The sequence below is a fragment of the Hydrogenophaga sp. genome (assembly GCF_050250835.1).
Taxonomy (GTDB): Bacteria; Pseudomonadota; Gammaproteobacteria; order Burkholderiales; family Burkholderiaceae_C; genus Hydrogenophaga.
Genome location: NZ_JBFWNX010000001.1, coordinates 1 through 56,415, shown reverse-complemented (window position 1 = coordinate 56,415; position 56,415 = coordinate 1). Strand labels below are relative to the sequence as shown.

Here is a 56,415-nt window from a genome sequence, read left to right as displayed (position 1 = left end):
CTGATCCTGCTCGACGAACCTTTCGAAGGGCTCGCCCCGGCCGTGGTCAACGAGGTGATGGCCGCCGTGCAGAAGCTGCGCGGTCGCGTGGCCATGGTGCTGGTGGAGCACCACGCCGAGCAGGTGCTTTCCATCGTCGACCGCGCGGTGGTGCTGGTCAACGGCAAGGTCGCCTTCGAGGGCGATGCCACGGCGCTGGCCGACGACCAGGCTCTGCAGGCACGCCTGCTGGGTCTGGTGGAGCCCGTGCAGGCCGATGCCGTCTGATTATTTTTTCGCAGGCCCCTCATTCATTCACCGAAGGAGACAACCATGACACATGAATCGCATTTTTCCGCAGGTCGCCGCCGGCTCCTGCAAACCGCTGGTGCCGGCGCGGCCATTCTGGGCGCACCGGCCCTGGTGTTTTCGCAGGGCAATGCGCCGATCAAACTCGGCAGCCTGCTGCCGCGCCAGGGCCCGTTTGCGCTGCAGGGCGAAGCCGCCTCGCTGGGCATCAAGATTGCGCTGGACCAGGCGAACAACCAGGTGCTGGGTCGTCCCATCCAGTGGGTGGCCTACGACGAGCCCAATCCCCTGGGTGCTCAGCAGAACATGCAGAAACTCATCCAGGAGGACAAGGTGGCGGCGGTGATCGGCGGCAGCAACAGCGCCACCGGCCTGGCCATTGCCTCGACGGCGGCCAGCGGCAAGATGCCTACCATCATCAGTGCCGCGCTGGCGCGCGAGATCACCGGCAAGAACTGCAACCGCTATGTGTTTCGCAACAATGCGCCGCCGCCGGTTTATGCCAAGCTGGTGGCGCGCCAGCTGCTGCCCATTGGCAAGCGCTGGTACTTCCTGGTGGGTGCCTACGCCTATGGCCAGGAGGCCTACCAGATGCTGAAAAAAGAACTGGAGGCCGCTGGTGGCACGGACCTGGGCGTCGATTCGGCGGCCGTGGGCACGACGGATTTCAGCTCCATCATCCTGAAGATCCGACAGGCGCGACCCGACGCCGTGGCGCTGGGCATCGCGGGCACCGACCTCACCGCCTTTCTCAAGCAGTACAACGAGTTCGGCCTGCGTGGCCGCATTCCGCTGGCCAGCCTCACGGTGGCCGATGAAGACATCTGGTCGCAGAACGGCCTGTCCGGCATCATGGGCAAGTACTGGCATTTCAACAACCCGGCCAACGGCCCCGCCGAACGCGCCTTCAACGAGGCCGTGCGCAAGGCCAAGGGCACGCCGGCTTCGGCCAGCATGGCCCAGGGCTGGGTGTGCATGAACATGATCCTGGCGGCGATCACGAAGGAAAAATCCACCGATGCGGCCGCCATCGTGCGCGGTCTTGAAACGGTGCGGCCGGCCAACGTGCCTGGCTACTTCCGCGACTGGGATCACCAGTTCATCACGCGCCTGCCGGTGGCCAAGGTGCGCGACAACGTGACCGACCGGTACGACGCGCTGGAGATCCTCAACACCGACATGAAGATGGCCGACTTCGAGGCGCTGTACGGAACGAAGGAAGAAATCGGCTGTTCCATGGGCGGTCTCTGAAGACATGTTGAAACTGGAGGGGCAGGTGGCCATCGTCACCGGTGCGGCGCGCGGCCTGGGCCGCGCGTACGCGCTGCGCCTGGCCACGCTCGGCGCCGACGTGGTGGTGGCCGACATCGACCTGGCCTCGTCGCGCGAGTTCGGCGAGGAGCTCACCGCTGCGACCGTGCCTGACGAGGTGCGCGCGCTCGGACGGCGCAGCCTCGGTGTGCAGGGCGACCTCACCCGACGCGAAGCCGCACGCGCACTGGTGCAGCAGACCCTGGCCGAGTTTGGCCGCATCGACATCCTGGTCAACAACGCGGGTGGTGCCTTTTCTCCGGTGGAGCGCAGTGCGGCGTCGAAGTTCACCGACGAGGACATGGCGCAAATGTTCGGCGTGAACTACCACAGCGCGGCGCTCTGCTGCCAGGAGGTGGCGCCGACGATGCGTGAGCAGCGCAGCGGCGTCATCGTGAACGTGGCCACCATGGTGGCGCTCGACGCCTCAAAGTCCGGCGCCAACCTCACCCCTTATTCGGTTGCCAAGGCGGCGGTGCTGCATTTCACGCGCCACCTGGCCGCCGAGCTTGGGCCCGATGGCATCCGCGTGAACTGCCTCTCGCCCGGCGGCATGCTGACGCAGCGCATCCGAAAACAGTCGGAGGGCCGCAACATGCACACCGAAAAGGAAATGCGGCGTATTCCGCTGCGCCGCTTTGGTGATGTGGAAGACTGCGCCAACGTGCTGGAGTTTCTGGTGACGCCGCTCTCGGGCTATGTCACGGGGCAGTGCATCTCGGTCTGCGGCGGTGCCGTGCTGACCCCTTTCTGAGCGCGGGCCTCACCAGCCCGAAAAATTCAGCTTGAGTCCCGGCCGGTCCCAGGCTGTGGCAACCAGCTCACCCCGGTGCGCCAGCGTGATGTACGCGGTCTTCAGATCGGGGCCGCCGAAGCAGATGTTGGTGGTGTGGCCATCGGGCATGGGCACGTGGCGCACGTCCTGGCCATCGGGCGAGACCAGGGTGATGCCACCCCGGATCAGCGTGGCGCAGCACACGGTGCCGTCGGCGCACACCGCCATCGAGTCCAGCATCTGCAGGCCGGGCAGGCCCACCACCAGGCGGCCGCCATTGGGCGAAGGGCGCGGTTGGCGAGCCACTTCGCCAGGCCCCGTGATGTCGAACGCCCACAGACGGCCGGTCTCGGTCTCGGCCACGTACAAGGTTTTCTCGTCGGGCGAAAGGCCCACGCCATTGGGTTTGGAGATCGGGAAGATCACCTCGCGGATCAGGTTGCCGTCAGTGCGTGCGTAGTACACACCGCCGCGATCCATGTCGCGTGCCCTGGTCTTGCCCAGGTCGGTGAACCAGAAGCCGCCCTCGCGGTCGAACACCAGGTCGTTGGGGCCGCACAGCTTGTGCGGGCCGATGTGGGTGTAGAGCACCTCGACCGCGCCGGTGTCCAGATCGACGCGCTCGATGCGACCTCCCTGGTAGTCGGCGCTGGGCCCCACCACGTGGCGCTTGCCGTTTTCGATGTGCCAGGCGAAGCCGCCGTTGTTGCACACGTAGACCTTGCCGTCCGGCCCGAGCGCGGCGCCGTTGGGGCCGTCGCCCAGCTCGGCCACGGTCTGCTTGCGGCCATTGGCTTGAATGCGTGTGAGCCGCCCGCTGGCCACCTCGACCACGAGAAAGCTGCCGTCCGGCAGAGCGACCGGTCCCTCTGGAAAGTCGAGCCCGCTGGCGATGGTGCGCATGCCGTTGGCGTTCATCGTTGCCCATCCTTCACCGAGACGGCTTCTTTGGTCAGCCCGCCCAGGCGCGAATGGACGCGTCCGCCGGTGCCCATGACCAAGGCGAACAGAATCTCCTTCGGGCGCGGTGCGTCCTGGATGCCAATCTCCATGCTGTTGAAATGGCTGCGCACATACGAAGCATGGATGTAGTGAACCGGCACCATCACGCGGTACCCGGCACTGGCCACGGCCTTGACCGCGGGCACCATCGCCCTGGGTTCGCCCAGCACCGTTCGCATGGCCCAGCCGCCGGCCTCGTGCCAGACCGCGCCGTGTTCCATTTCGCCGTCGATGCCCACGATGGCGGCCTTGCTGTAGACCTCGATCTGGTCGCGCCCGCCCAGCGTGTCCACCAGTTCCTGGGCCAGCAGCGTGCCCAGCGAGCGAAGTTCCTGCATGAAGGGCATGAGGTCTGGCTCGTAGCGGCCCGCATAGGGGTTGTGAATGACGGCGCAGCTGGCCGCCATGCGCAGGGGCTTGTCGGTGGGCGGGCCGCCTTCGTGGAAAGTGGTCTCCACCGTCAGCGAGCGTTTGCGGATCTGGATCAGTGACATGGTGTGCAGTCCTGTGGGTGGAGATCAGGTGTCGATGCCGCTGTGGCGTTCGAGCAGGCGAAGGATGGCGGTGTTGTCCACGCCCACTTCGAGTTCGTTCACCGCCTGCTTCCACAGATCTGCGCAGAGGTTCATCTGGGGCGCCTTCACACCGGTGGCCTGCTGCAGGCCGCGCGCGGTGGCCAGGTCCTTGGCCTGCAGGCCGAGTGCGAAGCCGCCATTGAACTCGCGCGAAATCATGAACTGGCGCAGTTTGGTCTCAGTGGCCACGTTGCGTCCGCTGGAGGCGTTGAGCACGTCGGCAAAGACGTTCAGGTCCAGTCCCATGCGGCGCGCCACGAGCAGGGCTTCGCTGGTGGCGAGCAGGCCGGCCGCATACACGTAATTGTTGAGCGCCTTCATGGCGTGGGCCGAACCCACCTCGCCCGTGCGGATGAGTTGGCTGCCCATGGCCTGGAGCACGGCGCGCACGCGATCAAAGGCTGCATCGGGGCCGCCCACCATGATGGAGAGCGTGCCGGACCGCGCCTTGGCCACCGAACCGGAGACCGGCGCGTCGAGCAGGGTGATGCCGTCCTTGGCCATGCGCTGAGCGAGTTCACGCGTTCGCACGGGATCGGACGAGCCCATGTCCACCACCACGGTGGACGCCTTCAACACCGTGCACAGACCCGGGTTCTGCGGATCGCCCAGCACCACGGCGTCGGTAACGGCGCTGTTGGGGAGCATGGTGATCACCACGTCGCACACCGCGAGGTCGCGCAGGGAAGACACGGCATGCAGCGCATGGCCCCATGCCGGATGGGCGTGCAGCAGTTCGATGCGCGCGGCAGACTGGTCGTACACGCGCACGTCCATGCCCGCGGAAGCGGCGAGGTGTTCCGCCATGGGCAGGCCCATCATGCCCAGTCCCACGAAACCCGCCACGGTGTTGGTTGCCATGCCGTGCTCCTGGTGTTTCAACGCTCGAGCACGATGCCGCTGCGTTCACGATCCCACACCGACGCCAGCGAGGCTTCCATGGCCTGCTTGAGGCGGAACTTCTCCACCTTCTGGTTCACCGTGACGGGCAGCTCCGGCAGCAATTGCACATACCGAGGCACCATGAAGTACGACATGTTGCGGGCACAGTGCTGCACCAGATCGGCTTCGCTCAGGGTCTGGCCTTCGCGCAGCACCACGCTGGCACCCACCTCCTCATCGCCCTCCGGTGTCTTGACCGGAAACACCGCCACGTTGGCCACGGCGTCAAACCGGGCCATCACCTGTTCGACCTCGTAGGCCGAGATGTTCTCGCCGCGTCGGCGGATGCAGTCCTTCTTTCGGTCGACAAACCAGAAGTAGCCGTCGGCATCGCAGCGCGCGCGGTCGCCGGTGTGGAACCACTGGTTGCGGTGTGCGGCCAGCGTGGCCTCGGGCATCTTGTAGTAGCCGGTGGTCGCCCGCCACGGCTCGTGCGAGCGGATCACGAGTTCGCCGACCACGTCCGTCGGACATTCGAAGTCGTCGTCGTCCACCACACGAAGCTCGAAATCGCGCCGTGCCTTCCCGATGGAGCCCAGCTTGCTGACCGGCGCGCCAGGCACGAAGGCGCTCACGGTGCCGAAATCGGACAGACCGTAGTTGCTCATCGCCTTGAGGCCGAAGCGTTTCTCGAACTCCGGGATGAAGCCCGGCATGGGCGACATGCTGACCAGGCGCAAGCGGTTGTCCGTGTCGTCAGGCCGGGGCGGCTGGCTCCAGAGGAAGTTGGACATGGCGCCGAGGAAGTTGGTGATGGTCGCCTCCGAGCGGCGGATCTCATCCATGAAGCGAGAGGCCGAAAAACGCTGCGAGATCGCCACCGAACCCCCGCAGACCAGCGCGGCGCAGAAGGCGGCGAGCAGGGCGTTGTTGTGGAACAGCGGCAGGCAGATGTAGAACACGTCGGACTCGCGGTATCCCTGCGCCTCGGCGGCACTGGTGCCGTAGGTGAGCGCGGCAGCGTGCGGCAACATGCTGGCCTTGGACGGCCCGGTGGTGCCACTGGTGAAGGCCAGCATCAGCAGGTCGGAGCACTTGACGTCGGCCTGCGGTTCCTCCGTGGAAGCGGCGGCGAGCAGGGTCGCCAGGTCGTGCGCCGGTTTGGACTGGGAGAGGCTTTCTGCGGAAGCGGGCTGGCCGTCGGCACCGAGCACCACCACGCCGCGCACCAGTTCCAGCTGCGGCAACACCTCGGCCAGGCGGGGTGCCAGCGCTTCGTCGACGATCACCAGCGACGCATCTCCGTGACTCATGTAGTAACGCAGAAGATCGCCGCGCGCGGCGGTGTTCACCGGCACCGAGACCGCCCCCAGCTTGCCCAGGCCGAGGAAAAGCGCCAGGTGCTCGGCCGAGTTGCCCAGCATCAGGCCCACGTGCTGGCCCTTTTCCACGCCCAGGCCACGCAGCACCTGCGCCGCCCGGTTGGCAAAGTCGTCGAGTTCGGCGTACGTCCACTGCCGGCCGGTCCAGAGTTCGGTGAGGAAGGTCTTGTCACCAAAGCGTTTGCGCTGCTTGCGCAGCACCTGGCCGATGGTGAGTTCGCGGAGGGAGAAGGTTTCGCGCTGGTAGGTGTCGGTCATGGAAAGGGCTCAGGGCATGTAGGTGCCACCGTTGATGTCGAAAATGGCGCCGGTGATGAAGGAAGAGCCGTCGCCCGCCAGGTAGCTGACCGCCGAGGCGATTTCTTCGGGGTCTCCGTAGCGGCCCAGCGGCACGCTGCGGGCGAAGGCGGCGCGCACCTCGGGCGATGAACCGGCGGTCATGGCGCTCTCAATGGGGCCGGGCGCGACACAGTTGGCGGTGATGCCGTCGACCGCTCCTTCCAGTGCCGCGATGCGGGTGAAACCGATCAGTCCCGCCTTGGTGGCTGCGTAGTGGGCGCTCGCCACCGGTGAGGCGGTGCGGCCGCCGCGAGAAGAGATGTTGATGATTCGGCCCCAGCGGTGCCGGCGCATCAGCGGCATCACGCGCTGGCAGAACACGAACGCCGATGTCAGGTTGACGGCCATCACCTCCTGCCACTGCGCCATGGGGATTTGTTCAATGAGGAACTTGCCGCCTTCGCGCTTGGGGTGGATGCCGGCGTTGTTGACCAGCACGTCGCAACGGCCGTAACGCGCGTCGACCGCCTCGACGGCGGCGTGGATGGCAGTTTCGTCGGCCACGTCGCAGACGATGGCATGGGTCTGTCCTGCGACATCGGCGGCGATGGAGGTGATGCTGGCAGACCGATCGAGCATGACGGTGACGAAGCCGTCCTTGGCCAACTGCGTGGCAATGGCCAGGCCGATGCCGCTGGCTGCGCCCGTGACCAGGGCCACGCGAGGCGATGCGGTGCTCATGGCTGCCGTGGCGCGGGTTGCGCCAGCTCGGGGGGCAGCCGGTAGCTGCGCACCGCGCTGCCGGCGAAGAGGTCTGCTTTCTCCGATTCGGAGAAGCCGGAGGCCAGTCGCTTGAACGTGTTCCACAACACGCGGTAGCTGCAGCACGACTTGTCGACCGGGAAGTTGCTTTCGAACATCGCCCGTGAGGTGCCGAACGCCTCGATGCAGGTGTGTACGTATGGACCCCAGGCCTCGGCGAGTTCCTCCGAGGTGGGTGGCAGGTCGCGTTCATGGAAGTCGAAGCCGCCCAGGCGCATGCCGATCCCACCGAGCTTGACCGTGACGTTGGGCCGTTCGGCCAGTGCCAGGATCGACGCCTTCCACTGTTTGAAGACTTCGTCCTGCCGGCCTGCGTAAGGGCCTAGTCCGGCGCGCCCGCCCAGGTGATTCAGCACCACCGGCGTGTGCGGGTTGGCGTCGATCAGCTCGATGAGCTGCGGCAACTGTGGGTGGTACACCCAGGCGTCGAACGACAGACCCAGGCGCCCCAGCACCGAATGGCCCTCGCGAAAAGCCGGGTTCAACAGCAGGTCGTGCGGAGGCGGACGCAGCAGCGTGCTCACCTCGGGGCTGGCGTCCCAGGCGGCCATGTGGCGGATGCCCCGAAACCGGTCGGGTGCCCGCTCCATGCAGGCACGCAGCACGTCTTCGGCGAAGGCACCCAGGGTGAGATCAACCTTGCCGACGATGCCGGCGGCCACCCGCACCGGGCCATAAACGCCGCTGGCGCTCATGGCGGCAATGCCATTGACGAACTCGACTTCGCCCACGCAGGCGAAGCGGGGGTCTCCATCGGCGCGGTACATGGAGCTGCACTCGGCGAACACCGTGCCGCGCACGTGGTGGCCGGTGTTCAGGTCGGCCAGGATCTCGGGCAGCAGGTAGCGGTGGTGCGGCCGATCCCACAGGTGGTGGTGCGGATCGACGATGGGGCGCTCAGGATCGAGCACCGGCTCGTCGCGCAACGCCAGCCAGGCGTCGTCGATGAAATGATGGGGTGGCGCTCCGCGCCGTTTGGCATTGTTCATCCTGGTGTTCCATGGCGCCGGAGCGCAGCTGGCAATTCGAGACCAACGAGACCAGAGCCGCGCAGCGGCGCAGGGGGGGGTCTCACTCTTTCAGCACATATACGTGCCGCCGTTGACGTCGATGACCGTGCCGGTCAGGTAGCCGGAGTCTTCCGACGCCAGGAACTGCACCACGTGGCCGATCTCGTCGGGTGTGCCGATGCGGCCCACGGGAATGCGTCCCACCAGCATGGCACGCTGCTCTGCGCTGCCCTGATCTGTCATGGGGGAGACGATGCGGCCCGGTGCAATGCAATTGGCCGTGATGCCGTCCGGCGCGACCTCGGCGGCGATCACCCGCGTCATGCCGATCATGCCGGCCTTGGCGGCGGCGTAGTGAATGCCAGCGGTGTCCACCAGCGTGCGCCCTGCCCGCGAGGACATGTTGACGATGCGGCCCCAGCGGTGGCGCTTCATGAGCGGCGCCACCTCTCGGCACAGCACGAAGGCCGAGGTGAGGTTCACACCGATGACCTCGTTCCACTGCGCGGTGGTCATCTTCATGAAGCTGTTGCGCTCGCCGTTCACCTTGGGATGGATGCCGGCATTGTTCACCAGCACGTCCAGGCGGCCGTGCTGAGCGTCGATTTCGGCCACCATGCGCAAGATGGCCGCCTCGTCAGAGATGTCGAGCACCACCGACTGAGCCTTGAAACCCTCCGCGCGCAAGGCCGCGGCGGCCTGGTTGACCTGGTGGTCCCGGTCGATGGCGATCACCTGGTATCCCGCGCGCGCCAGGCGCTGCGCAATGCCCAGGCCAATGCCGCCCGCCGCGCCGGTGACTGCCGCCACGCGTTCCTTGATGTCTGTCACGTTGCTTTCTCCTCGAAGTGTGTCAAGTCAAACCGTTCCCACTGGCATCGGCGGCGAACCCACCAGGCCTGGCAGCCGCAATGGGGGTGCCGTCAGCAGGAAGCGGCTGCGGTTGTGCGCGCGCAGCCAGGGGCCGAGTTCGCTGAAGTTCCAGATCTCGCCGAAAAAGATGCCGAGCTTGAACAGGCAATGCGCATGCAGCGGCATGAAAGAATGCTTCGGTCCGCCGCCGGCGGCGGCCGCGCTGGCCACTGCTTCCACGCCCAGGTTGTCGGCGCAGATGGCCACCAGCCCGCTGTCGGTGATCCAGTTCAGCAGAGCGGTGTCTTTGCCGTCAAGCACCGCGCAGGACTTCTTGAGGCGATCGAAATCGGGCTGCTTCTTCATGGCCAGCACCAGGTCGGCCCAGCCGGTGTAGAGGCAGAGAAAGTCGCCGGCCTCCACGCCGGTCTTCTGCCGTTCAAGCGCGCGCATGAGGCCGTCGTATCCCACCACGGCCGGTGATTCGCCGTGAACGGCGTTCAGATCCACCATCACGCCGCGCCCTTGCGCGCCGGTCTCGGCCAGCGTTTCCATGCCGAGTTTCTTCGCGAAGGGACCGCCCGGCTGGTCGGGGCCGAGCACATGCTCGCCAGCGCGCCAGCCGTTGTAATAGACCGGCTCGGCCACGCCGTCGCCGTCGGCGTCGAACTCCTGACCCCAGTGCGCCAGCGAATCCCACTGCGTGGAGTACTGCGTCCAGATCGTCACCGCGTCGTCGGACGTGATGTCGAACAGCGAATGGTTCTGGCAGGAGAAGCAGAAGTTGTAGCTGTACTCGCCGGTGGCTCGGCGCGTGGCTTCGATGCGCGGCGCGCGCCGGCTCGGCACCAGCTCGGCGCCACCGGGGTAGTCCAGCGGCATGCTGAGCGAGAAGGCCAGGCCCTCGGTGACTTCGCGCACCGCGGCGAGTCGCCGGGCCGGGGTGATCAGGTTCATGCGCCCGATCTGATCGTCCTCCCCGAAGTCGCCCCAATTGGAGCCTTCGGGCCTGTTTTTCCATCGCATAGTCGGTGTCTCCAAGCTGACTTTTGAAGTCGGCAGCCAGTATAGTTCGTATGCTAGTATTGGTCCATCCATTTGAATTTCAAATATTTTGATGTCTGATGTCAGACACGAAAGAAGGGCACAGAGGACGCTTCGATGACCGATCGATCACTCAGGGGACGCGTTGCCATCGTCGGCATCGGAGAGACCACCTACTACAAGCACAGCCAGTCGCCTGACGCCGAGTTCAAGCTCGCGCTGAAAGCGGTGCTGGCGGCCTCGAAGGACGCTGGCATCGACCCGCGTGACATCGACGGCTTTGCCTCCTATTCCAACGACCGCTCCGATCCTTCGCGCATGTCGGCGGCGCTCGGCGCAAAGCAACTGCGATCGACGACCATGCAATGGGGCGGTGGTGGTGGCGGCAACTGCGGCGCAGTGGCCAACGGCGCTGCGGCGATCGCTGCCGGCCTGGCCGATTGCGTGGTGGCCTACCGCTCGCTGGCACAGGGCCAGTTCGGACGGTTCGGCAAGGCGCCCACGGCCACGACGATATCGAGCGACATGGCTTACCAGGCGCCGTATGGCGTGCTTGCGCCGGGGCAGAAGTTCGCCATGAAGGCGCGCCGGTTCATGCACGAGCATGGCGTGAAGCAGGAGGCGCTGCGCGCCATAGCGATGGCGTCCTACCACCACGCTCAGTCCAACCCGCGCGCGGTGATGTATGGCAAGCCGCTGGACGAGGCCAAATACGACAACTCGCGCTGGATCGTCGAACCGTTTCACCTGTTCGACTGCTGCATGGAGAACGATGGCGCAGCCGCGGTGATCATGGTGCCTGCCGAGCGCGCGAAGGATTTCCCGAACCGCCCTGTCTACATCCTGGGTGCGGCCACCGGCTCGGACCACCGGGTTGGCGCCAATGCCCACAACCAGCCCAACTACGCCAGTTCGAGTTTTTCCACTGTGGCGCCCAACATGTTCCGTATGGCGGGATTGGGCCCGAAGGACGTGGGCGTGGTACAGAGCTATGAGAATTTCACCGGCGGCGTGCTGATGGCGCTGGCCGAACACGGCTTCTTCAAGCCCGAGGAAGCCAACGAGTTCCTGCAACTGGAGAATCTGCTCTCACCCAGCGGCAAGCTGCCGCTGAACACCAGCGGCGGCAACCTGGCCGAGTGCTACATGCATGGCTTTGAACTGGTGCTGGAGGCGGTGCGCCAGGTTCGTGGCACCTCGACCGCGCAGGCGCCGCGCAACGATGTGGCCCTGGTGATCGGAGGTCCCATGGTCACGCCGGTGAGCAACCTTCTTCTGGGATCGGAGGCCACGCTGTGAGCACCATGACCACCAACGAGTCTTACCTGCCGGCCGGTCTTCCGATCCCGGTGCCCGAGCCCGATGGCCTGTCCGCGCCATTCTGGAATGGCCTGCGCGAGGGTCGCGTGATGGTGCAGCACTGCAAAGCCTGTGGCACCTGGCAGCATGGCCCGGAATGGATCTGCCATGGCTGCCATGCCGTCGATCCCGAGTGGGAGCAAGTGACGCCGCGTGCGCGCATCTACAGCTGGGAACGCGTCTGGCACCCCGTGCATGCCTGTCTGAACAACCACGGCCCCTACCTGGTGGTGGTGGTGGAGCTCGATGGGGCACCCGGTGTGCGCATGCTGGGCAACCTGCTGGGCGACCCCATGGAAGAGGTGCGCATCGGTGCTGAAGTGGAAGGCGTGTTTGAGCACCATCCGCAGGCCGACCCGCCTTTCACACTGCTCCAGTGGCGCTACGCGAAATAGGTTCGTCTGTTCCCCTGCGGCTCATTGGCCTACTGGTGCTGGGCCATGTGGCCTTCGCTGCGGGCCGCTTCACGCTGACCTTGCAGGCGGTGGCGCTGGACGCCTCGCCGCTGGCGATCGGGCTCGTCATGGGTCTGCTCATGGTGGTGCCGATGTTCCTTGCGGTGCAGACCGGCCGCTGGTCCGACCGCATCGGCCACACGCGGCCCGCGATGGCTGGCCTGGGCATGGCAGCCGCTGGCGCCCTGCTGGCCGCGTGGTGGCCTTCGATTCCCACCTTGTGCGTGGCCAGTGTGCTCGTTGGCACCGGCTACATGCTGGCCCATGTGTCGGTGAACAACGCCATTGGTCAGCAGGCCCCGCACGAGGGGCTGACACGTGCTTTTTCGGTGCTGGCCATGGGCTTCTCGCTCTCCGGGGTGGTGGGGCCGTTGGTCTCGGGCGTGGCCATCGACCAGCTGGGACATTCGGCGGCATTTCTGGGCGCGGCGGCCTGCTCGCTCGGCGCCCTCTACATCCTGGCGTCCTCCCCCGATTCGCCCGTGCCGCTGCGACCCGCAGTGCCTGAAGCGTCCCACTCGGTGGGCGATTTGCTGCGCCATCGGCCGCTGCGTGCGGTGTTCGTGGTCAGTGGCCTGCTCTCCATGGGCTGGGACCTGTTTTCGTTCCTGGTGCCTTTGCATGGCGCGCGTTCCGGTCTGAGCGCGACCGCCATCGGCTCGGTGATGGGGGCCTTCGGTGTGGGCACCTTCGTGGTCCGGATCTTCCTGCCTCACCTGGCCGCCGGGCTGGGCCAGTGGCGCACCTTGCGCTGGGCCATGTTCATCACCGCCGTGGGTTACCTGCTGTTCCCGATGGCCACTTCGCTGACGTTGATGCTGCTGGCGGCCTTTGCGCTCGGTATTGCGCTGGGTTGTGGCCAGCCCATGGCCATGGGCCTGCTCCATGTGACCGCGCCCGCCGGCCGGGCCGGCGAGGCCGTGGGCGTGCGCTCCACCATCACCAGCGCCAGCCAGACCTTGCTGCCGCTGGTGTTCGGCGCGCTGGGTTCGGCCATGGGGGTGGGCGTGGTGTTCTGGCTGGGCGCTGTGCTGCTGGCCGGTGGCGGCGCCTACGCTGGCCGCCATCGCTGAGGGTTCAGTGGGCCGACGGCCCGCGGTGGCGCAGTGCGCGGGCAAATGCCCAGCCCGCGATCAGCAGGCCAGCACCTGCTGCCACCAGCATCGGTGGGTAACCGAGGTGGTCGACCGACCAGCCTGCCAGCGTGACGCCCAGCGCCTGGCCGCCGAACAGACAGAAGGCAAACAGCGCCACTGCGGTGCCGCGCGAAGCCGGTGCCATCTGCGTCGCATGGGTCTGCAGCGTGTTGTGAAACAGGTAAGTGCCAAAACCCATGATCAGCGCGATGGGGCCGGCCGCCAGCCACCAGGGTGAGAGCCAGAGCGCGAGGAAGGCAGCGCCCACCAGCACACCGCCCACCAGCACCATGCGCCGTTCACCGAGCCGGGCCACGATGCGCCGGGCGCTCACCGCATAGACCAGGCCGCCCACCGCGTACAGCGCAATCAGGCCCGAGGCCACAGCCAGCGTGAGGCCGTGGCGTTCGTGCAGGTAGGTGGGAAGAAACGCCATGGGACCGAGCAGGAAGATGCCTTCCGCTCCCACTGCCAGCAACACACGGCGTGCCCAGGGCACTTGCAGCACCGACCACAGGCTGCGACCGAAGTGGCTCGACCCCGTGCTGGCGGTTGCTGGCTGCACCGGCATGCGGCGCACCCGCCGCAGCAGCAGACTGGCCACCAGGGTAAAGCCTGCGGCCAGGGTGAAAAAGGCGCCGCGCCAACCGGCGGAAAGATCGGCGAAGAGGCCGCCGGCCAGCTGGCCAGCCATCATGCCGGAGAGCGTTCCGGTGAGAAAGCGCGCCAGCGTGGCCTGGCGGTGGGCGTAGGGCACGTTGTCGCCGATCCAGGCCATGGCCAGCGGGATCACGCCGGCGGCGGCCATGCCCCAGAACATGCGCGCCCACACCAGCGTGTCGAAACCCGGTGCCAGTGCCGAAGCGGCGGCGCCGCCAGCGCAGCCGAACAGGGCGGCGCACATCAGGCGCGCCTTGCCATAGCGGTCGCCGAGCGGGCCGAAGACGAGCTGCATCAGGCCATAGGCCACCGCAAAACTGATGACCACCTGGCCTGCCGCGCCGGGGGTGATGTCGAAGTCGCGCGCCAGGCGGGGGATCAGGCCATCGCACACGCGCAGGGCCGCGCCGCTGAAGAAGGCGGCGCAGGCCAGCAGCACGATGGTGCTGTCGCGCTCGGCATCGAGCGAGGCACTTGAAACCGGCTCGGCGTTCACGCCCAGCGCGCTCGCACCGCCTGCGCGGTCACGGCGGTGGCGGGCGTGGGCCCCTGGATGGCCGAGGGCGTGCGCGAGAAACGGGGCGCCGGGGCGGGGTGGCTCACGCCCTCCACGTCCACGAAGGCCTGGCGCGCCAGGTTGTGCGGATGGCTGGGCACCTCGCTCAGCGGCAGCACAGGGGCGAAGCAGACGTCGGTGCCTTCGAGTTGCGCTACCCATTCGTCGCGCGTCTTGCTGCGGAAGATGCGCTCGAACTCGGCATGCATCTCGGGCCAGCGCGTGCGATCGAGCTGTGAGCCGTGCAGCGAAGCGGGCAGACCCACACGCTCGCACAGATCCTTGAAGAACTGGGGTTCGATCGAGCCGACGCTGATGTACTGGCCGTCGGCGGTTTCGTAGGTGCGGTAGTAGGGTGCACCGCCATCGAGCCCATTGCTGCCGCGCTCTTCCTTGAAGAGACCGCGTCGGGCGTGCGACACGAAGTTGCTCATGAGCGAGATCACGCCATCGCTCATGGCGGCATCCACCACCTGGCCCCGCCCGGAGCGCCGGGCTTCATGCAGCGCCGCCAGGATGCCGACGATGAGGTACAGGCTGCCACCGCCGTAGTCGCCCACCAGGTTCAGCGGTGGCACCGGCGCGCCGCCGGCCGGACCGATGGCGTGCAGCGCACCTGCGATCGAGATGTAGTTGAGATCGTGGCCTGCGGCCTGGGCCAGCGGGCCGTGCTGGCCCCAGCCAGTCATGCGGCCATACACCAGGCGCGGGTTGCGCGCGGCCACCACGTCGGGACCGAAGCCCAGGCGTTCCATCACACCCGGGCGAAAGCCCTCCACCAGCACGTCAGCCTGTTCCAGCAGGGCCATGACGTCTTCGCGCGCGGCAGGGTCTTTCAGGTCGGCCAGCACCACGCTGCGGCCGCGCCCGGTGATGTTGTTGTGGTCGCCCAGCTTGCGGGTCGGTCGGTCGATGGTCACCACGTCGGCGCCCATGTCGGAGAGCAGCATGCAGGCGAACGGCCCGGGGCCGATACCGGCGAACTCGACGACACGAAGGCCGGCCAAAGGCCCGCTGGCGGTGGAAGAAGTGGTCATGGGTGGAGTCCTTTCAAGAGGCAAGTGGTCAGCCATGGCCACGCAGGACCGTGGCGATGGTACCGAGGAAGAGTGTGGCCAGGCCGAGGTAGATCACGGCAAAGCCACGGTTGAGGTTCACGGTGACGGTGGTCACCGAGTAGCCGGAATAGCGGTGTGCCATGAGCGCGATCATGGAGAACGGCGTGGCGTAGCTGGCCACGCCCCAGGCCACCAGGATGGTCGACATGTGGACCGTGACGGGCAGCCCGACCATGGCAGGCGGCAAGGCCGTGCCCACCAGCACCACAGTGAGCACCGGGTGCACGGCGAGAAACGCCAGGCCGATGACGAGGGCGATCAGCGCGAAGCAGGCCAGGAAGGGAGACGTCGCCAGCACGGCGCCGATGGCGGTGGTCCAGGCGTCCGGGATCACGCTGGCGATCACCGTGCCACCGCAGCCGGCCGCCATGAACAGGGCCACCTCGCCAGCGAGCGCCGGCAGCTTGAGGTAGTCCTCGTGCAGGCGCTGGCGGGCCTGCGCCAGGCGTTTCGGGCCCTGGGCCTGCAGAGCATGCAACACGAGCACTGCAAGGGGAATGAGCAGCACGATGCCTGCGACCACCGCCACCTGCAGCGCATGGGCGAGTGCGATCACCGCGGCCAGAAAGAGCGCCATGGCCGCCAGCATGGGCAGCAGCGCGCGGTAGAGTGGCGCGCGCGCCATGGGCACAGGCGGCGACAGGGTGCGGTGGCGCAGTCTCCGCATCTCCAGCAGCGTACCCAGCACGATGGAGGCCGCTGCCATCGCCAGGCACAGCGGCACCACCGTGGCCCACGACAGCCCTGGGTAGAGCGCCAGCAGGATGGTGACGTTGCTGAACATGGGGCTCCACATGGTGGCCGCCGCGAAGCTTCGCATGATGGCGGCCAGCATCGACAGGCGATCTTCCTCTGCCTGGACTTCACCTTTGCTGGCCATGTCCATCAGCATGCTCACACCGGCCAGGCCCATCAGGCCGCCGAAGAGTTGGCAGGCCAGCGAGACCAGCAGGTAGCGGCTGCGCATGCCGGTGGCCAGCAGGTGGCGTGCCACCACGCCGGTCTGCGGCGCGGCGAGTGCGGCACGTGCCATCAGCGTCACGGAGGAAATGATGGAGGCCATCAGGCCACCGATGGCCACGCCCTTGCTCAGGCTTTGACCGGGCGCCGCCGCGAAGGGCAGCAGCAACAGCGTGACGGCGCCCAGGACCAGCGCGACGCGGCGGATGCTGGGCGGCAGGCGAGCACGTTCTCTCACCAGGAACGCGACTGCGGCCACCCCCACCAGCGCCACCGCACCAGGGTGGGGATGGAACAGGTTGAACAACGTGCCGATCATCATCGCCACCAGCAGCAGGGCGCTGGTGGCAGCTGGCTGCACTTCTTTCGCGGGGGGACTGGCGACTGCCACGGGTGAGCTCACTCCAGCAGCAGCAGCGCTGCCTCCTTCGCGCTCTGGCCAACCCGCACACCCTTGTCGCGCGCCGGCTGGTTGCAGGCGCTGATCACGCCGTCGAAGTAGGTGCTCTGTCCATCGCCCATGCGGGCGGTCAGCGCGCTCACTGAAGCGCCGGGGATGCCGTCGGGTTCGACGGCTTCCAGTGCGGACAGGCCCGAATTGTTCTTGCCCACGCCACCATCGGAGCATATGAAGGCCCAGGGGCGGTAGTCGCGGAAATAGCCCACCACGCTGCGGCCGGTGTGGCCAGCCGTGCAAAGCACGTTGCGGTTCTTGTCTTCGGGCAGGGCATAGGCAATGGAATCGGTGCACACGATGCTGCGGCCACTGGCGGCGGTGTGGATCACCCGGCGGCGAGTGGGCTCGAACACCGCAGGCTTCTTCTCGCCGGTCTGCAGGAAGCGAGCGGCGTCGCTGGCCTTCATGCCCGGCTCGATGCCCAGCGCCTGCGCCGCGTCGTTCACGCGGCTGACGATGCCGTTGTCGTAGAGGTCACTGCCGTTGCCCATCTCGGCGGTCATCACGTCCACCGCCGCTGCGGGCACGCCCAGCGCTTCGTAGTACCAGAGACCGGCGATGCCGGCGCCGTCCTTGCCGATGGCGCAGTCGAGCCCGATCACCGCGCAAGGCTTGGCGGACATGACCATGCGCGCGCACAGCACGCCGCTGTACGACGCGTTGACCACGACGTCGTTCGCGGTGGCGGGTTCGGCGGCCACGTAGGACTCCACGTAGGTGGCGGAGTCGAAGACGAGCACGCGTCCCTGTGGGTTGTGGACGATGCGCGGGGAATGGGTGGATGCCATGCAGATTCCTTGTGTACAGAAGGCGGTTCGAGGGTTCTGGAGATGGTCGAAGACCCGGTGAAATGCTGTAATGGTAAGTCCATTTAAGGAAGTTGCCGTGCAGGCCGGAAATCGGCCTGACCTCAAAACCCTTGCTGATATGCTTTCGCCCACTGTCCGCAAGCCTGCGGCAGAGCGAACAGAGAGGAAGAATTCATGGAGCCGACGCAGGATCTCGCTTTCCAGCAAATCAAGACCCGCAGGGTATTCGAGGAGATCTGCGAACAGATCCGCAACCGCCTGAGCTCGGGCGCGCTCAAGCCGGGCGACAAGTTGCCGGCCGAACGCGATCTGGCGCTGGAATTCAAGGTCAGCCGGCCCGCGGTGCGCGAAGCCTTGCGCACGCTGGAAATCTCCGGTGTGGTGTCGCTGCAGAAGGGTGTGAAGGGCGGTACCTTCATCCGCGACGGCAACCCCGCCATGCTCACGCAATCCCTGCAAGACCTGATGTTCCTCGGCCGCGTGACGCTGCGCAGCCTGGCCGAGGCCCGCGTGCTCATCAACGGGATGGTGATGCGCCTGGCCTGCGAGCGGGCCACGGAGGAAGACTTCCAGGCCATCGAGGACAACATCGCCTTCATCGAAAGCAGCGAGGACATCCTGCACCGGGCCAACGCCGGCGTGATGTTCTTCCGCCTCATCGCCAAGGCCACCCGAAATGAGGTGCTGATGATGCTGGTGGACTCGCTCAGCGACATCATCCGGGTGGTGATCGACCGCACCGGCCGCGTGGCGCGCCCCGAGCTGGTCTCCGTGCGCAAGCGCATCCTCAAGGCCATGCGGGCTCGCGATGCGGACACGGCCATCAAGCTCATGAACGAGTACCTCTCGGTGGTCCACCAGGGCATGGACGCCGACCCCATCGAGGTGCTGCGACCCGGGCGCACCGTGGCCGCCGTGGCCAAGGACTCGCTGCCCCTGGGCAAGGCTCGCGCCAAGCCCGCGGCGAAGTCCGACACCAGGCCGGTCAAGCCAGCTACCCGCGCCGCCGCGCGCTGACGGCGGGCGACATCGGTCGCCCCGTTTCCCCTGCTTCCCCCGGCGAGCGGGCTCGGTGTTGCTGCGCCCGCGTGGATTGCTTGACAAGGGGTTTTCGGGCCATATAATGGTCATACCATTCAAATACGAATGCCCGATCAATCACCACGAGGACCATCCACCATGAGCGAAATCGTCGTCAACGAAGCCAACCAGTGGCGCCTGAACACCCCCGGCGCCACCGGATGGGAGAAGTCGCCGCAGCCCGGCGCCCCCAACAAGTACCTGATGATCTCTTCGGACACCCACGCCAACGAGCCGGGCAACCTTTGGGCCGAGCGCATCGACGCCAAGTACAAGGACCGCCTGCCCAAGATGTGGATCGACGAGAAAGGCATCCAGTGGCGCAAGATGGAAGCGTCCGAGCAGCCTGACCGCCTGGTGCTGGCGCGTCTCGAAGGGGAAGACCTGGCGCGTTCCAAGGCCGGCGCGACCGCCACCGAGAAGGGTCCGTCCGTCGACCAGCGCATCAAGGACCTGGACATGGACGGCATCGACGGCGAGATCATTTTTCCGGGCAAGGGCCTGGGCATGTGGTACACGTTCGACCCCGATTTCGCGCACGCTCAGGTTGAGGTCTACAACACCTGGGCGCATGAAACCTTCGGCGCACACTTCGACCGCCTGTCCCCTGCCGCCGCTCTGGCCACGGGCAACATCGAGGCCACCCTGAAGGAAATCGACCGCTGCCTCAAGCTCGGCTTCCGGCATTTCACGCTTCCCTGCAAGCCGCTGTTCGGCCCGCCCAAGACCAACGAGCTCAACTACAACAAGGTCGAGTTCGACCCGATGTGGGCGCGCTTCACGGAGGCCGACGTGCCCGTGACTTTCCACGTGTCCACCGGCAAGGACCCGCGCACCACGCGTGGCCTGGGCGGTGCGGTGGTGAACTACGTGGTTCACTCGCTTTCGCCCACGCTGGAGCCGCTGGTCAACATCTGCGCCTCGGGCGTGGCCGAGCGCCACCCTGAGCTGAAGTTCGGCAGCGTCGAAGCCGGCATCGGCTGGGTGCCATGGATGCTGGACGCGATGGACGAGGCTTACCTGAAGCACCACTTCTGGGTCAAGCCCAAGCTCAAGGCGCTGCCGTCGGACTTCTTCAAGGCCAAGGGTTTCGCCACCTTCGGTGAAGACCGCGCCGGCCTGGCGCTGATGGAAGAGCATGGCCTGCAGGACAACTTCATGTGGGCCAACGACTACCCGCACCACGAAGGCACCTGGCCGCATTCGGCCCAGGCCATCGAACGCCAGATGGGTGGCATCAGCGAAGCCAGCCGCGTCAAGGTGCTGGGCATGAACGCCGCCAAGGTGTTCGGCTTCAAGGAATTGCTGGCCCAATACGAAGCCAAGGCCTGATCACCATGAACGCCATCACGCCCTTCCATCCGCAGCACGAAAAGCTGGGCGATGACGAGTCGCGTTACGTGGACGTGCAGAGCATTCCCTGGAAGCCCACGCCCACGCCCGGCATCGACATGAAGGTGCTGATGCAGGACGAGAGCAGTGGCCTGCTCACTGCGCTGTTTCGCTGGCAACCCGGCACGCAACTGCCGCTGCACGAACACGTGGAGATTGAGCAGACCTACGTGCTCTCGGGGAGCATCGTGGACGACGAAGGCGAGGTGCGTGAAGGCGACTACGTGTGGCGGCCCAAGGGCAACCGCCACCTGGCGCGTTCGCCCAATGGCGCGTTGGTGATCTCCTTTTTTCTGAAACCCAACAAGTTCCTCGAAGGCGAACACGCTGGCAAGGAGCTGAAGTAAGGTAACGGGCGCCTTGCTTCCGTTGCATCCATCTGGCAGGGGCCGCTCGACGTAGCGGCCCTCCTTCTTTTGATCTCACTGGAATGAACATGAATCACACCCGGCGCGCCCTGATGGCCGTTGCCGCCGCCCTGTTGACCAGCGGCACCGTCCTGGCTCAGGCCAGCTTTCCCAGCAAACCGGTCCGAGTGATCGTGCCGTACCCGGCTGGCGGTCTTTCTGACTTCCAGATCCGTGCCATGGCCGAACCGCTGGGCAAACTGCTGGGCCAGCCCATCATCGTGGACAACCGACCGGGCGCTTCCGGCGCCATTGGCACCCAGGCGGCCGCCACCTCCGCACCCGACGGACACACCCTGGTGTTCGTCAACAACGGTTTTGTGATCACCCCGCATCTGAACAAACAGGCGGGCTACGACGCGCTCAAGAACTTCACCGCCGTGTCGCTGGTGACGACATCGCCCATGGTGCTGGTGGTCAACAACGAGATTCCCGCCAACACCGTGCCCGAGTTCATCGAGTACATCAAGTCGCGTCCTGCCGGTATCGAGTACGGCTCGGCGGGCACCGCGTCTTTCGGCCACATGGCCACGGCACTTTTCTCGCAGGCCACGGGCCTGAACATGGTCCACATTCCCTACAAGGGTGAAGCGCCCATGACCATGGCGCTGCGCACGGGAGAGGTCAAGCTGTTGATCACCACGCCGTCGCCTTCGATGATGGGTGCGGTCAAGGAGCGCCAGCTCAAGCTACTGGGCGTGGCTTCGTCCAAGCCGGCGCCGCTGCTGCCAGGTGTGAAGCAGATATCGGACACCGTGCCTGGCTATTCGGCGGAGGTCTGGTTCGGCCTGTTTGCACCGGCCGGCACGCCGCCGGCCCACATCGCCAAACTCAACGACGCGCTGGCCAAAGTGCTGGCCATGCCCGAGATCAAGGAGAAGTACGCCGGCGTCGGCGCCTCGGCCACCCACAGCACGCCTGCGGCTTTCAACGAGATCACGCGGGCCGAGTCGGCGAGGTGGAGCGATCTGATCAGCAAGACTGGATTGAAAGCAGAGTGACGCTCCACTGCGACGTCGTCATTGTCGGGGCCGGCGCGTCCGGCCTGTCGGCTGCCATTGAGGCCGCCGACTGCGGCGTGCGCGTCGTCGTGCTGGAAAAGAACCCCATGCCGGGCGGCAGCAGTCGCCTTTCAGTGGGGTCGATCAACGCGGCGGGCTCCAGCCTGCAAAAGCGGGCTGGCGTCGTGGACACGCCCGACGAGCACTTCGCCGACATGGACCATTTCATGGGTCCGTTCGCCGGCCAGGACAACCTGGCGCTTCGCCGCTTGCTGGTGGACCACGCTGCCGAGTCGCTGGAGTGGCTGATGTCGCTCGGCCTGAGCTTTTACGGCCCCACGGCCGACCCGCCGCACCGCCATCCGCGCATGCACAACGTGCTGCCCAATTCGCGCGCCTATCCCTACTATCTGAACCGGGCGGCGAAGGCCCGCGGTGTGGATGTGCGGCTGGATGCTCCGGTCCTGGAAATCCTGCGATCGAGCGACGGCGTCGTGCGCGGCGTGCTGGCGCGCATCGACGGGCAGCCGGTGGAGATCGAAGCGCGTTCAGGCGTGGTGCTGGCCTCGGGCGACTACAGCAACGACCCTGAACTCAAGCAGCGTTTTCGGCCCGAGCTGGCGAACATCGCGGCGATCAACCCCACCGCCACCGGTGACGGCCACAAGCTCGGCGAAGCGCTGGGCGCGCGCGTGGTCAATGGCGACGTGGTCTATGGTCCTGGCCTCCGTTTCATGGAGCCTGTGCGGCCCAGCCTGGTGCGGCGCCTGCCGCCATCCTGGCTGCTCGGCAAACTCATGCAGTGGGCGCTGAACCGGCTGCCAGCCTCGCTGTTCCGCCCCTTCGTGATGTCGTTCATGACGGCCTCCCTGGGGCCAGAGGCATCCCTGCTGCGCGCAGGTGCGGTGCTGGTCAACCGCGAGGGACAGCGTTTTGTGGACGAACTCGTGCAACCGGGTCTGGCCATTGCGCAGCAGCCCGGTGGCCATGCCTGGCTGTTGTTTGACCAACGCGTGGCCACGATGTTCTCCGGGCCGCCGCACTACGTGTCCACCGCGCCGGGCGTGGCCTTTGCCTACCTGCCGGACTACCGGCGCCACCGCCGGGACCTGTACCACCGTGCCGAATCTCTTGAGGCACTGGCCCTCAGCGCGGGCTTGCCCGTCAGCGCCTTGCAGGCCGCGATCGGCAGCCACAACGCGGCGCTGCCCGCCGACGATAACCGCCGTGTGCAGCAGGGCCCCTTCTATGCGCTGGGACCGCTGGAGAGCCGCATCGTCATCACCGACGGGGGTCTGGCGGTGAACCTGAACCACCAGGTGCTGCGCGAAGACGGCACTGTGATTCCAAGGCTCTATGCCGCAGGCGCCGTGGGCCAGGGCGGCGCCCTGCTCGCCGGCAATGGTCACCACATCGGGTGGGCCGTCACTTCCGGGCGACGCGCCGGGCGTTTTGCGGCGCAGGAGAAAGCCCGGACCTAAGGTCTCAGTTCTTGGTGCGGGAGTTCCAGAGATCGAGGTACTTGATCTCCAGGCGTTCGAGGAACTTGGTCATTTCCTGTTCGGCGGCATCGGCATCGCGGTCGCGCAAGTGCTTGAGCAGGCGCCGCCGCGAGGGCAGGGTGTAGGCGTTTTCGCTCGGACCGATGGCCTTGATGAACTGGCGCATGAGTTCGCTCATGCCCTCCACAGCAATCAGGATGATGGGGTTGCGCGTGGCCTCAGCCAGGATGATGTGAAACTGCCGGTGCAGTTCGGCGCGTTCCTCGAAGTTGCCCGCTTTCTGGGCCTGCGCGGCGGCGGCCACGTTGGCTTCCAGCCGCTGGAGGTCTTCCTCGGTGAGGCGCTCGCAGGCCACCCGAACCACGATCCCGCTGATCCAGGTGCGCGCCTCGGTCAGGTGCTGCGGTGTGATGGCGCCCAGGTGGTAGAGGTCGCGCAGTCCGTTGACGATCACGCCCGAACTGCCGGGCAGGACGAAGGCGCCGCCGGTGGCGCCCTTGCGCAATTCGATCATGCCCGAGAGCTCCAGCGCCCGCAGTGCCTCGCGCAGGGTGTTGCGGCTCACGTTGAACTTGGCGGAAAGCTCCCGCTCGGCGGGCAAGCGGTCTCCGGGCTTGAGCTTGCCGCTGGCCACCAGCTCGCGGATCTGGTTGGCGATCTCCTCGAAGGCGCGTTGCGGCGTGATCGGGGCAAAACCAAGCGCGGAGGCGGGTGCGTTGTTCATGCGTGTATTCGAAGTGAACGATGCTCGCATTTTACCGACCGGCCGGTCGAACTTTGCGCCGCAGGCGCGAAGCGGCTCTGGGCCTACTTCAACGAGAAGGGCACGGCCATGAGCAGCTCGTTGCTGATCTTGGCCACCACAGGTCCGTCCTTCTCGCTTTCCGCCAGGGCCTTGGCCCAGTCGGGGTCGTTGCGAAAGTCCGTCCAGGCCTTGTCGCGCTGGGCGTGCGATTCCCATTCCAGGATGTACTTGATCTGCAGGTTGTCGTCGCCCACGGCCACGGTGAACAGCGGGCCGGCCTTCATGCCATGCTTCTTGAACAGGCCGAGCGTGGCGTTTTCGAAACGCTTGAGGACGATGGGCATCTTGCCGGGCAGACAGGTGTAGGTGCGCAGTTCGTAGAACATCGGTGGTCTCCGTTGGGAAAATGGGGGGGTCAGGCGGGACGCGAGGCAAACAGGGGGCCGTCTTCGTATTGAAGAACCACCAGTTCCATCGGTATGCCAGGCTGGAATTCGACGCCTTCGCGCTCCACCATTCGCGTGGCAATGCGCAGGCCGATGTCGAGGTCCACCACGCACACCGCGTATGGGGATTCATCGGCGAACACCTTGGGAGCGGCGTGGATGCGCGTCCACGAATACAGCGTGCCGCGTGCGCTCAGGTCCTTCCACACCATGTCTTCAGACCAACAGTGCGGGCAGATCTTTTTGGGCGGAAAGGTGAATTTGCCGCAGGCCTGGCAGCAGGTGGACTGCCATTTGCCCTGCGAGAGCCCTTCCCAGAAAGGCTGGGTGAAGGCGGAGACCCGCGGCGGGTAGGCGCGCTTGCGGGCGACGGGGATCAGGTCGAGTGTCATCGTACGGCCTCCAGCACGTGAATCAGAGCGGCGTTGTAGTTGCCGAGTTCGCCGGTGGCCAACCCGAGACGGGCGTTGGCCACCTGCCGTTCACCGGCACGTCCGCGCAACTGGTCGGCAACCTCGACCATGTTGTAGAGCGAGGTGACGTAGGCGGGGTGTCCGCGCGAGGTGAGGCCGCCCGAAGTGGAGATGGGGATGCGCCCACCCAGGCGGGTCTGGCCCTCCAGCGCACCAGGCGCGCCCTGGCCACGCTTGAAGAAGCCCACCGCCTCGCTCACCAGAATCTCGACGATGGTGCAGGGAGCGTAGAACTCGGCGAAGTCGATGTCGGCCGCGCTGATGCCGGCTTCCTTGTACGCCGTGGCCGAGGCCTGCTTGGCGGCGATCAGCTCGGTCATGTCGTTGGGAACCTCGTTGATCTGATGCGAGCCGTCGTGGAAGAAACCGCGACCGCGCACCAGCACATAGGGCTTGCCCAGCGACTTGGCCACTTCTTCCGTGGCCAGCACCAGGCAGGCTGCGCCGTCGCTGCGTCCGGGCACGTCGTACAGGCCCAGTGGCTCGACGATCGGACGCTGTGCCATCACCTCGTCGAGCGTGATCGGCTTGCGGTATTGCGCCAGCGGATTGAGCGAAGCGTGGTGGCGGTTCTTCACCGCCACCGAACCAAACTGCTCGCGCGTGGCGCCATGGTCGTGCATGTAGCGCATGGCGTCCATGGCGTACCAGGAAATCGGGATGAAGCCGGCGGTGGCGTGGAAATCCACGTCGCCGGTCGAGCGCATGCTGCTCATGGCGTGGTCGATGGAGGGCGTTGCCGCTTCCATGTTGATGCCCAGTGCCAGCGCCACATCGGTGCGGCCCAGCATGATCTCGTTGCAGGCCTGGTCGAACGCCAGCGCAGCGGTCATGCCGTTGCCCATCACTTCCATCACGTTGCCGGTGCAGGGCAGGCGCAGGTGGCTCACCAGGAAGGTGTGAAAGTACTTCTGCAGCGTGTAGGGCCGCGTCACGGTGAAGATGAGGCTCTGGATGTCCTTGCGGTCCACGCCGGCGTCCTTCACCGCGTCCACCACCAGTTTGCTCATGATCTCTTGTTCAAGCACCTGCAGCGGCTCGTCCGATCGCGTCTGGTGACGCCCGACCGGGATGGCGCTGGTGCCCACGATGGCAACGCGTCTGGTCATGCTGTATTCCTTCTGTTCAGTGTCGGCGCAGTATAGCGCTAATGGACTGACCATTCATATCAATCGTCCAGAGTGGCCAGGTCGGCGGATGGCATTTCAATGTATTGGTAATACCATTGACGATGCACCTTGGGTGCGCCATAATCAGCCCAGTCCGCCAGATGGCGCCCTTACAGGAGTCCGCATGCCCGTCACCGTCACACCCGCCGTTGCCTCGGACGCCAACCCCGCGTTTGATGTCCGGGCTTTCCGCAACGCATTGGGCAGCTTCCCCACCGGCGTCGCGATCATCACCACCACCGGCACCGATGGTCGGCCGGTCGGCCTCACCTGCAATTCCTTCAGCTCCGTTTCGCTGGAGCCGCCGCTGGTGTCCTGGGGCCTTCGCATCAACAGCAAGAGCCTGGAAGCTTTCCAGCAGGCGGGGGCCTTTGCCATCAACATCCTGGCAGAAGACCAGAAGGATCTTTCAGGCCGTTTTGCCAGTGGTCAGATCGTCGACAAGTTCGAAGGCGTGGCCTGGCACCAGGGTCACCGCAACCTGCCCATCATCGACGACTGCGTGGCCACGTTTGAATGCGACAAATTTGCCGAGCATCTGGCTGGAGACCACGTGCTGTTCCTGGGTCAGGTGGCCAAGTTCGAACATGGTCGCCACGAGGATTCGCTGGTGTTCTACAAGGGCGCCTACATGATGCTCACGCAGTCGCTGCGCGAGCTGGCCGCGCGTGGCCGCATGGAGCCTGGCAACCTCGACCAGGCGCGGCGCCTGGTCAACTGCATGCTGCTGCGCCTGGCCTGTGAAAACGGAGCGGACGAAGACTTCGACGCCATCGAGAGCAACATCCTGCAGATCGAGCAGCTCGTGGCACCCGAGGAACGTGAGCAGCGCGCCGAAGCCAGCCTCGAATTCTTCCGGCTGATCACGCGCGCCGCGCACAACGAGGTGCTGGTGGTGGTGTCGGAGACCTTGACCAACATCATGCGGCAAGTGCTCAAGGCCGATTCCTCGCTGCGCTACCGGCCCGACCTGGTGCCTGTGCGCAAACAGATCCTCTCGCACCTTCGCCGGCGTGACGCCGAATCGGCCGAAGCGGCGATGACGCACTACTTTGACGAAATGCGCCGAGGCGCAGCCGCCGCATCGGCGGCACAACCCCAGACCTGAGGATTTCCATGAGCCATCCATCTACTTCAGCCCGTGCCGCCGAGTGCGACGTGCTGGTCATCGGCGCAGGGGCGGGCGGTCTGTCCACCGCCATCTCCGCCAAACACCACGGGCTGGACGTGGTGGTCATCGAGAAGGCGCCGGTGTTCGGCGGCACCACCGCGTTCTCTGGCGGCGTGCTCTGGATTCCCGGCAGCCCGCAAGCGCGAAAGGCAGGCATTGCCGACAGCCGCGAAGCGGTGATGCGCTACATGCGCGCCGAGACCGGGTCATTCTTCGATCGGCCCGCGGTGGAGGCTTTCGTGGACCGTGGCCCCGAGATGGTCGAATTCTTCGAGCGCGAGACCGAGGTCAAGTTCATCCCGACGCTCTACCCCGACTACCACCCCGATGTGGATGGCGGCGTGGACATCGGCCGCTCCATCCTGGCCGCACCCTTCGACATTCGCGGCCTGGGCAAGGACATGGACCGCCTGCGCCCGCCGCTGGCCACCATCACCTTCATCGGGATGATGTTCAACTCGTCCAACGCCGACCTCAAGCACTTCTTCAATGCCACCAAGTCGTTGAAGTCGGCGATGTATGTGTGCAAGCGGCTGCTCACACACATCAAGGAACTGGTGCTGTACCGGCGCGGTGTGCTGGTGACCAGTGGCAACGCGCTGGCGGCGCGGCTGGCGAAATCGGCGCTGGACCTGAAGATTCCGATTCACACCTCCACACCGGCGCGCGAGCTGCTGGTGGAGGATGGCCGTGTGGTCGGCGCGCGCGTGGCCGGCCCCGATGGCGAACGCATCATCCGCGCGCGCAAGGGCGTGGTGCTGGCAGCGGGCGGCTTTGCGCACGATCTGGAGCGAATTCAGCGCGCCTACCCGCACCTGCGGCGCGGTGGCGAGCATTTTTCGCCCGTGCCCACCGACAACACGGGTGACGGCTCGCGCATGGCTGAGCAGGTGGGCGGCACGGTGCCGATCCGCTTCACCTCGGCCGCGGCCTGGATGCCCACCTCCAAGGTGCCGCGCAAGGACGGCACCTTCGGCGCCTTCCCTCACCTGCTGGACCGCTACAAGCCCGGCATCATCGGTGTGCTGCGCAACGGCCGGCGCTTCACCAACGAATCGAACTCGTACCACGATGTGGGCGCCGCGATGATCGAGGCCTGCAAAAACGATCGCGAGACCGCCATGTGGCTGATCTGCGACCAGGCCACCATCAGCAAGTACGGCCTGGGCTACGCCAAACCCGCGCCCATGCCGCTGGGCGGCTTCGTGCGCAACGGCTACCTCAGCAAGGGTCGCACGCTGGCCGAGCTGGCGCAGAACGCGGGCCTTGATCCTGCGGGGCTTGAGGCCACCGTGAAGAAGTACAACGAAGGTGCTGTGCGCGGCGAAGATCCCGAATTTGGCCGTGGCCGCACCTCGTTCAACCGCTACCTGGCCGATCCCGAGCAAAAGCCCAACCCTTGCGTGGCACCCATCGGCGATGGCCCCTACTACGCGCTCAAGCTGCTGGTGGGCGACCTCGGCAGTTTCGACGGCATCACCACCGACGTGGCCGGCCGTGTGCTGGGTGCGCAAGGCGGGCCCATTCGTGGCCTGTTCGCCGTGGGCAACGACCGCGCCAGCGTGATGGGCGGCAACTATCCCGGCGCTGGCATCACGCTCGGGCCGATCCTGACTTTCGGCTACCTCACCGGTCGTTTCATGGCCGGTCTCGAACCCGGGCTGGAAACGGCCGTCATCCAGGAGGAAGCGCATGCTGTTGCCGTCTAAGGCGCTGGTCGACCACCGCATCTACACCATCAAACTTCGCAAGATGCCGGAGTTCCTGGACGTGTTCGACCGCCTGGCCATGCCGATCTTGCTCAAGACCCTGGGAACGCCGCTGGCTTTTTATTCGAGCGTGGTCGGGCCGCTGAACCAGGTGGTGCATCTCTGGGGTTACGACGACATGACCGACTATGAGCGGCGCTGCCTCGCCCGCGACACCCACCCCGACTTCGGCGCCTATCTCTCGGCCTCCGAGCACCTGATCGTGGCGCAGGAGACGCGGCTGATCCGCCGCATCGACTTGCCCAGCCTCGGCAAACCCTCCTGATTCCCGCCCCCCTGCGCCGGCCTGTTGCAGGCGCAGGCGGCGACGCCCTGCACAACAACACCCTGACTGGAGACCCACCATGCTTTCCCGCGAAGACAACGAACTCCTGGTGCGCGTGGGCGCCGACGCGCCCATGGGCAAGCTCATGCGGCTTTACTGGCTGCCCTTCCTGCCCTCGACCGATCTGGAGGTGAATGGCCAGCCGGTGCGCGTGCGCCTGCTGGGCGAAGACCTGCTGGCGTTTCGCGACAGCGAAGGTCGCATCGGCCTGGTGGACCATGCCTGCCCGCACCGGGGCGCGCCGCTGGTGTTTGGCCGCAATGAAGATTGTGGCCTGCGCTGCGTCTACCACGGCTGGAAATTCGATGTGAACGGCGAAGTGGTGGACATGCCCGCCGAGCCACCAGACAGCCGCCTCAAGGCCAAGACGCGCATCAAGAACTACCCATGCCAGGAGCGCAATGGGGTCGTGTGGGCCTACATGGGGCCGGATCGGGAATCGCCGCCTGCACTGCCATCGCTCGAATGGAACATGGTGCCGCAGGAGAACGTGCATGTGAGCTTTCGCGTGCAGGAATGCAACTGGCTGCAGGCGGTGGAAGGCGAGATCGACTCCGCGCACGCCGCCATCCTGCATGGCCGCATCGACTCGCAAGGCGCCATCAACGACTGGGTGGCCAAGAAGGACCTGCGCCCGGTGTTCGAATGCCAGCGCGGCGACCAGGGCATGAGCATCGCCTCGCGCCGCGTGCTCGACGAAGACACCTGGTACTGGCGCGTCAACCAGTTCCTGCTGCCGTTCTACACGCTGGTGCCGCCGCAGTCCAAGTATCCGGAACTCAGCGGCCACGCCTGGGTGCCGCTGGACGATGAGAACACCCTGTGCATCATGTTCTCGTACCACCCCTCGCAGCCGTTGTACGAAAAGACCCGCAAGCTGTTCGAGGAAGGCCATGCCGGCCGCGAGACCGGCCACGCCAGCGAACACGCGTTTGCACCTCGCCCGGTGAGCGTGCCCTTCGCCAAGTACTGGACCAAATTCAACCTGGAGACCGGTTTCCAGTTCAACTACGACGCACAGACCAAGACCTGGTTCTCTGGCTTGCCGGGTCTGTGGGTGCAGGACGCCGCCTGCCAGTCGGGCGTTGCGCCCATTTATGACCGCAGCCGGGAGCACCTGGGCATCAGCGACACCGGCATCGCCATGACGCGGCGCCAGTTGCTGGAAGCGGTGCGCAATCTGGAGCAACGCCAGCAGCGCCCGCCGCGCTACGACGACCCCGAACTCTTCATGGTGCGCGCGGTGTCGCTGACCCTGCCGGCCAAGGCCTCGTGGCAGGAAGAGGGCGCCGAGCACATGCGCGCGCGCCTGGGTGCCGATTTCGGCTACGCGCCCTGAGCCCTGCCGCATGCCCGACAAACCATTGAAAGTCCGTCTGCGCCAGATCCGGCTGGAGGCGCAGGACATCGTCTCGCTCGAACTGGTCGCCGCCCAGGGCGGGGCGCTGCCCGCCTTCACCGCCGGCGCCCACATCGACTTCTTGCTGCCCGGCGAAAAGATCCGGAGTTACTCGCTGATCAACGACCCCGCCGAGACCCACCGGTATGTGGTGGCCGTGTTGCGCGAACCCGAGGGGAAGGGCGGATCGGTCTGGCTGCATGATCGTCCCCGCGTGGGCGATGTGCTGGAGATACATCCACCCGTCAACGACTTTGCCCTGGCCGCAGATGCCGCCGAGTCCGTGCTGATCGGCGGCGGCATCGGCATCACGCCGCTGATGGCCATGGTGCGCCAGCTGGACCGCGAAGGCCGTTCGTGGCGGTTGCACCTGGCGGCCCGCTCGCCGCAGCACGCGGTGTTTCTCGACGAGCTTCGAGCCCTCGATGCCGGCCGGGGGCGCCTCACGCTGCACTGCGGAGCCGAGGACCAGAGCCGCATGGATCTGGCCCAGGTGGTGGCCAACGCACCTGCGGGCGCCCACTTCTATTGCTGTGGACCAGCGCGCATGATCGACGCCTACCAGTCCGCCTGCACGCAGTTGCCGCCCGAGCGGGTTCACCTGGAGCGCTTTGCCGCGGCGAGCGAAGCCGCTACGGCGGGCGGCTTCGAACTGGTGCTTCAGCGAAGCGGCCAGCGCATCGCGGTGATGCCAGGCAAGACCATCCTAGACGCGTTGCTGGACCAGGGCGTGTCCGTGCAATATGCCTGCAGCGCGGGTGTCTGCGGCACCTGCATGACCGGCGTGATCGAGGGTGAGCCGGACCACCGCGACGAATACCTCACCGAAGAGGAGCGCTCGGCGAACCGGCACATCATGATCTGCTGTTCGGGCTCGAAGTCGCCCACCCTGGTGCTCGATCTCTGAGGCGGTTTCCGGCGCTGGTTCCCGCTGGCTGTTCTTTCAATCTCGATATTCGTTCATTCGGACCCGAACGCAGTCCGTTTCACTGAGCCTGCCTAGACTCGCCGCTGCCATACGCCCCAGGAGGTGGGGACCAGGCACTTGATGGCGAGGCGGGACTGCGTTGAAGTACAGACGGGAGATTGACGGGCTGCGAGCCCTTGCGGTGGTGCCCGTCGTGCTGTTCCATGCGGGCGTCGCCGGATTCTCTGGCGGGTTCGCCGGGGTTGACGTCTTCTTTGTGATCAGTGGCTATCTGATCACCGGGATCATTCTGGACGAGATGGCGCAAGGCAGATTCTCGTTCGCGGGCTTCTACGAGCGTCGGGCCCGACGGCTCCTGCCGGCCTTGTTCGTCGTGGTCGCAGCCACACTGATCCTCTCCTTCCTTGTGCTGCTTCCCGAAGACCTGAAGGCCTTTTCCAAGAGCATCCTGGCCGTGATGCTGTTTGCCTCCAACCACCTGTTCTGGAGCGAGAGCGGCTACTTCCAGCCCGATGCCGAGCTGTTGCCCTTGCTGCACACCTGGAGCCTTGCCGTTGAGGAGCAGTACTACCTGATCTTTCCCGTTGTCGCCTGTTTTCTCTTTCGGCGAGGGAGCAAGACGGCGACCGCTGCATTGATGTGTGTGGCTATCCTCAGCTTTGCATTGGCCGAGTGGGGCTCCAGAGCCCATCCCGACGCAGCCTTCTATTTGCTGCCGTTCAGGGCCTGGGAACTGATGATCGGTGCGCTGGCCGCTGTCTACCTCCGGTCGAAGTCGCCCATGCCGGGGCCGACCGCGGCCGGCACCCTGGCCGCGGCCGGCCTGGCCATGCTTGTGCTGAGCCTTCATGGGTTCGACCGGGCCTTGCCCTGGCCAGGCGTGTACGCATTGGTTCCCGTTCTGGGGACGTTCCTGATCATCGTGTTCGCGCAGCCACACAACCTGGCTGGCCGATGGCTGGGCTCCGCTGGCCTGGTCGGCATTGGTCTGGTGAGCTACAGCGCCTACCTGTGGCATCAGCCGCTCTTCGCTCTCGCAAGGCAGGCCTCTGTCAGCGAACTTTCGATGCCCGCCTACCTGTGGTTGTGTGCGTTGACCTTTCTGCTGGCGGCGTTGACCTGGCGGTTCGTGGAGCAACCATTCAGGAAGCGGAGCACGTTTTCACGCCGTAGCGTGTTCATGGGCGCGCTGACCATCGCGTTGCTGTTTGTCGGCATTGCCGTGTTGCTCTACGGAAACCAGGGCTATCCCGGGCGCATCGACAACCACGCCCGAGTCGCAGGCCTGTTCAAGTGGCAAGGGCTGGCCGAACCCTGTGGCAACCAGCTCGCAGTTTCTGCCGAGGTTCAGGCCCAGTGCCGCCTGCCCGAAGATGCGCGTTCAGGCGATGTGGACACGGCACTGTTCGGCGACAGCCACGCAGATGCTTTTCTGCCTGCGCTGGTGTCACTGTCGGGTGAGCGTGCGTTTCCCCATGCCTACATTGGCATGGGTGGATGCCTTCCCTTGCTGGGGGTGGATGTGAGGTCGGGCATCTGGCCCCAGGACGTCTGCCGCTCGCTTGCGCAGGCGCAATACACCTATGCCAGCCAGGTCCGGCCTTCGAATCTGCTGCTGGTGGCGCGCTGGAGCATGTACACCGAAGGCGAGAGCACGACCCGTTCCGCACGCAGGTACTACCTGGTGGAGAACGATGCCGACCCGCTGTCGCGCGAACACTCGAAGGCGGTGTTTGTACGGGCGCTCGAGCGCACCGTGCGCGCCTACCAGGCGCTGGGCGCGCGGGTCTTTCTGGTGGAGCAGGTGCCTCAGCAGATCGTGGAGCCCAGGAAGGTGTTCCACAAACTCAACCAGGCCGGTCTATGGGGCGACCCAGCGGCCGAAGCCGTCATCCATCGCAACGCACTGCCCACTTCGCAGCACCATGTGCACCAGGCGCGTGTCCGTGATTTGCTCGCCAGATTGCCACACATCGAAGGCTTTCGAGTTCTGAACCCGGACGAACTCTTCTGCTCTAGCGAGCGGTGTGTCATGGGCGACAAGGACGGTCCCTGGTACCTCGATCGAGATCACCTCAACATACGAGGGGCAGAAAGGGCCGGCCCCTGGCTGGGCCGCCAGATCGAGGACGCCGTCAGGCCGGCTGGCCCACCTCATCTCGCACTGCTCAGCCACCGCGGGCGCAACAACCCCGTCGACAAGGCCGTTCCGCAAAGAATCACCACGCCGCAGCCGATCATCAGCGGTGTGATGGTCTCGCCCAGCAGCAGCGCGCCGTAGATCAGCGCAAACACCGGTATGAGGAACGTGACGGTGAGTGCGCGCGCCGGGCCGGCCTGCTCGATCAGGCGGAAGTACAGGACGTAGGCCACACCCGTGCAGAGCACGCCGAGCGCCACGATGGCCGCCCACGCGGTGTGGCCCGGTGCGCTGGCGGGCCACAGCCACAGCGCGGGCAACGCCAGGCCGCACACCGCGCCGAGCTGGCTGCCGGTGGCTGTCACCATGGATGGCAGGCCGCCGAGGTAGCGTTTGGTGAAGCTGGCGGCGATGCCGTAGCACAGCGTGGCCAGCAGGCAAGCCAGCACGCCCCATGCGGGGGCGATGCCGGAGACCGCGTCGGGCTTGAAGCTGGCTTTGCCACTGGTGAGCAGCGCGATGCCGGCAAAGCCGATCACCAGCCCCAGGACGCGCGAGCCGTTGGGACGGTCCTTGAGCCAGAGCCACGCCACCACCGCGCCGAACAGCGGCACGGTGGCATTGAGAATGGCCGAGAGTCCGGTGGTGATGGTGAGCAGCGCGAACGAGAAGCAGGCGAAGGGAATGGCCGAGTTCAGCAGGCCCACCAGGAAGAGCGATTTCCAGTGTTGCAGCAGGATGCGGACCTGTCCCTTCCAGAACAGAATGGGCAGCAGGAAGGCCGCAGCCACGGTGACGCGCGCGAAGGCCGTGGGCAGGGCGCCGAAGTCCACCACGGACAGGCGCATGAACAGGAAGGAGGCGCCCCAGAGGGCGCCCAGCAGGACGAATTCGGCGAGCAGAGCGGGTTTCATGGCGGGAAGTATGCCGATCGGTATGGGCGTGGGCGCGGTGCCATTGATGCTGCTTGCTGCCCGAATTGATGCGCGATCCGGCTCAATGCCGCGTGGCGCCTTCCAGGGCGAGCAGGGCGATCTTGCGTTCCAGCCCACCTGCGTAGCCGGTGAGCGAGCCGTCTGTTCCGATCACGCGGTGGCAGGGCACGACGATGCTCACCGGGTTGCGTCCCACGGCAGCGCCCACGGCGCGAACGGCACCCGGGCTGCCGATGCGTTTGCTCAGAGCGCCGTAGCTGGTGGTGCCTCCGGGAGCGATCTCCAGCAGCGCCTGCCACACGCGTTGCTGAAAAGCGGTGCCGGCGCGCAGGTCCAGCGGCAGGTCGAACGCCTTGCGTCGGCCGGCGAAGTACGCGGCGAGCTGAGTCATGGCCTGCTGAAGCACGGCCACATCGGTTGCGCGTTGCCAGGCCGAGGTGTCCGGTCCGTGCCGCTGGCCCTGGAACCAGATGCCGCTCAGACCCTGTGGCGTCGCGGCCAGCACCATGGGGCCCAGCGGGCCCTGCCATTCGGCAAAGACGGTGGCGGGATCGTGTTTCATGTCGGGGTTCCTTTCAATGCTTCGGGACGCATGGTGCCGGCTGCCCAGGCGCGTATCACGGCGTAGCTGCGCCACGGCTTCCAGGCGCTGGAAGCGGTCTCGGCCAGCCGCGCGGCCTGCCTGTGCTGTTGAACGCCCATGATCTTGTGCAAAGCCACGTCGCCGGACGGGAACGCGTCGGGCCAGCGCAGCGCACGCATGGCGATGTATTGCGCCGTCCAGTCGCCGATGCCAGGCAATTCCTTCAGCGCGGCGATGGTGGCAGGCACATCGGTGCTGCCGTGCAGCGAGAGCCGGTGTTCGGCCACCGCCTGCGCCAGCGCCACGATGGCCGCCTGTCGCTGTTTCACGATGCCCAGTTGCCCCAGCGCATCGCCGCTGGCGTGGGCCAGCACCTCGGGCGCCGGGAACACGCGGGTCAGTGCGGCAAATGGCGTGTCGATGGCCTCGCCGAAACGGTCTACCAGGCGCTGCGATAGCGTGCGCGCAGCCGCCACCGTGATCTGCTGGCCGAGCACGGCGCGCACCGCCAGCTCGAAGCCATCGACAGCACCCGGCACGCGCAGGCCGTCGCCGCAGGGAAAGGCCTCGTGCAACACCGCGTTGATAGCGGCGGGGTCTGCGTCCAGGTCGAGCGCAGCGCGCACGCGGTGGATCACCTGGGGCAGTGCCTCGCGCAGCGAATCGCTGACGCGCAGCACGACCTGGCAACGCGCTTCGTCAAAATCGGCCAGCAGCCAGCCCTTTTGCACCTGTCCGGCGGCGGGCACGCGGCAGGTCTGCCCCAGTTGCAGCGGCGCGCCTGGCTCGGTGCACACGAAGCCGGTGCCGGTGATGAGGCGCTGGCTCAGGAAAGCAAGCAGGGCGGTGGCGTCGTACGGTGGCCGATAGCCCAGGCGGACCGTGCTGCCCTGGTCGGTGTTGGCGCCTCGGCGCACCGGCATCTGGCGACGCAGTTGCGTCGGGTTGAGCCGGTAGTGCTCCAGAAACGCCGCGTTGAACCGGCGCACGCTGGCAAATCCGCTGGCCTGCGCCACCTGGGTCACAGGCAGGTCGGTGTCGGCCAGCAACTGCTTGGCCGTGAGCAGCTTGCGCGTCTGCAGGTACTGCAATGGCGAGACACCCAGACGCTCCTCGAACACGCGGCGAAGGTGCCGATCGCTCACACCCAGGCGAGCGGCCAGCCGCTCGCTCATGGCGCCAGCCTGATCCGGGTCCGCCCAGTTCACCGGGTCGTCGAGCCAGCGCGTGGCCTGCTGCACGAGGATGGCGGAGGCGTCCTCGGTGGACCAGTGCCGCTCCAGCGGGGCCAGCTCGGGCCGGCAACGCAGGCACGGGCGAAAACCGGCGCGCTCGGCCTGTGCGGCATGCTCGAAAAAACGGCAGTTCTCACGGCGGGGTGTGCGCACCCGGCAGACCGGACGGCAGTAGATGCCGGTGGAGGTGACGGCGGTGAAAAAGCGGCCGTCGAAACGCGCGTCGTGCGCGCACAGCGCGCGGTAGCAGGCGTCGTCGTCGATCGGGATGGCGGGTGAATGCATGCTTGCCATGGTAGGGCCTGGACCGGGTATTGACTGGCCGTTTCCGGACATGTCCTGCGGGAAGTCGATACACCCCCTCCTACAATGCCTTTTTCAGTTGAACAGGGATTCTTCATGCGAGTTGTTGCGTCCATCTTCAAGGCCTATGACATCCGTGGCGTCACGCCGACCGACCTGAATGAAGGCGTGGCCGAGGCCCTGGGCCTGGCGTTCGGCACGCAGGCACTGGCGCAGGGCGAGCGCACGGTGGCGGTTGGGCGCGACGGCCGACTGAGCGGTCCGGCGCTGTCGGCCGCGCTGATTCGCGGCCTGGTGGCTGCCGGGGTCGATGTGATCGACATCGGCATGGCCACCACCCCCATGCTGTACTTCGCGGCCAGCACGCTGTGCAGCAGCGGCATCCAGGTCACGGGCAGTCACAACCCGCGCGATTACAACGGCTTCAAGATGGTGCTCGGCGGCCGTGCCATTTTTGGTGAAGACATTCAGGCGCTTCGCCGCACGATGGAGGCCGAAACCCACCAGCGCAGGGACGGCGGGCGCGTGCGGCTGATCAACGTGTCGGCGGCCTACCGGGCGCGCATCGTGGGCGACGTGAAACTGGCACGCCCGATGAAGCTGGTGGTGGACTGCGGCAACGGCGTGGCCGGCGCTTCGGCTCCGGCGATCTTCCGCGCCCTGGGGTGCGAGGTGATCGAGCTGTTCAGCGAGGTGGACGGCAACTTTCCCAACCACCACCCGGACCCGAGCAAGCCCGAGAACCTGCAGGACGTGATCCGCACGCTGCGCGAGACCGACGCCGAACTGGGCCTGGCCTTCGACGGCGACGGCGATCGCCTGGGCATCGTCACCAGGGACGGCGCCACCATCTACCCGGACAGGCAGATGATCCTGTTCTCACAGGACGTGCTCTCGCGCGTGCCGGGTGGCGACATCGTCTTCGACGTGAAATGCTCCCAGCGCCTGGCGCCCGCCATCGAATCGGCGGGCGGGGTGGCGCACATCTACAAGACCGGCCATTCGCTCATCAAGGCGCGCATGAAAGAACTCGACAGCCCGCTGGGTGGTGAAATGAGCGGCCACATCTTCTTCAAGGAACGCTGGTACGGCTTCGACGATGGCACCTACGCGGGTGCGCGCTTGCTGGAAATCCTGAGCCGCAGTGCCAACGCCAGCGACGTGCTCAATGCCCTGCCCACCAGCTTTAGTACGCCAGAACTCAACGTGGCCTGCGCCGAGGGCGAGCCGCACGCGGTGGTGGACAAGCTGGTGGCGCTGGCGAAGTTCGACGCGCCCGCCAAGGTGTCGACCATCGACGGTGTGCGGGTGGACTGGCCCGATGGCTTCGGCCTGGTGCGCGCTTCCAACACCACGCCGGTGCTGGTTCTGCGTTTCGAGGGACACACACCCGAGGCCTTGCACCGCATCGAGGCGGCGATGCTGACCCTTTTGCGTCTGGGCAAACCTGACGCGGTCGTGGGTGCGAGTGCGCACTGATTCAACCGGGCAGGTGCGAAAGAACGTGCGTGATCACCGCCTCCGCCTGCGGGTCCACCAGCGCAGCTGCTTCGGGATCGCGAGGCGTCGACCATGCAGCGACGACCGCTTGCACGATCTCGTCCACGTCGCGCACCAGCAGACTTTGTCCCAGGCCATCGAGCCGCTCGTAGCTCTCTGAAAAATTCCAGACGTCGGGTCCGTGCAGCACCGCGCAGCCCAGCGCCAGTGGTTCGTGGGGATTGTGGCCCCCCACGGGCGCAAACGATCCACCCACCAGCGCAATGGGCGCCAGCCGATACCAGAGGCCCATTTCGCCGATGCTGTCGGCCACGTAGACACCCGCATTCGTCGGCAACTGGGCGCCCAAACTGCGCAGCGGCGCATCGCCCGCCAGCGCCGCCACTTCGGCACCTCGCGAGGGCGCCCGGGGTGCGATCAGCAGCAGGGCTTCCGGCTGCAGGGCGCGCAGTCGCCCGTGGGCTTGCAGCGCCAGCGCCTCCTCCCCGGGGTGGCTCGACGCCAGCAACCACACCGGGCGCACTTGCAGGGCTTCACGCCAGGCCGCCAGCTCATCCACGTCACAACCCAGCGCCGGCACCAGCGACTTGATGGTGCCGCTCACGGTGATGCGATCGCGCGGCGCGCCCAGGCTCACCAGCGCTTGCGCCGTGGCCTCGTTCTGCGCGAACAGGTCGCGAAACCCCGGCAGCAGGGCCTGGTAAAGCCAGCGGCCCCATCGACGCCTGGCCAGCGATTCGAGGGAGAGTCGCGCATTGACCAGCACGCGTGGAATGCCGCGAGCGTCGGTGCCCGCGATCAGCGCGGGCCAAAGGTCCATCTCGCACCACAGCGCGAGCGAGGGCTGCCAGTGGTCCAGGAAGCGGGCCACCGCCTCGGGCGTGTCCACCGGCGCGAACTGGTGCTGGCAGCGCGTGGGCAGCCCGGTGCGTTTGAGCGCATCACCCGAGGTGCGAGCCGTGGTGGTGAGAAGAAAGCTGCAGTCGGGCCGCAGCGGTGCCAGGCGGGCGAACAGGCCGGCCAGCGCCATGGCCTCGCCCACACCCACGGCGTGGCCCCAGACCACCGTGCCTTCGGGTCGGTCGGCGTATTCGGTGCCCAGCTTCTGGCGCACGCTGCGCGGCGTTTCCTTGCCGCGCTGGAGCCGCCGTTCCAGGCCCCTTCGCCACACGGGCGCCATCGCAGCGGCCAACCCCAGGTAGGCCCGCAGCACCCAGGGCAGGCGCGCTTCGCTCACTCCCGACCCTCCAGCCAGGGCACCAGGGTGGTCATGTGGCGCTCCGTGGCGCCACCGTGCTCGGCATAGAACGCCTCGGCGCCCGCGATGGCGGCGGCGTAGTCGGCCGGCGATGTCAGCAGCTTCAGCAGGGCTTCGGCCAGGCTCGGAATGGTCATGTGCTGTTGCAGCACGCCAGCGGCAAGTGCTTCCACGCCGGGGTACTCGATGCCCCAGATGCTGGGGCCCACCATCACCGGTTTTTTCAGTGCCAGCGGCTCGATCACGTTGTGTGCGCCCAGTGGCACGAACGAGGCGCCGACCACCACCACCTGAGAAAGTGCAAGGTAGAAATACATCTCGCCCAGCGAGTCGCCCAGCAACACATCCACCGTGTCCATGTCGAGGGCATCTGTGGAGGGTGCCAACGAGGCGTCGAGCGTGCGACTGCGGCGCGCCACCTTCAGCCCGGCGCCTTCCAGCAAGTTGGCCACCGTGTCGAAGCGCTGCGGGCTTCGCGGCACATAGACCACCAGCAGGCGCGGCAGGTTGGCCGCCGCGAGGCCAGCCTGCACGCGTGCGATGGCGTCGATGAACTGCTCGTCCTCGCCGACGATGGCGCTGGCGAAGCACAGCACTGGCCGGCCGGCCGGCAGCGCGGTGGCCAGGCGCCAGGGCACAAGCAACGACTGCGCGGCGGCGAGCTGCGCGGGCGAGACCGGCAGATCGAAGCGCGTTTCCCCTGCAATCACCACGCGCTCGCAGCCCACGGCGCGAAAGCGTTGCGCATGCGTTTCCGATTTGCACAACACAAGCTCGTAGGCCTGGAAAATGCCGGCGCGAAAGCCGCCCCATCGGCGGTCACGCTCGATGCTCTTTTTCGGGTATTGCGCGTTGGCCATGCACAGCGGCACGCACTGGCGGCGGATGGTGGCAAGCAGCACAGGCCAGGTGTCGATCTCGGTCATCATGGCCGCGCGCGGGCGCACGCGGCGGATGAAGCGCCGCACTGCCCAGCCCAGTTCCAGCGGCACGAAAGCCACCTGTGCACGGCCCTGGGAAATGGCCTCCTCGAACAATTTGTTCGCGGCGCTGCGGCCTGCGGGCGTGAGCGTCGTCACGAGCACCGGAAAGCCTGCAGCGAGCAGTGCGCGCACCAGCGGCGCCGCACCGCGGATTTCGCCCATGGAGGCCGAATGCACCCACAGTGGGCTTTGCAGGCGGCTGGACACGGCGCCGAATCGTTCGCCCCAATGCTGGCGGTACAGCGGCTCGCGCTTGCCGCGCTGCCACAGGAACAGCAGGAAGAACGGCAGCAGCAGGTGCCACAACAGTTCGTACAGCGCGATCATGGCCGACAGGCGCCAGCCGGGCGGAAACGGGCGGGGCGATGGGCGGGAGGAAGAGGGCAGGGCCATCGGTGGATGCGGGGTGCGCTCGCCGGTAGCCCGGCAAAAGGCTTTCAGTATAGTTACGCACCTGCACACGCCTTCGCACCGTGCGGGCGCACCCCGCACCACAGGAAATCCATCATGCCCCTTTCCTCTCCGGCCTGGACCGCGGTCATCCCGCTGCGCGCCGGATCCAAGGGCCTGCCGTCCAAGAACATTCGCCCGCTGGCGGGCAAGCCGCTGTACCGCCACGCGCTCGATCAGGCGCTGGCGGCGGGCGCCTCCCGCGTGGTGATCACCACCGACATGCCAGAGGTGCTCTGGGCCGAGTTGCCGACCGAGGTGACGCTCGTGGAACGACCCGCCGAACTCGCTGGTGACCACATTCCCATGGCGCCGGTGTTGCAGCACGCGCTGCAGGCGGCCGACGTCCATGGCACGGTGGTGCTATTGCAGGCCACGTCGCCGCTGCGCCGCGCGGCCGACATCGAGTCCGCATTGACCGTCTTCTCCGGTGGCTATTTCGAGGTCGTCCTTTCGGTGACCGAAGCCGACCGGGGCGTGCTCAAGTGGGGCACACTGCGGGGCAACCGATTCCAGCCCCTTTCCGATCCGGCGTACTGCTTCGCCAACCGGCAGAGCCTGCCGCCGGTGGTGCGGCCCAACGGGGCGATCTATGTGCTGGACGCCGAAGGGTTCATCGCCCGTGGAAGCTTTGTCTCCGAACGCATCGGCGTGTTGCAGATGCCGCTGGAGCGCAGTCAGGACGTTGACACGCTGGAAGACTTCGAGCGCTGCGAAGCGCTGTTGAAACAGATCAGTCCCTGAAGGAAATCCACCCATGAAGATCGCCCATCGAGAGATCTCGCCCGCTCATCCTCCCCTGGTGGTGGCCGAGATCGGCATCAACCACGGCGGCAGCCTGGACGTGGCCAAGGGCATGGTGCTCGCCGCGCACCGAGCCGGTTGCGAAATGGTCAAGCACCAGACGCACTTCGTCGAAGATGAGATGACCGACGAAGCCAAGGCGATTTTCCCGCCCAACGCCGACAAGTCGATCTGGGACGTGATGGCCGAATGCGCGCTTTCCAGGGACGACGAGATTGCGCTCAAGACCTATGCCGAATCACTCGGCATGATCTACATCTCCACGCCGTTCTCGCGCGCGGCGGCCGATTTCCTCGCCGACATCGGCATCCCGGCCTTCAAGATCGGATCGGGTGAATGCAACCACGTGCCCCTGATCCGGCACATCGCCAGCTTCGGCAAACCCATCATCATGAGCACGGGCATGCAGACCATCGACGGCATGCGGCCATCGGTGCAGGCGCTCGACGACGCTGGCATTGAATACGCGTTGCTCGAATGCACCAACCTCTATCCCTCGCCACCCGAGATCGTGAGCCTGCAAGGCATCACCGAGTTGCGCAACGCGTTTCCGCGCGCCGTCATCGGCTTCTCCGACCACAGCATCGGTCCTGAAATGGCCATCTCGGCGGTGGCGCTGGGCGCGTGCATCCTGGAACGCCACTTCACCGACTCGCGCTACCGCAAGGGTCCCGACATTGCATGCTCCATGGACCCCGCCGAGCTCAAATTTCTGATCGACCGCTCGCGAGAGATCCACACCGCGCTGAACAACCCCAAGGTGCGCACCGCGCCCGAAGAAGACGTGTACCGCTTCGCGCGCGGCTCGATGGTGGCCGACCGCGATCTGGCCGCCGGGCATGTGATCACCGCCACCGACATCTGGGCGCGCCGTCCCGGCTCGGGCGAGATTTCGGTGCAGCACTTCGACCGGCTGGTGGGCGCGAAACTCACGCGCGATGTCAAGCGCAACCAGCAGCTGTTGTGGAGCGACCTGCACGGTGTGAAACCGCTGGCGAACACCTGATGGGCCAGAGGCTGCTTTTCGTCACCGGCACGCGGGCCGATTTTGGCAAGCTCGAGCCCCTGGCGCTCGCTGCGCAGCGGGCGGGCTTTGGCATCAGCTTCTTCATCACCGGCATGCACATGATGCGACGCTACGGCGAGACTCGGCTGGAGGTCAGGCGCTTTCCGAACGCCGAGTTCTTCGAGTTTGTCAATCAGCGCGAAGGCGATGCGCAGGACTTCATTCTCTCCAAGACGATCCTGGGGTTTTCCGATTTCGTGCACGAGCACCGCCCCGACCTGGTGGTGATCCACGGAGACCGCGTGGAAGCGCTCGCCGCGTCCATTGTCTGTGCCATGAAATACATCCCCTCGGCACACATCGAAGGCGGCGAGGTCTCGGGCACCATCGACGAGAGCATCCGCCACTGCAACACCAAGCTGTGTTCGCAGCATTTCGTGAGTTCGGAAGAAGCCCGCCAGCGCGTGCTGGCGCTGGGTGAACCGGCGGACCGCGTGCACAACATCGGTTCCCCCGAGCTCGACACCCACGCGCTGCCTTCGGGCGTGTCGCTGGCCCAGGTGAAAGAGCGCTACGCCATTCCATTCGACGACTTCGGCATTGCGATCTTCCACCCGGTCACGTCAGAGGCCGACACCATCGGCGCGCAGGCGCAGGCCCTGTTTTCGCGGCTGGAAGCGAGTGGGCGCCATTTCGTGGTGATTTCGCCCAACAACGATCCCGGCACCGAAGACATCTTTGCCGTGCTCCATCGCCTGCCGCCGGAGCGCTTCCGGCAGATTCCGTCGATGCGCTTTGCCTACTTTTCCGAACTCATGCGCCACGCCTCGGCCATGGTGGGCAACAGCAGCGCCGGCGTGCGCGAGGCACCTTTCCTGGGCGTGCCGAGCCTGGACGTGGGCACGCGGCAAAACAAGCGCGCCAGCGGGCCATCCATCACCGCGTGCGCGGCGGGCAATGTTTCGGTGATCGACCACTTCCTGCGCGAGACCTGGGGGCAGCGTTTCGCCTCTGACACCACGTTCGGCAATGGACATGCGGCGCAGGGTTTCGTGGAGGTGTTGCGCCGTCCCGGGTTCTGGCATCAGCCACTGCAAAAAGCGTTCTCCCGCGACTGATGTTGATCGACTCGCCCGCACCCACGGTCCTGCACCGCTTTCAATCCTCGATGGACCTGACCGCCCGCTGGGCGGCCGTGGCGCTGCTGCTGGGCGCGCCCACTTCGATCGCGCTGGTCAACATCGCCGTGCTGCTCATCCTGGTGTGCTGGCCGCTCTCCGGCCGCTACACCGAAAAGTGGGCACTGATCCGCCACCACCCCATCACGCTGCCCTGCCTGCTGATGTTCGCCCTGGTGCTCGTGGGCATCGCTTACACCGATGCACCGCGCTCCACCATCGGCACGCACCTCTACGTCTACAGCAAGTTCCCCATGATGCTGATGTTGCTCACGCTGCTGAGCGATCCGCGCTGGCAGCGGCGGGCACTGGTGGCCTTTGCAGTGGGTTCGCTGATCACGCTGGTCTCAACCTACGCCAACATCTGGGTTCAGGTGCCCTGGTCAGATTCCCACGTTCGCGGCTTCGGTGTCAGCCACAACATCTTCAACGACTACATCGCGCAAGGACTGGCGATGTCGTTCTTCACCGCACTGGCGGTGGTGTATGCACTGGAGGCCAAAGGCCGTGCTGCGCGCGTGGCCTGGTCGGTGGTCGCCGTGTTTGCGGTGTTCAGCATCACCCACCTGCTGCAAGGGCGCACGGGCCAGGCTGTGCTGCTGGCCATGTTCTGTGCGCTGGCGCTGGTGTCGGTGCCGGTGGTGTGGCGGTGGCGCGCCCTGGCAGCGGTGCTGTTGCTCATGGCGTTGCTGTTCGCGTCGTCCCCCCTGCTGCGGCAGCGCATCCTCTCCGGGTTTGCCGAATTCGGCCAGTACCTCGATGGGGGGGTGGTCAGCACCTCCATCGGCGCACGGCTGGACATGTGGAAAAACGCCTGGGAGATGTTCGTCTCCAGCCCGGTATGGGGGCACGGCACGGGTGGCTACCGCGTGTACTCGCTTCAGTTCTACAACGATGCAGGCCAGTGTGCGATTTCCTGCGTCCATCCGCACAACCAGTTCCTCTTCTTCGCTGCCGAGCACGGTGCGATCGGCGTACTGGCGTATGCGTGGCTGCTGCAACGCGCGTTCTCGGCGGGCTTGTCCCTGCAAGGGCGATACCGACTGCTGACGGTGTCGTTCATGGCGATTTTGTTGGTGGACAGCTTCATCAACGGCCCTTTCTGGGTCACTACAGAGCGGCACTTCTTTGCTTCGATGCTGCCCCTGCTGCTGGCCGGCTGGCGCCCCCAGGCAGCGCCCACCCCCGAGAGGTGACGGGCATGATTCCACGCTGGAAGATCGAACGAGAACTCCAGACGCTGCGCGAGCAGATCCAGTCGATTCCCGAGCGTCTGATCGGTCCCGCACGCCAGCGCCGGCTCGATGCCCGATTTCCCTCGGGCTACCGGATGCTCCACGGTGCCGCGCCCCTCACGTCCAGGGTGGCCATCTTTCTGGTGTACCAGCCGCGTGGCATGGCCGCCTCGGTGCTGGCCACCTGTCGGCATCTCACGAAACGCGGTTACGCCGTCTTGCTGGTGGCCAATTCGCCGGTGTCCTCGCTGGACCAGCAAGCCATGGGTTCCAGCGTGTGGCGCTTTGTCGAGCGGCCCAACTTCGGCTACGACTTCGGCGGCTACCGCGATGGCATTCGCCTGCTCTGGCACTGGTCGGTGTCGCCGGAGCACCTCATCATCCTCAACGACAGCGTGTGGTTCCCGCTGGACGAGGGCGAGACCATGATCCCATCCATGGAGCAATCCAGCGCGGGATTCGTGGGCGCGTTGCGCCATGTGGATCACCCGCAGCCCGAATCCGAACACGCAGGCATTTTTCTTTCGTACTTCTTCCACATCAAGCGAGCGGTGCTGAGTTCGACCGTGTTCCTGGATTACTGGAACCACTACGTGGCCACCAGCAACAAGTACCTCACGGTGCGCCGGGGCGAACGCGGCTTTTCGCGCACCTTGTTCGCAGCAGGCGTGCCCAGCGAAGGCCTGTACTCGCGAGAGCGGCTATTGCAGGCGATCGCCCGGCAGCCGGTGGAGGCCGTGGTCAAGACGCTGGAATACGGCGCCTACACCGACCCGCACCTGCAACAAGAGCGCGACCAGCTGCTGGGCGCGGGCGCTCGCGACGCCGCCTGGCGGGCGAGCGCGATGGCGCACATCGAGGCGGCCACGGCCAAACGCAATTTCCACTCGTCGTTCTGCTACGCCACCATTGGTCTGCTGGGCATACCGCTGCTCAAGAAGAACCGGGGCGAGCTGCAGGTCCGCATGCGGCGGCAGTACGTGCGCGCGGTGGAAGCGGGCGATCTGCCTCGCCCGGACGAGGCCACGTTCGCCGAGATCCGCGAAGCGGCGCGGTAGGGGAGTCGTGTCTAGGGCGCCAGCAGCGAATTGACGGGCAGCAGGTCGTCGGGCGCCAGCTTTCCGCTGGCCTGGCGCAGGCGCAGGCTGCCCAGCAGCACGTTGTAGCGCGCCTGGGCCAGGTCGCGCTTGGTCTGGAACAACTGGCTCTGCGCATTGAGCACGTCGATGTTGATGCGCACGCCGACCTGGTAACCCAGGCGGTTGGCGTCCAGCGCACTCTGGCTCGACGCTTCGGCCGCTTCCAGGGCCTTGACCTGGCTCTGCCCCGAGACCACGCCGAGGTAGGCACTGCGCGTGCTCAGGTCCACGCCGCGCCGCGCGGCCTCCAGGTCGGTGCGGGCCTTCTCCTCCAGAGACAGGGTTTCCCTGACCCGGTTCTGAATCGAGAAACCAGCGAACAGCGGCATGTTGAACTGCACGCCCACGCTGGCGTTGTTGGTGCGCACGTTGCCCGGCACGATGGCCACGTTCGATGGCGCACGGGCCACCTGGTACTGCGCCACCAGATCGACGGTGGGCTTGTGTCCGGCCTCGGCCTTGGCGGTCTCCAGTTTCGCGATCTCCAGACCGCGTGTGGCCTGCAGGATGGTCGGATGCGTTTCGTCAGCGAGGTTGACCCAGGCTTGCGGATCGGCTGGCAACAACGGGGGCAGCGCCACCGGAGCGATCAGCGGCCTGGGCGTGACGCCAGGTCGGCCCACGAGCTGGTCCAGCGCGAGCTTCTTGACCCGCAGGTCGTTCTCAGCGGCGATCTCGAGCGCCAGCACCAGGTCGTACTGCGCCTGTGCCTCGCGCGAATCGGTCACGGTGGTGGTGCCCACCTCGAAGTTGCGCTTGGCTGCGGCAAGTTGCTCGGCCACGGCGGCTTTCTGCGCCTGCACGAAGGTCAGTGTGTCCTGTGCGGCGAGCACGTCGAAATAGGCTTGCGAGGTGCGCAGGATCAGGTCCTGCTCGGCCTGGGTGAGGCGGGCGCGGGCGACGTCGATGGAGAGTTGCGCCTGCTCATCGGCGAGTTTGTTGGCGGGGCGGTAGAGCGGTTGACTGGCCGAAACGCCGGTGCTTTGGCTGTTGCTGGTCGAGTCGAGCAGGCTGTTGCTGCTGTCGCGTCTCGCCCAGCTCGCGGCAGCGGCCAGGCCTACCTGCGGCAGCAAGCCAGCGCGGGCCTGGGCCGCGCGGGAGAGGTCGGCTTCGTATTGCGAGCGCGCCGAGAGGTAAGTGGCATCAAAACCACGCGCGGCGTCGAACAGTTCCACGAGGCTCTGGGCCTGCGCGCTCGTGGCGGCGCCGAGCGCCAGCAGCGCGGCCAGTGCCATGCGGCTCAGGGCAGGCGGGCCGCGTCGTGCGGTGTAGGGCTGGGCGATCGGGGCGTTCATGGAATGTCCTTTGAAACGAGGCGGCGCAATGCGGGCAGTGGAGCGCTCAGTACACCGGCACGCCGGGGTCGAGCTCTTGCGACCAGGCGTGGATGCCGCCGTGAATGTTGACCACGTCGGTGAAACCGTTCTGCAGAAGGAACTGCGTCACCTGCGCGCTGCGTGCACCGTGGTGGCACAGGCAGGCGATGGGGCGTGCGCGGTCCAGTTCCAGGTAGCGTGCCGGCACGCTGCGCATGGGCATGGCCACCAGTTCGAAACCATCGGGGCGGACCGATGCGGTCTGGAGTTCCCAGGGCTCACGCACATCGAGTACCACGGGCACGGTGCTGCCTGCGGCGAGTTGCAGCCAGTCCTGGAACTGGGCGGGGTGGATGGCTTTCATGGGCGAATGCTGAGTGAGCGCGGCATCAGAAACGGAAGCTGGAAGGCGCAGGAAAGTTCCGCAGGCGCGGCGCGACGGTGTCCCATGGCTGAGCGGTCTGGAACGACGCATCGCCAGTGCGCGTGACGATGGTGGCGCGCATCATGGGCTCGAAGCCCACGATGGCGGCCAGTCGTCCACCCTTGGCCAGCAAGGCCAGCAGGGCGGGCGGCACCTCCGCCACCGAACCACTGAGCACGATGGCGTCGAACGGGCCATGGGTGGCGCAGGCCGCGAAGCCGTTGGCGGCCGCGTCGGCCTCGCGCACATCCACGTTGTGGATGCCCGCGGCCTGCAGGTTCTGGCGCGCCATGCGAACCAGCTCGGGATTGATTTCCAGCGAAACCACGCTGTGCGCGAGGCTCGCGAGCAGGGCTGCCATGTAGCCGCTGCCGCTGCCCACTTCCAGCACCTTGTCGGTGGGCTTGAGCGCCAGGTCTTGCAGCAGACGGGCCTCGACCCGGGGCGCAAGCATCGTTTCGCCTTCCACCGCCGGGTGGGTCAGGGGCAATTCCAGGTCGGCAAAGGCCAGCGACCGATGGGCCGTCGGCACGAAGTCTTCGCGGCGCACCCGTGCCAGCAGGTCCAGCACGCGCGCGTCCAGCACTTCCCACGGGCGGATCTGCTGCTCGATCATGTTGAAGCGCGCGAGGTCCGAATGGGTTTGAGGCAGGTTGTTCTGCGAGGTCATTTAATACTCCTTGGGGTATGTTATCTGAAGTTGCGCAATTTTACCGAGCGGCTTGCGTTTGCTCCTTGTTCGCCGGGGCCCAACCCAGGCGTCGCCGCAGCCAGACCGCCAGATCGTCCATGTAGCAATACACCACGGGCACCACCACCAGGGTCAGCAATGACGAGGTGACGACGCCACCGATGACGGCCTGGCCCATGGGTGCGCGCTGTTCGGAACCTTCGGTGAGCGCAAAGGCCAGCGGCACCATGCCGAACACCATGGCCAGCGTGGTCATGAGAATGGGGCGCAGGCGCACCCGAGCGGCCAGCAAAAGGGCTGTCTCGCGGTCCACCGGGGGACCGCCGGCGCGGCCTTCGCGGGCGCGAATCGCGAAGTCCACCAGCAGGATGGCGTTCTTGGTCACCAGGCCCATGAGCAGCACGATGCCGATCACCGAGAACATGCTCATGGTGGAGCCGAACATGAGCAGCGCGAGCACCACGCCGATCAGCGTGAGTGGCAGAGAGGTCATGAGGGCCAGCGGTTGCAGGAAGCTCTGGAACTGGCTGGCCAGGATCATGTAGATGAAGATGATGGCCAGCGCCAGCGCAGAAAGCGCGTAGCCGAAGGACTCCTGCATGTTTTTGGTCGAGCCGCCGAACTCGTAACGGTAGCCCGGCGGGAATACGACGGTATCGAGCGCCTGGCGGATCTCGTTGGAAACCTCGCCAGCCGAACGGCCGTACACGTTGGCGTTGATGGCCACTTCGCGGTTGAGGTTGCGCCGGTTGATCTGGTTGGGGCCGGTGGCGTCCACCACTTCGGCCACCTGGCCCAGGCGCACCACGCGCGCGGTGCCGTCGGCGGCGGTGCCCACCATGAGGGGCAGGCGGGCGAGATCGCTGGTGCGCTCGCGTTCACCCGGCGCCAGCCGCACGTTCACGTCGTAGCTCTGGCCGTCGGCAGCGCGCCAGTTGCCCACTGTGGTGCCGGCCACCAGCGTGCGCAGGCTCGCACCCACCGCAGCCACGTTCAGGCCCAGGTCGGAAGCCAGGTCGCGTTTCATCTTCACATCCACCGTGGGCTTGTTGGGCTTGACGCTGGCGTCCAGGTCGACCAGACCCACGATGGGGCGGATGCGCTCCATCACGGTCTGGGTGAGGCGATCCAGCTCGGCCAGGTCGTCCCCTTGCAGCGAGAACTCCACCTGCTTGTTGCCCCCCACGGCGTCGAGCAGGCCGACGTGCGTGACGGTGATGCCCGGCACGCTGCGCAGTCGCTCGCGCAGCCGGGCCGACATCGCGTCGGCACTGAGCGTGCGGTCCTTGCGGTCGACCAGGCGCACGTAGATGCTGGCGTACATCGCGCCCTGGGCGTTGCCGGTGTTCAGCGTGGACAGTGTGTACTTCACCTCGGGGAACTCGCGCAGGATCGCCTCAACCTGGCGCGTCTTGGCCTCGGTGGCCTGCAGCGAGGAGCCCACGGGCGTGTGGAAGCTCAGCGAGGTCTCGGAGAAATCGGCCTTGGGCACAAACTCGGTGCCCAGCAGCGGCAAGATGAACAGGCTGCCCACGAAGGTGGCCAGCGCCAGGCCCAGTGTGGCGGGCTTGTGTTTCAGCGACCAGCGCAGCGTGCCCTGGTAGGTGTCGGCCAGATCGTCCTGCAAGCGGTCAAACCAGCCTGTCACGCGGCCGATGGTGCGCCCGTACCAGGACCGATCGCCCTCAGCCTGTCGGAGGGTTGCAGGGTCGTGCCAGACCGAGGACAGCATGGGGTCAAGCGTGAAGCTCACGAACATGGAGATCAGCACGGCCGCCACCATGGTGATCCCGAACTCGTGGAAAAACTTGCCGATGATCCCGCCCATGAAGCCGATTGGCAGGAACACCGCCACGATGGACAGCGTGGTGGCCAGCACCGCCAGCCCGATCTCCTGCGTTCCGTCCATGGCGGCGTTGAACGGCGTCTTGCCCATCTGCACGTGCCGCACGATGTTTTCACGAACCACGATGGCGTCGTCGATCAGCAGACCCACGGAAAGCGTGAGCGCCATCAGCGTGATCATGTTGATGGTGAACCCGAACAGGTTCATGAAGAAAAAAGTGCCGATCAGCGCGATCGGTAGCGTGAGTCCGGTGATGACGGTCGAGCGCCACGAGTTCAGGAACAGAAAGACGATGAGCACGGTCAGCAACGCGCCCTCGATCAGGGTGCGGCGCACGTTGTCCACCGAAACGCGAATCGGGCGCGAGCCGTCGGCAATCTGTTCCAGTCGCATGCCGGGTGGCAACTCCGCACCCAGCGAAGCCACGGCGTTCTTGAGCCCATCGGTGACTGCGATGGTGTTTTCGTCCTGCGCCTTCTGCACCTGCAACAGCAGCGTGCGCTGGCCGTTGTAGAGCGCCAGGCTTTCCACCTCTTGCGTGCCGTCGCTCACCTTCGCCACCTGGCCCAGGCGCACGGCCTGGCCGCCGCGCCGCGCGACGATGATGTTCTCGAAATCCCGAGGGTTCTGCAGGCGAGAGAGCACCTGCACCACGCGCTCGGCCTCGCCGGCCTTGAGCGTGCCCACCGGCAGGTCCTGGTTTTCGTTGCGCACGGCGGTGTTGATCTGCTCGGTGGTCACGCCAAGCGCTTCCATGGCCGAGGGATCGAGGTCGATGTTGATCGCACGCCGCGTGGCACCGACCAGCGTGACCGAGCCAACGCCGCGCACATTCTCCAGGCGCTTCTTGAACACCTGTTCGGCCCAGGTGGTGAGCTCGACCGCGCTGGGCGCTTTGCCGTTCACTGACTGCGGGATGACCGCCACCGACCAGATGGAGCGGCTGGCCGGGTCGAAGCGCAGCACGCGCGGTTCCTCCACCTCGTCACGGAACACCGGGCGCAGGATGGCGATCTTTTCCCGCACATCCTCAGCCGCCTTGCGGCCGTCCACGGTGAGCTGGAATTCGATGATGACAATCGACTGGCCTTCGTAGCTGCGCGAGGTGAGTGTGTTGACCCCGGCGATCGCGTTGACCGCCTCTTCCACCTTCTTGGTGACCTCGGACTCCACGATCTCGGGAGATGCGCCGGGGTAGGCCACCTGGACCACCACCACGGGGAAGTCGATGTTGGGAAACTGATCCACCTGCAGGCGCTGAAACGAGAACAGGCCCAACACCACGAAAGCGATCATCACCATGGTGGCAAAGACCGGGTTGCGCAGCGAGACCTGGGTGAACCACATGGTCGGCGGCTCAGTTCGTGGCCAGCTTCACGGCCGTGCCTTCGCGGATCAGGCCCGCCTGCGCACCGAGCACCTGGGTGCCGGCGGGCAGGCCGGCAATCTCTCGCATGGGCTCGCTGCCGCGCAGGCCCGTGGCGCCACCGGTGACGGCAAGGTGCGCCACCGAGCCTTCGCGCACGATCTGGATGTAGGGCTGTGGTCTGTCGTTGCGCACCGCCGAAGCGGGCACGGCGGTCACCTGGACGGCACCCGTGACCAGGTGCCCCTGGGCAAACATGCCCTGGCGCATGCCGGGGGCCGCTGGCACGCGCAGGTACACCAGCACGCTGCGGCTGCCAGCCTGCACGCTGGGGTTGATGCGCGAGACCGTGGCCTGCACCGGATCGCTCAGGCCCTCGATGCGCAACATGGCGGTCTGGCCCACGCGCACCGAAACCGCGTCGGCCGGCGTGATGGCGGCCTCCATTTCAAAGGCAGAGAGGTCGACCACGTCGAACACGCGCGTGTCGATGCCCACGCGCTCGCCGTTCTGCACCAGCCGCGCCGAGATCTGACCGCTCAGTGGCGAGCGCAGCGTCGTGTCGGCCAGGGATTTTCGTGCGATGTCCAGCGCGGCCAGCGCGGCGCGGTGGTTGGCCTCGGCGGCAGACAGGTTGTTGGTGGAAGTCTCCAGCGCCGTGGCAGAGATGAAGCCCTGACGAACCAGCGCCTGGTTGTTGTCCATCGTTCGTCTGGCGATGCTCACCTGTGCCTGCGCCGATTCGGCTTGCTGCGCTGCCTGGCGCACGCGGGCCTGAGCCTCCGTGCTGTCGATGCGGGCGAGCACTTCACCGGCTTTCACCTCGTCGCCCTCGCGTTTGCTCAGACCCTGGATCTCGCCGGCGGTGCGTGCCTTCACCGCGGCGGTCTGCAAGGCCTTCACGGAGCCAGAAACGCCCACGGTCTGCGTGAGCTCCAGAGACTGCGCGGTCACCACGTCGCTCGCCGCCAGTGTGTAGACCGGCGCTTTTTGCAGAGACTCGGCGGCCGTGCGCGCAGCGGCAGCCTGGGTCTTGCGCTTGTCGAGTGCGCGCACCAGACCAACGCCGACGCCCGCCACCAGCATCGCCAGCAGCAACCATTTGATCCAGGTGGAGCGCGATCGGGCAGCGTTCATGGTGGAAATGGGGAGGGGGTGTTGGTCTGCATCCCGCGCAGCAGCAGATCGACCTGGTTGTCGATGAAGCCGATCGGGTCAATCTGCTCGGACGCGGGGCAGCACGGCGCCATGGAGTGCTTCCACATCAAGAGGAAGATCATGGGCGCAATCAGGCTGTAGACCGCGTACTCCAGGGGCATGGGCCGGAATTCGCCCCGGTCGATGCCTCGCTGGAGAACGCGGCGCAACAGGTCATGTCCCGGGGTGATGACCTCTTGCTGATAGAAGGCCGCGATTTCCGGGAACATGCCCGCCTCGCTCATCACCAGCTTGGTGATGCCTGAAGCCGCCGACATGCCGATGCGCTCCCACCACGAGTGCATGCAGTAGCGCAACAGTTCGGCACTGTCGCCGCTGAACTGCTGGAGTTCTTCGTTCCACTCGGTGAATCGACCGGCAATGTTTTCACGCACCACCGCTTTGAAGAGCTCTTCCTTGCTGGGGAAGTAGAGGAACAGCGTGCCCTTGGACACCCCTGCGCGCGCGGCGACTTCTTCCACGCGGGTCGAGGCAAAGCCCTTTTCCACGAAGAGCTGCAATGCCGCGTCGAGCAACTCACCCGGACGCGCTTCCTTGCGCCGGGCACGGCGCTGGCGCGGCTCGGTGTCGAAGTCGGAATCGGCTGCCGTCGGGGCGGCTGAAGTGGGTGAGGCAGGCATGGGCGCGGTTAATGACCAGTGGGTTATTAATGTAACCCATCGCCCGCACAGCGCGGTGTCGCGCCCGCTTCAGGAGAACGCCGCGATGCCCGTGATGGCGCGTCCGAGAATCAGGGCATGCACGTCGTGGGTGCCCTCGTAAGTGTTGACCACTTCGAGGTTCACCAGGTGGCGGGCGACGCCAAACTCGTCGGAAATGCCGTTGCCGCCCATCATGTCGCGCGCCAGGCGGGCGATGTCCAGCGCCTTGCCACAGCTGTTGCGCTTGAGGATGGAGGTGATCTCCACCGCCGCCGTGCCTTCGTCCTTCATGCGACCCAGGCGCAGGCAGCCCTGCAGGCCCAGGCTGATCTCGGTGAGCATGTCGGCCAGCTTTTTCTGGATCAGCTGGTTGGCGGCCAGCGGACGGCCGAACTGCTGGCGGTCCAGCACGTACTGGCGCGCGCGGAAGTAGCAGTCTTCTGCCGCACCCAGCGCGCCCCAGGCGATGCCGTAGCGTGCGCTGTTGAGGCAGGTGAATGGCCCTTTCAAGCCTCGCACTTCCGGGAAGGCGTTCTCTTCGGGGCAGAACACGCCGTCCATCACGATCTCGCCGGTGATGGAGGCGCGCAGGCCGACCTTGCTGTGGATCGCCGGGGCGCTCAGGCCCTTCATGCCTTTTTCCAGGATGAACCCACGGATCGCTCCCTCGTCGTCCTTGGCCCAGACCACGAACACATCGGCGATGGGTGAATTGGTGATCCACATCTTGGCGCCGGACAGGCTGTAGCCACCAGGCACCTTTTTCGCCCGCGTGACCATGCTGCCAGGATCGGAACCGTGGTTGGGCTCAGTCAGGCCGAAGCAGCCGATCCATTCGCCGGTGGCGAGCCTGGGCAGGTACTTCTGCTTCTGCGCTTCGGTGCCGAACTCGTTGATGGGCACCATCACCAGCGAACTCTGCACGCTCATCATGGAGCGGTATCCCGAGTCCACGCGCTCCACTTCGCGCGCCACCAGGCCGTAGCACACGTAATTCAGGCCGGCGCCGCCATAGGCTTCGGGAATGGTGGGGCCGAGCAGGCCGAGTTCACCCATCTCGCGGAAGATGGCCACGTCGGTCTTCTCGTGGCGGAAGGCTTCCGTCACGCGGGGCAGCAACTTTTCCTGGCAGTACGCCCGCGCAGCGTCCATCACCTGGCGCTCGTCGTCGTCGAGTTGCTGAGAAAGCTGGAAAGGGTCTTCCCAGCTGAAGCTGGCCTTGGCCTTTTGGGGGGAAAGCATGGTGTGTCTCCGGTCTGTGGATGGTGCGATTGTCGGTTGCACATGCATACTTGTCTAATATCGTCACTGTATTCACTGATCCAGAAATCATATTCATGGAATTCCGTCATCTGCGCTATTTCCTGGCGCTGGCCGAAGAGCTTCACTTCGGTCGTGCGGCGCAGCGACTGTCCATCACACAGCCGCCGCTCTCGCTCAACATCCAGCAGCTCGAAGCATCTGTGGGGGCGCAACTGTTCACCCGCAACAGCCGGGGCGTGCAGCTCACGGCGGCTGGGCAGGCTTTCGTGCCCGCAGCCAGGGCGCTTCTGGAGCAGGCTGGCCAGGCCGCCCGCGAGGCGAGGGAGGTGGCGCAAGGCATGGCGGGCAGTCTGCAGATCGGCTTTGCCGGCACCGTGCTGTATCGGGGCCTGCCTCAGATGCTCAAGGGGTTCGCCGCAGCGCATCCCAAGCTGCGCCTGACTTTGCGCGAGCTGAGTTCCAGCGACCAGCTCATCGACCTCTTGCACGAGCGTCTGGATGTCGGCTTCGTGCACACCACGCGCGTGCCCGCGGGTTTCTCGCAAATTCTGGTTTCCCGCCAGCCATTCGTCGCCTGTCTGCCTGCAGGGCACCCCTTGGCGCGGCGCAGGCGGCTCGCGCTGGGCACGTTGCAAGGCGAGCCATTCGCCATGATTTCGCGCAACGTGTCACCCGATTACCACGATCGCATTCTTGGCATGTGTGCCGACGCAGGGTTCTCTCCCGAGGTGAGCTATGAATTGCGCCACTGGCTCAGTGTGGTTTCGCTGGTCGCTCAGGGACTGGGTGTGGCACTGGTGCCCGCCGCGCTGCAACAGGCCAACTTGCCGGGTGCGGTGTTCGTGCCGCTGGATGCCGAAACCTCGCCCTACGAAACGCACTGCCTGTGGAAGACTGACAGAGACCAGGCTGCGCTGGGGGCTTTCTTGTCGGTCGTGCGTGCGGCCGCGCAGTTGGTACAGTGACGAGGCGCCCGAACAGCCATTCGTCCTGAGCTTGTCGAAGGGTTCTTGCGATGTTCGGGCGTGGGCTTCGACAAGCTCAGCCCGAACGGTGTATGGGTCAACGCGAAGGATGAATCACAGCCGTTCGCCCTGAGCTTGTCGAAGGGTTCTTGCGATGTTCGGGCGTGGGCTTCGACGAGCTCAGCCCGAACGGTGCATGGGTCAACGCGAAGGATGAATCACAGCCGTTCGCCCTGAGCTTGTCGAAGGGTTCTTGCGAAGTTCGGGCGCGGGCTTCGACGAGCTCAGCCCGAACGGTGCATGGGTCAACGCGAAGGATGAATCACAGCCGTTCGCCCTGAGCTTGTCGAAGGGTTCTTGCGAAGTTCGGGCGCGGGCTTCGACGAGCTCAGCCCGA

At 66.1% G+C, this 56,415-nt stretch carries 51 protein-coding genes and 1 pseudogene (1 of these 52 only partly in view); 24 read left to right on the top strand and 28 right to left on the bottom strand.

Annotated elements, in window-relative coordinates; translation table 11 throughout:
* The 3 genes in view from AB7F11_RS00260 to AB7F11_RS00250 are tightly spaced (at most 45 nt apart) and all read left to right on the top strand, a layout consistent with a single transcriptional unit that may run on beyond the window.
* On the top strand, positions 1-267 hold the 3' portion of the coding sequence (locus AB7F11_RS00260; protein ID WP_428288598.1) for an ATP-binding cassette domain-containing protein. The gene continues 2,253 nt to the left of window position 1, outside the view; 267 of the gene's 2,520 nt are visible here — the last part of the coding sequence; its start codon lies beyond the left edge, outside the window; it ends in the stop codon at positions 265-267.
* Between the two features lie 45 nt (positions 268-312).
* The gene (locus tag AB7F11_RS00255) at positions 313-1,539 is read left to right on the top strand and encodes an ABC transporter substrate-binding protein (protein ID WP_428288597.1); all 1,227 of its coding nucleotides are present in this window, start codon (positions 313-315) and stop codon (positions 1,537-1,539) included.
* A gap of 4 nt (positions 1,540-1,543) precedes the next feature.
* Positions 1,544-2,353 carry an SDR family NAD(P)-dependent oxidoreductase gene (locus AB7F11_RS00250; RefSeq protein ID WP_428288596.1) on the top strand — a complete coding sequence of 270 codons (810 nt, stop codon included), beginning with the start codon at positions 1,544-1,546 and terminating at the stop codon, positions 2,351-2,353.
* A 9-nt stretch (positions 2,354-2,362) separates the two neighbouring features.
* Here the strand turns inward: AB7F11_RS00250 and AB7F11_RS00245 are convergent, their stop codons facing one another.
* The 8 genes from AB7F11_RS00245 to AB7F11_RS00210 all read right to left on the bottom strand — a co-directional run bounded on the left by AB7F11_RS00245 (position 2,363) and on the right by AB7F11_RS00210 (position 10,204).
* On the bottom strand, positions 2,363-3,277 hold the full coding sequence (locus AB7F11_RS00245) for an SMP-30/gluconolactonase/LRE family protein (protein WP_428288653.1): 915 nt from the start codon (positions 3,275-3,277) through the stop codon (positions 2,363-2,365).
* A gap of 11 nt (positions 3,278-3,288) precedes the next feature.
* Positions 3,289-3,870, bottom strand: coding sequence for an amino acid synthesis family protein (locus tag AB7F11_RS00240; protein WP_428288595.1), 582 nt, complete (start codon positions 3,868-3,870; stop codon positions 3,289-3,291).
* Between the two features lie 24 nt (positions 3,871-3,894).
* Positions 3,895-4,812, bottom strand: a complete 918-nt coding sequence (locus AB7F11_RS00235; protein ID WP_428288594.1) for an NAD(P)-dependent oxidoreductase — start codon at positions 4,810-4,812, stop codon at positions 3,895-3,897.
* A gap of 17 nt (positions 4,813-4,829) precedes the next feature.
* The gene (locus AB7F11_RS00230; protein ID WP_428288593.1) at positions 4,830-6,473 is read right to left on the bottom strand and encodes an AMP-binding protein; all 1,644 of its coding nucleotides are present in this window, start codon (positions 6,471-6,473) and stop codon (positions 4,830-4,832) included.
* A gap of 9 nt (positions 6,474-6,482) precedes the next feature.
* Positions 6,483-7,235: an SDR family oxidoreductase gene (locus tag AB7F11_RS00225; protein WP_428288592.1), complete on the bottom strand. Its 753-nt coding sequence runs from the start codon at positions 7,233-7,235 to the stop codon at positions 6,483-6,485.
* Entirely contained in the window at positions 7,232-8,305 is a 1,074-nt protein-coding gene (locus tag AB7F11_RS00220; protein WP_428288591.1) for an amidohydrolase family protein, read from the bottom strand. The genes AB7F11_RS00225 and AB7F11_RS00220 overlap by 4 nt, the downstream gene beginning before the upstream one ends.
* A gap of 90 nt (positions 8,306-8,395) precedes the next feature.
* Positions 8,396-9,157, bottom strand: coding sequence for an SDR family oxidoreductase (locus tag AB7F11_RS00215; RefSeq protein WP_428288590.1), 762 nt, complete (start codon positions 9,155-9,157; stop codon positions 8,396-8,398).
* A 27-nt stretch (positions 9,158-9,184) separates the two neighbouring features.
* Positions 9,185-10,204 carry a cyclase family protein gene (locus AB7F11_RS00210; protein ID WP_428288589.1) on the bottom strand — a complete coding sequence of 340 codons (1,020 nt, stop codon included), beginning with the start codon at positions 10,202-10,204 and terminating at the stop codon, positions 9,185-9,187.
* A 135-nt stretch (positions 10,205-10,339) separates the two neighbouring features.
* On the opposite strand from AB7F11_RS00210, the gene AB7F11_RS00205 reads away from it, so the two are divergent.
* Genes AB7F11_RS00205 through AB7F11_RS00195 form a run of 3 tightly spaced genes read left to right on the top strand, consistent with a single transcriptional unit; the run spans position 10,340 to position 13,109 of the window.
* Positions 10,340-11,521, top strand: coding sequence for a thiolase C-terminal domain-containing protein (locus tag AB7F11_RS00205; protein WP_428288588.1), 1,182 nt, complete (start codon positions 10,340-10,342; stop codon positions 11,519-11,521).
* A gap of 5 nt (positions 11,522-11,526) precedes the next feature.
* Positions 11,527-11,976: a Zn-ribbon domain-containing OB-fold protein gene (locus tag AB7F11_RS00200; RefSeq protein WP_428288652.1), complete on the top strand. Its 450-nt coding sequence runs from the start codon at positions 11,527-11,529 to the stop codon at positions 11,974-11,976.
* Complete coding sequence (locus AB7F11_RS00195; RefSeq protein WP_428288587.1) at positions 11,958-13,109, top strand: MFS transporter; 1,152 nt, start codon at positions 11,958-11,960, stop codon at positions 13,107-13,109. Before AB7F11_RS00200 ends, AB7F11_RS00195 begins: the two co-directional genes overlap by 19 nt.
* A gap of 4 nt (positions 13,110-13,113) precedes the next feature.
* Here the strand turns inward: AB7F11_RS00195 and AB7F11_RS00190 are convergent, their stop codons facing one another.
* From AB7F11_RS00190 to AB7F11_RS00175, 4 genes are read right to left on the bottom strand one after another with little or no spacing between them, the layout of a single operon-like run.
* A complete protein-coding gene (locus AB7F11_RS00190; protein ID WP_428288586.1) occupies positions 13,114-14,328 on the bottom strand; it encodes an MFS transporter in 1,215 nt (404 codons plus the stop codon).
* Positions 14,325-15,425, bottom strand: a complete 1,101-nt coding sequence (locus AB7F11_RS00185) for a CaiB/BaiF CoA transferase family protein (protein WP_428288585.1) — start codon at positions 15,423-15,425, stop codon at positions 14,325-14,327. Before AB7F11_RS00185 ends, AB7F11_RS00190 begins: the two co-directional genes overlap by 4 nt.
* Positions 15,426-15,453: 28 nt before the next feature.
* A complete protein-coding gene (locus AB7F11_RS00180) occupies positions 15,454-16,857 on the bottom strand; it encodes a hypothetical protein (protein ID WP_428288584.1) in 1,404 nt (467 codons plus the stop codon).
* 8 nt (positions 16,858-16,865) lie between these two features.
* Complete coding sequence (locus AB7F11_RS00175) at positions 16,866-17,711, bottom strand: hypothetical protein (RefSeq protein ID WP_428288583.1); 846 nt, start codon at positions 17,709-17,711, stop codon at positions 16,866-16,868.
* Between the two features lie 195 nt (positions 17,712-17,906).
* Between AB7F11_RS00175 and AB7F11_RS00170 the strand changes: the two genes are divergently transcribed.
* The 5 genes from AB7F11_RS00170 (at position 17,907) to AB7F11_RS00150 (ending at position 23,093) form a co-directional block, all read left to right on the top strand.
* Positions 17,907-18,749 carry a FadR/GntR family transcriptional regulator gene (locus AB7F11_RS00170; RefSeq protein ID WP_428288582.1) on the top strand — a complete coding sequence of 281 codons (843 nt, stop codon included), beginning with the start codon at positions 17,907-17,909 and terminating at the stop codon, positions 18,747-18,749.
* 162 nt (positions 18,750-18,911) lie between these two features.
* Complete coding sequence (locus AB7F11_RS00165) at positions 18,912-20,144, top strand: amidohydrolase family protein (protein WP_428288581.1); 1,233 nt, start codon at positions 18,912-18,914, stop codon at positions 20,142-20,144.
* Between the two features lie 5 nt (positions 20,145-20,149).
* Positions 20,150-20,551, top strand: coding sequence for a cupin domain-containing protein (locus AB7F11_RS00160; protein ID WP_428288580.1), 402 nt, complete (start codon positions 20,150-20,152; stop codon positions 20,549-20,551).
* An 89-nt stretch (positions 20,552-20,640) separates the two neighbouring features.
* Positions 20,641-21,612, top strand: a complete 972-nt coding sequence (locus tag AB7F11_RS00155) for a Bug family tripartite tricarboxylate transporter substrate binding protein (RefSeq protein ID WP_428288579.1) — start codon at positions 20,641-20,643, stop codon at positions 21,610-21,612.
* Positions 21,609-23,093 (top strand): FAD-dependent oxidoreductase, encoded by a 1,485-nt coding sequence (locus tag AB7F11_RS00150; RefSeq protein ID WP_428288578.1) that lies wholly within the window; start codon positions 21,609-21,611, stop codon positions 23,091-23,093. Before AB7F11_RS00155 ends, AB7F11_RS00150 begins: the two co-directional genes overlap by 4 nt.
* A 4-nt stretch (positions 23,094-23,097) precedes the next feature.
* Here the strand turns inward: AB7F11_RS00150 and AB7F11_RS00145 are convergent, their stop codons facing one another.
* The 4 genes from AB7F11_RS00145 to AB7F11_RS00130 all read right to left on the bottom strand — a co-directional run bounded on the left by AB7F11_RS00145 (position 23,098) and on the right by AB7F11_RS00130 (position 25,887).
* Positions 23,098-23,838: a FadR/GntR family transcriptional regulator gene (locus AB7F11_RS00145; protein WP_428288577.1), complete on the bottom strand. Its 741-nt coding sequence runs from the start codon at positions 23,836-23,838 to the stop codon at positions 23,098-23,100.
* A gap of 83 nt (positions 23,839-23,921) precedes the next feature.
* Entirely contained in the window at positions 23,922-24,245 is a 324-nt protein-coding gene (locus tag AB7F11_RS00140; RefSeq protein WP_428288576.1) for an NIPSNAP family protein, read from the bottom strand.
* A 29-nt stretch (positions 24,246-24,274) separates the two neighbouring features.
* The gene (locus AB7F11_RS00135; protein WP_428288575.1) at positions 24,275-24,697 is read right to left on the bottom strand and encodes a Zn-ribbon domain-containing OB-fold protein; all 423 of its coding nucleotides are present in this window, start codon (positions 24,695-24,697) and stop codon (positions 24,275-24,277) included.
* A complete protein-coding gene (locus AB7F11_RS00130; protein WP_428288574.1) occupies positions 24,694-25,887 on the bottom strand; it encodes a thiolase family protein in 1,194 nt (397 codons plus the stop codon). Before AB7F11_RS00130 ends, AB7F11_RS00135 begins: the two co-directional genes overlap by 4 nt.
* A 184-nt stretch (positions 25,888-26,071) precedes the next feature.
* Between AB7F11_RS00130 and AB7F11_RS00125 the strand changes: the two genes are divergently transcribed.
* The 6 genes and pseudogenes from AB7F11_RS00125 to AB7F11_RS00100 all read left to right on the top strand — a co-directional run.
* A complete protein-coding gene (locus tag AB7F11_RS00125) occupies positions 26,072-27,055 on the top strand; it encodes a flavin reductase (RefSeq protein WP_428288573.1) in 984 nt (327 codons plus the stop codon).
* A gap of 8 nt (positions 27,056-27,063) precedes the next feature.
* Positions 27,064-28,827, top strand: coding sequence for an FAD-dependent oxidoreductase (locus AB7F11_RS00120; RefSeq protein ID WP_428288572.1), 1,764 nt, complete (start codon positions 27,064-27,066; stop codon positions 28,825-28,827).
* Complete coding sequence (locus AB7F11_RS00115; protein WP_428288571.1) at positions 28,811-29,152, top strand: NIPSNAP family protein; 342 nt, start codon at positions 28,811-28,813, stop codon at positions 29,150-29,152. Before AB7F11_RS00120 ends, AB7F11_RS00115 begins: the two co-directional genes overlap by 17 nt.
* A 79-nt stretch (positions 29,153-29,231) precedes the next feature.
* Positions 29,232-30,551 carry a Rieske 2Fe-2S domain-containing protein gene (locus AB7F11_RS00110; RefSeq protein ID WP_428288570.1) on the top strand — a complete coding sequence of 440 codons (1,320 nt, stop codon included), beginning with the start codon at positions 29,232-29,234 and terminating at the stop codon, positions 30,549-30,551.
* Between the two features lie 10 nt (positions 30,552-30,561).
* Positions 30,562-31,518, top strand: coding sequence for a PDR/VanB family oxidoreductase (locus tag AB7F11_RS00105; protein WP_428288569.1), 957 nt, complete (start codon positions 30,562-30,564; stop codon positions 31,516-31,518).
* 160 nt (positions 31,519-31,678) lie between these two features.
* Positions 31,679-33,634 (top strand): annotated as a pseudogene (locus tag AB7F11_RS00100) (acyltransferase family protein); the annotation flags it as partial.
* Positions 33,635-33,693: 59 nt separating this feature from the next.
* Here the strand turns inward: AB7F11_RS00100 and AB7F11_RS00095 are convergent.
* The 3 genes from AB7F11_RS00095 to AB7F11_RS00085 all read right to left on the bottom strand — a co-directional run bounded on the left by AB7F11_RS00095 (position 33,694) and on the right by AB7F11_RS00085 (position 36,726).
* Positions 33,694-34,593, bottom strand: a complete 900-nt coding sequence (locus AB7F11_RS00095; RefSeq protein WP_428288568.1) for a DMT family transporter — start codon at positions 34,591-34,593, stop codon at positions 33,694-33,696.
* A gap of 82 nt (positions 34,594-34,675) precedes the next feature.
* Positions 34,676-35,176, bottom strand: a complete 501-nt coding sequence (locus tag AB7F11_RS00090; RefSeq protein ID WP_428288567.1) for a methylated-DNA--[protein]-cysteine S-methyltransferase — start codon at positions 35,174-35,176, stop codon at positions 34,676-34,678.
* Positions 35,173-36,726 (bottom strand): DNA-3-methyladenine glycosylase 2 family protein, encoded by a 1,554-nt coding sequence (locus AB7F11_RS00085; RefSeq protein ID WP_428300714.1) that lies wholly within the window; start codon positions 36,724-36,726, stop codon positions 35,173-35,175. The genes AB7F11_RS00090 and AB7F11_RS00085 overlap by 4 nt, the downstream gene beginning before the upstream one ends.
* 105 nt (positions 36,727-36,831) lie before the next feature.
* Between AB7F11_RS00085 and AB7F11_RS00080 the strand changes: the two genes are divergently transcribed.
* The gene (locus tag AB7F11_RS00080; protein ID WP_428288565.1) at positions 36,832-38,214 is read left to right on the top strand and encodes a phosphomannomutase/phosphoglucomutase; all 1,383 of its coding nucleotides are present in this window, start codon (positions 36,832-36,834) and stop codon (positions 38,212-38,214) included.
* Between the two features lies 1 nt (position 38,215).
* Here AB7F11_RS00080 and AB7F11_RS00075 read toward each other — a convergent pair whose 3' ends face one another.
* Both AB7F11_RS00075 and AB7F11_RS00070 read right to left on the bottom strand, forming a co-directional pair.
* The gene (locus AB7F11_RS00075) at positions 38,216-39,472 is read right to left on the bottom strand and encodes a 3-deoxy-D-manno-octulosonic acid transferase (RefSeq protein WP_428288564.1); all 1,257 of its coding nucleotides are present in this window, start codon (positions 39,470-39,472) and stop codon (positions 38,216-38,218) included.
* Positions 39,469-40,869, bottom strand: a complete 1,401-nt coding sequence (locus AB7F11_RS00070; protein WP_428288563.1) for a 3-deoxy-D-manno-octulosonic acid transferase — start codon at positions 40,867-40,869, stop codon at positions 39,469-39,471. Before AB7F11_RS00070 ends, AB7F11_RS00075 begins: the two co-directional genes overlap by 4 nt.
* Before the next feature lie 114 nt (positions 40,870-40,983).
* Here AB7F11_RS00070 and AB7F11_RS00065 point away from each other — a divergent pair, with 114 nt between their 5' ends.
* Genes AB7F11_RS00065 through AB7F11_RS00045 form a run of 5 tightly spaced genes read left to right on the top strand, consistent with a single transcriptional unit; the run spans position 40,984 to position 46,207 of the window.
* Entirely contained in the window at positions 40,984-41,670 is a 687-nt protein-coding gene (locus tag AB7F11_RS00065) for a cytidylyltransferase domain-containing protein (protein ID WP_428288562.1), read from the top strand.
* Between the two features lie 13 nt (positions 41,671-41,683).
* On the top strand, positions 41,684-42,736 hold the full coding sequence (locus AB7F11_RS00060; protein ID WP_428288561.1) for an N-acetylneuraminate synthase family protein: 1,053 nt from the start codon (positions 41,684-41,686) through the stop codon (positions 42,734-42,736).
* On the top strand, positions 42,736-43,854 hold the full coding sequence (gene neuC / locus AB7F11_RS00055) for a UDP-N-acetylglucosamine 2-epimerase (RefSeq protein ID WP_428288560.1): 1,119 nt from the start codon (positions 42,736-42,738) through the stop codon (positions 43,852-43,854). Before AB7F11_RS00060 ends, neuC begins: the two co-directional genes overlap by 1 nt.
* A 50-nt stretch (positions 43,855-43,904) precedes the next feature.
* Positions 43,905-45,110 (top strand): O-antigen ligase family protein, encoded by a 1,206-nt coding sequence (locus AB7F11_RS00050; protein ID WP_428288559.1) that lies wholly within the window; start codon positions 43,905-43,907, stop codon positions 45,108-45,110.
* Between the two features lie 5 nt (positions 45,111-45,115).
* Positions 45,116-46,207 (top strand): rhamnan synthesis F family protein, encoded by a 1,092-nt coding sequence (locus AB7F11_RS00045; RefSeq protein WP_428299816.1) that lies wholly within the window; start codon positions 45,116-45,118, stop codon positions 46,205-46,207.
* 11 nt (positions 46,208-46,218) lie between these two features.
* Here AB7F11_RS00045 and AB7F11_RS00040 read toward each other — a convergent pair whose 3' ends face one another.
* From AB7F11_RS00040 to AB7F11_RS00010, 7 genes are all read right to left on the bottom strand, one after another.
* Positions 46,219-47,583, bottom strand: coding sequence for a TolC family outer membrane protein (locus tag AB7F11_RS00040; protein WP_428288557.1), 1,365 nt, complete (start codon positions 47,581-47,583; stop codon positions 46,219-46,221).
* A gap of 46 nt (positions 47,584-47,629) precedes the next feature.
* A complete protein-coding gene (locus tag AB7F11_RS00035; RefSeq protein ID WP_428299817.1) occupies positions 47,630-47,968 on the bottom strand; it encodes a rhodanese-like domain-containing protein in 339 nt (112 codons plus the stop codon).
* 25 nt (positions 47,969-47,993) lie between these two features.
* Positions 47,994-48,698: a protein-L-isoaspartate O-methyltransferase family protein gene (locus tag AB7F11_RS00030; protein ID WP_428291673.1), complete on the bottom strand. Its 705-nt coding sequence runs from the start codon at positions 48,696-48,698 to the stop codon at positions 47,994-47,996.
* Positions 48,699-48,738: 40 nt separating this feature from the next.
* Complete coding sequence (locus tag AB7F11_RS00025; RefSeq protein WP_428291674.1) at positions 48,739-51,912, bottom strand: efflux RND transporter permease subunit; 3,174 nt, start codon at positions 51,910-51,912, stop codon at positions 48,739-48,741.
* A 10-nt stretch (positions 51,913-51,922) separates the two neighbouring features.
* On the bottom strand, positions 51,923-53,068 hold the full coding sequence (locus tag AB7F11_RS00020) for an efflux RND transporter periplasmic adaptor subunit (protein ID WP_428291675.1): 1,146 nt from the start codon (positions 53,066-53,068) through the stop codon (positions 51,923-51,925).
* Complete coding sequence (locus AB7F11_RS00015) at positions 53,065-53,769, bottom strand: TetR/AcrR family transcriptional regulator (protein ID WP_428291676.1); 705 nt, start codon at positions 53,767-53,769, stop codon at positions 53,065-53,067. Before AB7F11_RS00015 ends, AB7F11_RS00020 begins: the two co-directional genes overlap by 4 nt.
* Before the next feature lie 69 nt (positions 53,770-53,838).
* Positions 53,839-55,032, bottom strand: a complete 1,194-nt coding sequence (locus tag AB7F11_RS00010) for an acyl-CoA dehydrogenase (protein ID WP_428291677.1) — start codon at positions 55,030-55,032, stop codon at positions 53,839-53,841.
* Between the two features lie 95 nt (positions 55,033-55,127).
* Between AB7F11_RS00010 and AB7F11_RS00005 the strand changes: the two genes are divergently transcribed.
* Positions 55,128-56,018 (top strand): LysR substrate-binding domain-containing protein, encoded by an 891-nt coding sequence (locus tag AB7F11_RS00005; protein ID WP_428291678.1) that lies wholly within the window; start codon positions 55,128-55,130, stop codon positions 56,016-56,018.
* Positions 56,019-56,415: the final 397 nt, after the last annotated feature.

Bases quoted from the DNA above. Each gene is read 5' to 3' on its own strand.
- AB7F11_RS00255 (WP_428288597.1), top strand. From the start codon at position 313: ATGACACATGAATCGCATTTTTCCGCAGGTCGCCGCCGGCTCCTGCAA.
- AB7F11_RS00250 (WP_428288596.1), top strand. From the start codon at position 1,544: ATGTTGAAACTGGAGGGGCAGGTGGCCATCGTCACCGGTGCGGCGCGC.
- AB7F11_RS00245 (WP_428288653.1), bottom strand. From the start codon at position 3,277: ATGCGCACCATCGCCAGCGGGCTCGACTTTCCAGAGGGACCGGTCGCT.
- AB7F11_RS00240 (WP_428288595.1), bottom strand. From the start codon at position 3,870: ATGTCACTGATCCAGATCCGCAAACGCTCGCTGACGGTGGAGACCACT.
- AB7F11_RS00235 (WP_428288594.1), bottom strand. From the start codon at position 4,812: ATGGCAACCAACACCGTGGCGGGTTTCGTGGGACTGGGCATGATGGGC.
- AB7F11_RS00230 (WP_428288593.1), bottom strand. From the start codon at position 6,473: ATGACCGACACCTACCAGCGCGAAACCTTCTCCCTCCGCGAACTCACC.
- AB7F11_RS00225 (WP_428288592.1), bottom strand. From the start codon at position 7,235: ATGAGCACCGCATCGCCTCGCGTGGCCCTGGTCACGGGCGCAGCCAGC.
- AB7F11_RS00220 (WP_428288591.1), bottom strand. From the start codon at position 8,305: ATGAACAATGCCAAACGGCGCGGAGCGCCACCCCATCATTTCATCGAC.
- AB7F11_RS00210 (WP_428288589.1), bottom strand. From the start codon at position 10,204: ATGCGATGGAAAAACAGGCCCGAAGGCTCCAATTGGGGCGACTTCGGG.
- AB7F11_RS00205 (WP_428288588.1), top strand. From the start codon at position 10,340: ATGACCGATCGATCACTCAGGGGACGCGTTGCCATCGTCGGCATCGGA.
- AB7F11_RS00200 (WP_428288652.1), top strand. From the start codon at position 11,527: ATGACCACCAACGAGTCTTACCTGCCGGCCGGTCTTCCGATCCCGGTG.
- AB7F11_RS00185 (WP_428288585.1), bottom strand. From the start codon at position 15,425: ATGACCACTTCTTCCACCGCCAGCGGGCCTTTGGCCGGCCTTCGTGTC.
- AB7F11_RS00175 (WP_428288583.1), bottom strand. From the start codon at position 17,711: ATGGCATCCACCCATTCCCCGCGCATCGTCCACAACCCACAGGGACGC.
- AB7F11_RS00170 (WP_428288582.1), top strand. From the start codon at position 17,907: ATGGAGCCGACGCAGGATCTCGCTTTCCAGCAAATCAAGACCCGCAGG.
- AB7F11_RS00165 (WP_428288581.1), top strand. From the start codon at position 18,912: ATGAGCGAAATCGTCGTCAACGAAGCCAACCAGTGGCGCCTGAACACC.
- AB7F11_RS00160 (WP_428288580.1), top strand. From the start codon at position 20,150: ATGAACGCCATCACGCCCTTCCATCCGCAGCACGAAAAGCTGGGCGAT.
- AB7F11_RS00155 (WP_428288579.1), top strand. From the start codon at position 20,641: ATGAATCACACCCGGCGCGCCCTGATGGCCGTTGCCGCCGCCCTGTTG.
- AB7F11_RS00145 (WP_428288577.1), bottom strand. From the start codon at position 23,838: ATGAACAACGCACCCGCCTCCGCGCTTGGTTTTGCCCCGATCACGCCG.
- AB7F11_RS00140 (WP_428288576.1), bottom strand. From the start codon at position 24,245: ATGTTCTACGAACTGCGCACCTACACCTGTCTGCCCGGCAAGATGCCC.
- AB7F11_RS00135 (WP_428288575.1), bottom strand. From the start codon at position 24,697: ATGACACTCGACCTGATCCCCGTCGCCCGCAAGCGCGCCTACCCGCCG.
- AB7F11_RS00130 (WP_428288574.1), bottom strand. From the start codon at position 25,887: ATGACCAGACGCGTTGCCATCGTGGGCACCAGCGCCATCCCGGTCGGG.
- AB7F11_RS00125 (WP_428288573.1), top strand. From the start codon at position 26,072: ATGCCCGTCACCGTCACACCCGCCGTTGCCTCGGACGCCAACCCCGCG.
- AB7F11_RS00120 (WP_428288572.1), top strand. From the start codon at position 27,064: ATGAGCCATCCATCTACTTCAGCCCGTGCCGCCGAGTGCGACGTGCTG.
- AB7F11_RS00115 (WP_428288571.1), top strand. From the start codon at position 28,811: ATGCTGTTGCCGTCTAAGGCGCTGGTCGACCACCGCATCTACACCATC.
- AB7F11_RS00110 (WP_428288570.1), top strand. From the start codon at position 29,232: ATGCTTTCCCGCGAAGACAACGAACTCCTGGTGCGCGTGGGCGCCGAC.
- AB7F11_RS00105 (WP_428288569.1), top strand. From the start codon at position 30,562: ATGCCCGACAAACCATTGAAAGTCCGTCTGCGCCAGATCCGGCTGGAG.
- AB7F11_RS00095 (WP_428288568.1), bottom strand. From the start codon at position 34,593: ATGAAACCCGCTCTGCTCGCCGAATTCGTCCTGCTGGGCGCCCTCTGG.
- AB7F11_RS00090 (WP_428288567.1), bottom strand. From the start codon at position 35,176: ATGAAACACGATCCCGCCACCGTCTTTGCCGAATGGCAGGGCCCGCTG.
- AB7F11_RS00085 (WP_428300714.1), bottom strand. From the start codon at position 36,726: ATGGCAAGCATGCATTCACCCGCCATCCCGATCGACGACGACGCCTGC.
- AB7F11_RS00080 (WP_428288565.1), top strand. From the start codon at position 36,832: ATGCGAGTTGTTGCGTCCATCTTCAAGGCCTATGACATCCGTGGCGTC.
- AB7F11_RS00070 (WP_428288563.1), bottom strand. From the start codon at position 40,869: ATGGCCCTGCCCTCTTCCTCCCGCCCATCGCCCCGCCCGTTTCCGCCC.
- AB7F11_RS00065 (WP_428288562.1), top strand. From the start codon at position 40,984: ATGCCCCTTTCCTCTCCGGCCTGGACCGCGGTCATCCCGCTGCGCGCC.
- AB7F11_RS00060 (WP_428288561.1), top strand. From the start codon at position 41,684: ATGAAGATCGCCCATCGAGAGATCTCGCCCGCTCATCCTCCCCTGGTG.
- neuC (WP_428288560.1), top strand. From the start codon at position 42,736: ATGGGCCAGAGGCTGCTTTTCGTCACCGGCACGCGGGCCGATTTTGGC.
- AB7F11_RS00050 (WP_428288559.1), top strand. From the start codon at position 43,905: ATGGACCTGACCGCCCGCTGGGCGGCCGTGGCGCTGCTGCTGGGCGCG.
- AB7F11_RS00045 (WP_428299816.1), top strand. From the start codon at position 45,116: ATGATTCCACGCTGGAAGATCGAACGAGAACTCCAGACGCTGCGCGAG.
- AB7F11_RS00040 (WP_428288557.1), bottom strand. From the start codon at position 47,583: ATGAACGCCCCGATCGCCCAGCCCTACACCGCACGACGCGGCCCGCCT.
- AB7F11_RS00035 (WP_428299817.1), bottom strand. From the start codon at position 47,968: ATGAAAGCCATCCACCCCGCCCAGTTCCAGGACTGGCTGCAACTCGCC.
- AB7F11_RS00030 (WP_428291673.1), bottom strand. From the start codon at position 48,698: ATGACCTCGCAGAACAACCTGCCTCAAACCCATTCGGACCTCGCGCGC.
- AB7F11_RS00025 (WP_428291674.1), bottom strand. From the start codon at position 51,912: ATGTGGTTCACCCAGGTCTCGCTGCGCAACCCGGTCTTTGCCACCATG.
- AB7F11_RS00020 (WP_428291675.1), bottom strand. From the start codon at position 53,068: ATGAACGCTGCCCGATCGCGCTCCACCTGGATCAAATGGTTGCTGCTG.
- AB7F11_RS00015 (WP_428291676.1), bottom strand. From the start codon at position 53,769: ATGCCTGCCTCACCCACTTCAGCCGCCCCGACGGCAGCCGATTCCGAC.
- AB7F11_RS00010 (WP_428291677.1), bottom strand. From the start codon at position 55,032: ATGCTTTCCCCCCAAAAGGCCAAGGCCAGCTTCAGCTGGGAAGACCCT.
- AB7F11_RS00005 (WP_428291678.1), top strand. From the start codon at position 55,128: ATGGAATTCCGTCATCTGCGCTATTTCCTGGCGCTGGCCGAAGAGCTT.